This window comes from Tamlana crocina, from assembly GCF_012037625.1.
This window is the reverse complement of record NZ_JAAVJS010000006.1, coordinates 115,343-173,013: the sequence shown is the minus strand read 5'-3', so window position 1 is coordinate 173,013 and position 57,671 is coordinate 115,343. Positions and strand designations below refer to the sequence as shown.

Annotated in this window: 51 protein-coding genes and 1 pseudogene (2 of these 52 running past the window's edge); 10 read left to right on the top strand and 42 right to left on the bottom strand. The window is 36.7% G+C overall.

The genetic code is table 11. The annotated features are described in order from the left end of the window. The 3 genes from HC176_RS06130 to lptB form a co-directional block, all read left to right on the top strand. A protein-coding gene (locus HC176_RS06130) for a KpsF/GutQ family sugar-phosphate isomerase (RefSeq protein ID WP_167917301.1) crosses the window boundary here: on the top strand, positions 1-435 show its 3' end. 531 nt of this gene lie to the left of the window's left edge; the window shows 435 of its 966 coding nt (coding positions 532-966); its start codon lies off the left edge, out of view; the stop codon is at positions 433-435. Continuing rightward, positions 435-1,277 (top strand): twin-arginine translocase subunit TatC, encoded by an 843-nt coding sequence (gene tatC, locus HC176_RS06125; protein ID WP_167917300.1) that lies wholly within the window; start codon positions 435-437, stop codon positions 1,275-1,277. The genes HC176_RS06130 and tatC overlap by 1 nt, the downstream gene beginning before the upstream one ends. A 79-nt stretch (positions 1,278-1,356) precedes the next feature. Further along, positions 1,357-2,097: an LPS export ABC transporter ATP-binding protein gene (lptB, locus tag HC176_RS06120; RefSeq protein ID WP_167917299.1), complete on the top strand. Its 741-nt coding sequence runs from the start codon at positions 1,357-1,359 to the stop codon at positions 2,095-2,097. Between the two features lie 73 nt (positions 2,098-2,170). On the opposite strand, the gene HC176_RS06115 is transcribed toward lptB, so the two are convergent. Both HC176_RS06115 and HC176_RS06110 read right to left on the bottom strand, forming a co-directional pair. Next, positions 2,171-3,046, bottom strand: a complete 876-nt coding sequence (locus HC176_RS06115) for a DUF808 domain-containing protein (RefSeq protein WP_167917298.1) — start codon at positions 3,044-3,046, stop codon at positions 2,171-2,173. Further along, a complete protein-coding gene (locus HC176_RS06110; RefSeq protein WP_167917297.1) occupies positions 3,046-3,807 on the bottom strand; it encodes a CDP-alcohol phosphatidyltransferase family protein in 762 nt (253 codons plus the stop codon). The genes HC176_RS06115 and HC176_RS06110 overlap by 1 nt, the downstream gene beginning before the upstream one ends. A gap of 126 nt (positions 3,808-3,933) precedes the next feature. Between HC176_RS06110 and HC176_RS06105 the strand changes: the two genes are divergently transcribed. Beyond that, on the top strand, positions 3,934-5,004 hold the full coding sequence (locus HC176_RS06105) for a putative type IX sorting system protein PorV2 (protein WP_167917296.1): 1,071 nt from the start codon (positions 3,934-3,936) through the stop codon (positions 5,002-5,004). Further along, complete coding sequence (locus HC176_RS06100) at positions 5,001-6,167, top strand: lipoprotein N-acyltransferase Lnb domain-containing protein (protein WP_342448666.1); 1,167 nt, start codon at positions 5,001-5,003, stop codon at positions 6,165-6,167. The genes HC176_RS06105 and HC176_RS06100 overlap by 4 nt, the downstream gene beginning before the upstream one ends. A gap of 221 nt (positions 6,168-6,388) precedes the next feature. Here HC176_RS06100 and HC176_RS06095 read toward each other — a convergent pair whose 3' ends face one another. The 37 genes and pseudogenes from HC176_RS06095 to HC176_RS05915 all read right to left on the bottom strand — a co-directional run bounded on the left by HC176_RS06095 (position 6,389) and on the right by HC176_RS05915 (position 47,099). After that, positions 6,389-7,780, bottom strand: a complete 1,392-nt coding sequence (locus tag HC176_RS06095; RefSeq protein ID WP_167917295.1) for an exopolysaccharide biosynthesis polyprenyl glycosylphosphotransferase — start codon at positions 7,778-7,780, stop codon at positions 6,389-6,391. A gap of 98 nt (positions 7,781-7,878) precedes the next feature. Continuing rightward, on the bottom strand, positions 7,879-9,165 hold the full coding sequence (locus HC176_RS06090; RefSeq protein ID WP_245234846.1) for an O-antigen ligase family protein: 1,287 nt from the start codon (positions 9,163-9,165) through the stop codon (positions 7,879-7,881). 86 nt (positions 9,166-9,251) lie between these two features. Next, positions 9,252-10,334, bottom strand: coding sequence for a glycosyltransferase (locus tag HC176_RS06085; protein ID WP_167917294.1), 1,083 nt, complete (start codon positions 10,332-10,334; stop codon positions 9,252-9,254). Beyond that, positions 10,334-11,452, bottom strand: a complete 1,119-nt coding sequence (locus HC176_RS06080) for a glycosyltransferase family 4 protein (protein ID WP_167917293.1) — start codon at positions 11,450-11,452, stop codon at positions 10,334-10,336. The genes HC176_RS06085 and HC176_RS06080 overlap by 1 nt, the downstream gene beginning before the upstream one ends. Before the next feature lie 2 nt (positions 11,453-11,454). Next, complete coding sequence (locus HC176_RS06075) at positions 11,455-12,453, bottom strand: glycosyltransferase (protein WP_167917292.1); 999 nt, start codon at positions 12,451-12,453, stop codon at positions 11,455-11,457. Next, positions 12,446-13,489 carry an exostosin domain-containing protein gene (locus HC176_RS06070; RefSeq protein WP_167917291.1) on the bottom strand — a complete coding sequence of 348 codons (1,044 nt, stop codon included), beginning with the start codon at positions 13,487-13,489 and terminating at the stop codon, positions 12,446-12,448. The genes HC176_RS06075 and HC176_RS06070 overlap by 8 nt, the downstream gene beginning before the upstream one ends. Before the next feature lie 37 nt (positions 13,490-13,526). After that, positions 13,527-14,549, bottom strand: coding sequence for a glycosyltransferase (locus HC176_RS06065; protein ID WP_167917290.1), 1,023 nt, complete (start codon positions 14,547-14,549; stop codon positions 13,527-13,529). Positions 14,550-14,608: 59 nt separating this feature from the next. After that, positions 14,609-16,147, bottom strand: a complete 1,539-nt coding sequence (locus HC176_RS06060; RefSeq protein WP_167917289.1) for a glycosyltransferase family 2 protein — start codon at positions 16,145-16,147, stop codon at positions 14,609-14,611. Next, a complete protein-coding gene (locus HC176_RS06055) occupies positions 16,144-17,292 on the bottom strand; it encodes a glycosyltransferase family 4 protein (protein WP_167917288.1) in 1,149 nt (382 codons plus the stop codon). The genes HC176_RS06060 and HC176_RS06055 overlap by 4 nt, the downstream gene beginning before the upstream one ends. A gap of 104 nt (positions 17,293-17,396) precedes the next feature. Then, positions 17,397-18,794: a glycosyltransferase family 28 protein gene (locus HC176_RS06050; protein WP_167917287.1), complete on the bottom strand. Its 1,398-nt coding sequence runs from the start codon at positions 18,792-18,794 to the stop codon at positions 17,397-17,399. Between the two features lie 7 nt (positions 18,795-18,801). Beyond that, positions 18,802-19,680: an N-acetylneuraminate synthase family protein gene (locus HC176_RS06045; RefSeq protein ID WP_167917286.1), complete on the bottom strand. Its 879-nt coding sequence runs from the start codon at positions 19,678-19,680 to the stop codon at positions 18,802-18,804. Between the two features lie 206 nt (positions 19,681-19,886). Further along, a pseudogene (locus HC176_RS06040) lies at positions 19,887-20,195 on the bottom strand (GIY-YIG nuclease family protein); the annotation flags it as partial. Positions 20,196-20,354: 159 nt separating this feature from the next. Beyond that, positions 20,355-21,509, bottom strand: a complete 1,155-nt coding sequence (locus HC176_RS06035) for an acylneuraminate cytidylyltransferase (RefSeq protein ID WP_167917285.1) — start codon at positions 21,507-21,509, stop codon at positions 20,355-20,357. 66 nt (positions 21,510-21,575) lie between these two features. After that, positions 21,576-22,487: a hypothetical protein gene (locus HC176_RS06030; RefSeq protein ID WP_167917284.1), complete on the bottom strand. Its 912-nt coding sequence runs from the start codon at positions 22,485-22,487 to the stop codon at positions 21,576-21,578. Next, on the bottom strand, positions 22,488-23,927 hold the full coding sequence (locus HC176_RS06025) for an MBOAT family O-acyltransferase (RefSeq protein WP_167917283.1): 1,440 nt from the start codon (positions 23,925-23,927) through the stop codon (positions 22,488-22,490). It lies immediately after the preceding gene. Beyond that, positions 23,928-24,812, bottom strand: a complete 885-nt coding sequence (locus HC176_RS06020; protein ID WP_167917282.1) for a glycosyltransferase family 2 protein — start codon at positions 24,810-24,812, stop codon at positions 23,928-23,930. Next, on the bottom strand, positions 24,813-25,964 hold the full coding sequence (locus tag HC176_RS06015; protein WP_167917281.1) for a glycosyltransferase family 4 protein: 1,152 nt from the start codon (positions 25,962-25,964) through the stop codon (positions 24,813-24,815). Continuing rightward, complete coding sequence (locus tag HC176_RS06010; RefSeq protein WP_167917280.1) at positions 25,965-26,909, bottom strand: glycosyltransferase family 2 protein; 945 nt, start codon at positions 26,907-26,909, stop codon at positions 25,965-25,967. After that, complete coding sequence (locus tag HC176_RS06005) at positions 26,906-28,048, bottom strand: glycosyltransferase (RefSeq protein WP_167917279.1); 1,143 nt, start codon at positions 28,046-28,048, stop codon at positions 26,906-26,908. The genes HC176_RS06010 and HC176_RS06005 overlap by 4 nt, the downstream gene beginning before the upstream one ends. A gap of 105 nt (positions 28,049-28,153) precedes the next feature. Next, positions 28,154-28,963 (bottom strand): polysaccharide pyruvyl transferase family protein, encoded by an 810-nt coding sequence (locus HC176_RS06000; protein WP_167917278.1) that lies wholly within the window; start codon positions 28,961-28,963, stop codon positions 28,154-28,156. Positions 28,964-29,020: 57 nt separating this feature from the next. Further along, positions 29,021-29,800, bottom strand: a complete 780-nt coding sequence (locus HC176_RS05995) for a glycosyltransferase family 2 protein (protein WP_167917277.1) — start codon at positions 29,798-29,800, stop codon at positions 29,021-29,023. Then, a complete protein-coding gene (locus HC176_RS05990; protein ID WP_167917276.1) occupies positions 29,797-30,636 on the bottom strand; it encodes a glycosyltransferase in 840 nt (279 codons plus the stop codon). Before HC176_RS05990 ends, HC176_RS05995 begins: the two co-directional genes overlap by 4 nt. A gap of 36 nt (positions 30,637-30,672) precedes the next feature. After that, complete coding sequence (locus HC176_RS05985) at positions 30,673-31,515, bottom strand: glycosyltransferase family A protein (protein ID WP_167917275.1); 843 nt, start codon at positions 31,513-31,515, stop codon at positions 30,673-30,675. Positions 31,516-31,529: 14 nt separating this feature from the next. After that, the gene (locus HC176_RS05980) at positions 31,530-32,483 is read right to left on the bottom strand and encodes a glycosyltransferase family 2 protein (protein WP_167917274.1); all 954 of its coding nucleotides are present in this window, start codon (positions 32,481-32,483) and stop codon (positions 31,530-31,532) included. Further along, complete coding sequence (locus HC176_RS05975) at positions 32,473-33,384, bottom strand: glycosyltransferase (RefSeq protein ID WP_167917273.1); 912 nt, start codon at positions 33,382-33,384, stop codon at positions 32,473-32,475. The genes HC176_RS05980 and HC176_RS05975 overlap by 11 nt, the downstream gene beginning before the upstream one ends. Next, positions 33,385-34,302, bottom strand: a complete 918-nt coding sequence (locus HC176_RS05970; protein WP_167917272.1) for a glycosyltransferase family 2 protein — start codon at positions 34,300-34,302, stop codon at positions 33,385-33,387. Then, a complete protein-coding gene (locus HC176_RS05965; RefSeq protein ID WP_167917271.1) occupies positions 34,295-35,443 on the bottom strand; it encodes a glycosyltransferase family 4 protein in 1,149 nt (382 codons plus the stop codon). The genes HC176_RS05970 and HC176_RS05965 overlap by 8 nt, the downstream gene beginning before the upstream one ends. Continuing rightward, the gene (locus HC176_RS05960) at positions 35,440-36,585 is read right to left on the bottom strand and encodes a glycosyltransferase (protein WP_167917270.1); all 1,146 of its coding nucleotides are present in this window, start codon (positions 36,583-36,585) and stop codon (positions 35,440-35,442) included. The genes HC176_RS05965 and HC176_RS05960 overlap by 4 nt, the downstream gene beginning before the upstream one ends. Before the next feature lie 10 nt (positions 36,586-36,595). After that, positions 36,596-37,987 (bottom strand): hypothetical protein, encoded by a 1,392-nt coding sequence (locus tag HC176_RS05955; protein WP_167917269.1) that lies wholly within the window; start codon positions 37,985-37,987, stop codon positions 36,596-36,598. Continuing rightward, entirely contained in the window at positions 37,971-38,912 is a 942-nt protein-coding gene (locus HC176_RS05950) for a sulfotransferase domain-containing protein (protein WP_167917268.1), read from the bottom strand. Before HC176_RS05950 ends, HC176_RS05955 begins: the two co-directional genes overlap by 17 nt. 4 nt (positions 38,913-38,916) lie before the next feature. Further along, a complete protein-coding gene (locus tag HC176_RS05945; protein ID WP_167917267.1) occupies positions 38,917-40,029 on the bottom strand; it encodes a polysaccharide pyruvyl transferase family protein in 1,113 nt (370 codons plus the stop codon). Further along, a complete protein-coding gene (locus HC176_RS05940) occupies positions 40,014-41,261 on the bottom strand; it encodes an ABC transporter ATP-binding protein (protein ID WP_167917266.1) in 1,248 nt (415 codons plus the stop codon). The genes HC176_RS05945 and HC176_RS05940 overlap by 16 nt, the downstream gene beginning before the upstream one ends. A gap of 307 nt (positions 41,262-41,568) precedes the next feature. Next, positions 41,569-42,408, bottom strand: coding sequence for an ABC transporter permease (locus HC176_RS05935; RefSeq protein WP_209309675.1), 840 nt, complete (start codon positions 42,406-42,408; stop codon positions 41,569-41,571). Between the two features lie 20 nt (positions 42,409-42,428). Next, a complete protein-coding gene (cysC, locus tag HC176_RS05930) occupies positions 42,429-43,013 on the bottom strand; it encodes an adenylyl-sulfate kinase (RefSeq protein WP_167917264.1) in 585 nt (194 codons plus the stop codon). After that, positions 43,010-43,807 carry a 3'(2'),5'-bisphosphate nucleotidase CysQ gene (gene cysQ, locus HC176_RS05925; protein WP_167917263.1) on the bottom strand — a complete coding sequence of 266 codons (798 nt, stop codon included), beginning with the start codon at positions 43,805-43,807 and terminating at the stop codon, positions 43,010-43,012. The genes cysC and cysQ overlap by 4 nt, the downstream gene beginning before the upstream one ends. A gap of 16 nt (positions 43,808-43,823) precedes the next feature. Next, entirely contained in the window at positions 43,824-46,301 is a 2,478-nt protein-coding gene (locus HC176_RS05920) for an exopolysaccharide transport family protein (RefSeq protein WP_167917262.1), read from the bottom strand. Positions 46,302-46,310: 9 nt separating this feature from the next. Continuing rightward, complete coding sequence (locus HC176_RS05915; RefSeq protein ID WP_167917261.1) at positions 46,311-47,099, bottom strand: polysaccharide biosynthesis/export family protein; 789 nt, start codon at positions 47,097-47,099, stop codon at positions 46,311-46,313. Positions 47,100-47,204: 105 nt separating this feature from the next. Between HC176_RS05915 and HC176_RS05910 the strand changes: the two genes are divergently transcribed. Next, positions 47,205-49,070, top strand: a complete 1,866-nt coding sequence (locus HC176_RS05910; RefSeq protein ID WP_167917260.1) for an ABC-F family ATP-binding cassette domain-containing protein — start codon at positions 47,205-47,207, stop codon at positions 49,068-49,070. A 138-nt stretch (positions 49,071-49,208) separates the two neighbouring features. Beyond that, a complete protein-coding gene (locus HC176_RS05905; protein WP_209309674.1) occupies positions 49,209-49,979 on the top strand; it encodes an O-methyltransferase in 771 nt (256 codons plus the stop codon). Between the two features lie 85 nt (positions 49,980-50,064). Here the strand turns inward: HC176_RS05905 and HC176_RS05900 are convergent, their stop codons facing one another. Further along, positions 50,065-52,164 (bottom strand): DUF5723 family protein, encoded by a 2,100-nt coding sequence (locus HC176_RS05900; protein ID WP_167917259.1) that lies wholly within the window; start codon positions 52,162-52,164, stop codon positions 50,065-50,067. Between the two features lie 206 nt (positions 52,165-52,370). Between HC176_RS05900 and HC176_RS05895 the strand changes: the two genes are divergently transcribed. From HC176_RS05895 to secA, 3 genes are all read left to right on the top strand, one after another. Beyond that, a complete protein-coding gene (locus HC176_RS05895) occupies positions 52,371-52,943 on the top strand; it encodes a cob(I)yrinic acid a,c-diamide adenosyltransferase (protein ID WP_167917258.1) in 573 nt (190 codons plus the stop codon). Positions 52,944-53,119: 176 nt separating this feature from the next. Further along, a complete protein-coding gene (locus tag HC176_RS05890; RefSeq protein ID WP_019387375.1) occupies positions 53,120-53,341 on the top strand; it encodes a DUF2795 domain-containing protein in 222 nt (73 codons plus the stop codon). A 200-nt stretch (positions 53,342-53,541) separates the two neighbouring features. Continuing rightward, on the top strand, positions 53,542-56,895 hold the full coding sequence (secA, locus tag HC176_RS05885) for a preprotein translocase subunit SecA (protein WP_167917257.1): 3,354 nt from the start codon (positions 53,542-53,544) through the stop codon (positions 56,893-56,895). A 139-nt stretch (positions 56,896-57,034) separates the two neighbouring features. Here secA and HC176_RS05880 read toward each other — a convergent pair whose 3' ends face one another. Together HC176_RS05880 and HC176_RS05875 are read right to left on the bottom strand one after the other, a co-directional pair. Then, complete coding sequence (locus HC176_RS05880) at positions 57,035-57,298, bottom strand: hypothetical protein (protein ID WP_167917256.1); 264 nt, start codon at positions 57,296-57,298, stop codon at positions 57,035-57,037. Positions 57,299-57,350: 52 nt separating this feature from the next. Continuing rightward, a protein-coding gene (locus HC176_RS05875; protein WP_209309673.1) for an AAA family ATPase crosses the window boundary here: on the bottom strand, positions 57,351-57,671 show its final stretch. It continues 411 nt past the right edge of the window; only the last 321 of its 732 coding nucleotides appear in the window; its start codon lies off the right edge, out of view; it ends in the stop codon at positions 57,351-57,353.

Below are 57,671 nucleotides of genomic sequence, written 5' to 3'. Positions count from 1 at the left end.
GGATTTTCAAGCAACGATTTTGCCAAATACCACCCCGGTGGCGCTTTGGGCAAAAAATTGTACTTAAGGGTTAAAGATATTTCTTCTGCAAACCAAAAGCCGAAAGTGGAATTGGGCACAAGCATAAAAGATGTTATTGTAGAAATAACCGAAAAAATGCTAGGTGTTACCGCTGTAGTTGAAAACGATAAAATAATAGGCATTATTACCGATGGCGACTTACGCCGAATGCTTACCAAGGCCGACGATTTTTCGAAACTTACCGCCAAAGACATTATGAGCGAAAATCCTAAACGCATCGAATCTAAATTGATGGCCATAGATGCCATTGAACTGATGGAAACCCATGAAATTTCGCAATTATTGGTTGAAGAGGATGGTAAATATGCAGGTGTGGTTCATTTGCATGATTTAATAAAAGAAGGAATTATATAATGGCAAAAAAGAATATTAATGAGATGTCTTTTTTAGACCATCTCGAAGATTTACGCTGGCATTTAATCCGGATTTGTTTGGCGGTTATTATTGTGGCTACATTAGCCTTTATCTTTAGCCGATTTATTTTCGACCAAATCATTTTCGCACCGTTAAGGATGAGCTTTCCAACTTACAATTTTTTATGTCAGGCTGCGAATTTCATTGGAGTGGACACAACGTTTTGTGCTGAAGAAATGCCAATGATTATTCAAAACCGTACCATGGCCGGGCAGTTTTCGGCCGATATTTGGACGGCCATTTTAGGCGGCTTCATCATTTCGTTTCCCTACGTCATTTATCAACTCTGGAAATTCATAAGCCCCGGTTTGCACGATAACGAGCGTAAACATTCGCGTGGCTTCATCGTCATTTCGTCGTTATTGTTTTTTATCGGTGTACTTTTTGGCTATTATATAGTTACACCGCTGTCACTTAATTTTTTGGCTAATTATAGCATATCTGATGTGGTAGACAACCAAATTGACATCAGTTCGTATATTGCTTTGGTACGCTCGTCGGCATTGGCCTCTGGCTTGATTTTCGAATTACCTATTATCATTTATTTTTTAACCAAAATAGGTTTGGTAACCCCGCAAATATTGAAGAAATACCGAAAGTACGCATTGGTAGTGGTATTAATTCTTTCGGCCGTTATTACACCTCCAGATATCGCCAGCCAGGTTATTGTAGCCATTCCGATTTTGATTCTGTACCAAGTGAGTATTTATATTTCAAAAATTGTGGTAAAAAATCAGTTGAAAAAAGAAAAAGAAGAACAAGCTGTTAAACACGGTCACTAATTTAACGGTTGTATATGATTTTGCTATTTTTAGCGTTTATAAAAACACATTCAATCTCAACAATTGAGAATATAATATTATGATTTTAAAGGCCGAAAATTTAATGAAGTCCTACAGCGGACGAAAAGTGGTGAAAGATGTTTCGCTTAAGGTGGAACAAGGTGAAATTGTTGGACTTTTAGGGCCTAATGGTGCTGGAAAAACAACGTCGTTTTATATGATTGTGGGCTTAATAAAGCCCAACGGTGGCCATATATTTTTAGACAATACCGAAATTACCAAATACCCCATGTACAAACGGGCCCAAAATGGTATTGGTTATTTGGCACAAGAGGCTTCTGTGTTTAGAAAACTGAGTATTGAAGATAATATTTTAAGCGTGCTGCAACTTACCAAATTGAGCAAAAAAGAACAGCTCCATAAAATGGAATCGCTTATTGAAGAATTTAGTTTGGGCCATATCCGAAAAAACCGTGGCGATTTACTTTCTGGTGGGGAGCGCCGACGTACCGAAATTGCCCGTGCCTTGGCTACCGACCCAAGTTTCATCCTTTTAGATGAACCCTTTGCGGGCGTGGACCCCGTGGCCGTTGAGGACATACAACGTATTGTGGCGCAGCTTACCAAAAAGAACATTGGTATTTTAATTACCGATCACAACGTACAGGAAACTTTGGCCATTACAGACCGCACCTATTTGATGTTTGAAGGCAGCATTTTAAAAGCTGGAGAACCCGAAGAATTGGCCAACGACGAAATGGTTCGAAAAGTGTACTTAGGGCAGAATTTTGAGCTACGAAAGAAGAAGATTAGGGACTAGTTTTCTGTATGCAGTCGCAGTATCCAATTTTCAAAACATTATTTATCAAGGCTTAACAGACTCACTTTTTTAGTTAATTTGTTTTCTTATGAAGTATTCTTTTAAATCCAGTTATAACTAAAAACGCAACAAAACCTAAGGCCAACCCTAAAATAAAATCTTTTATAAAAGATGGCCAGCTTTCCAATAAATGATGGAAATATTCAATATTATGCGAAAAGATACCTCCGGCCACTAAAATAAGGGCGATGGTACCTATAACCGACAAACTTTTTATAACAACAGGTAGTGCCTTTACCAACATGCTACCCAAGCCAAAAAGAATCCCTTTTTTATTATCACTTTTTTTGATGAGCGCCAGACCTAAATCGTCCATTCTAACAATAAGCGCCACAATGCCGTAAACCCCAACCGTTGCAATAATAGCTACAATCGATACGACCAATACTTGGAACGAAATAGGCTTATCGAGAACCGTACCCAAAGCGATAATAACAATTTCAACCGATAGAATGAAATCGGTAAAAATAGCCGACTTTATTTTCGCTTTTTCAACATCTAAAATTTCACCAGCTTCTTTGTTTTTTATTTTTTCATGGTTATCATCATGCCCGTGGGGCAAAAGATATTCCATTATCTTTTCAACGCCTTCAAAAGCCAAATAAATACCTCCCAAGATTAATATTACTGTAATGGCCCATGGCAAAAACGAACTGAGTAAAAATGCCACTGGAAGAATTATCAATTTATTTAAAAACGAGCCTTTGGTAATGGCCCACAACACAGGCAATTCTCGCGACGCCACAAAGCCCGTGGCCTTCTCGGCGTTTACCGCCAAATCATCACCTAAAATCCCGGCGGTTTTTTTTGTTGATACTTTGGTCATTACCACAACATCGTCCATTAATGCTGCGATATCATCTAATAGGGCAAAAATTCCAGAAGCCATTAAGGGGTTTTATTTGAAGTTAAATTGTCGATAACCGACAAAAGCACATAAAGTATAATGATTGCTGGGATAGCGGCAAATTGCAAAACCACTAACAACACCACACAAAGTATGATGAAAATATAACGCAGGGCATTATTTTTAAAGCTGAAATCCTTGAATTTTAAGGCAAACAATTTGATGTTGGCATTGAGCATATAGCAGCTTAAAACCGTAACTACTATTAAAAACCATTTGTTGAGGATGATGGCGTTGATGGCATCGCTATTTTGAATTTCGATAATTAAGGGCAGCGATACAATGAATAAGGCATTGGCCGGTGTTGGCAATCCTTTAAAATAGGTTTGCTGTTCGTCGTCTATGTTAAATTTTGCCAATCGGTACGCCGACGCCAAAGTAATAGCAAAGCCTAAAAATGCAATAAAAGGCACATTCAACGTCCCTAAATAATAATTGGCACCCCAAGTGCCAGAAGCCCCCATAGGTGCGTTACCCCCTGATGCCAGTGCCAATAATTTGTACATTACCATTCCGGGCACTACCCCGCTGGTTACTACATCGGCCAGCGAATCCAATTGAAGGCCCAGCTCACTTTGCACCTTTAATTTTCGTGCTGCTAAACCATCAAAAAAATCGAAAAATATCCCTAAAAACACAAAAAAGGCCGCCGCCACAAAATGGTCGTTTACCGCAAAAATCACCGCAATACAGCCACACAATAAGTTGAGCAATGTTATGGCGTTGGGTATGTGTTTCTTCATAGAGTTCAATTTATAACTGTAAAAATAGCAAACAAATTACGTCTAAACCAAGTAATAAACAATATCTCTTGCATATTGAAGTTTATAGGTTTATAAATAATGTGCATCTTTGTAAAAAAATTGGGATTGAAACCGTACTTAACCACATTAATTGGCTTGTTGTCTATCGCCTTGTTTGGTCAAACCACAAGGAAATACTCCAACGAGTTTATGAACATTGGGGTGGATGCAGCCGCATTGGGTATGAGCAGTGCCGTAACCGCGCACACTTCCGATGTGAATTCGGGTTATTGGAATCCTGCCGGACTTCTAAAACTTGAAGACAACCAATTGGCATTGATGCATTCCAGTTATTTTGCCAATATTGCCAATTACGATTATGCGGCCTTTGCTATGCCTTTAGACAATCAAAGTGCTGTGGGCATCTCGTTAATTCGGTTTGCTGTTGATGATATTTTGAACACCACGCAACTTATCGACGAGCAAGGCAATATTAATTACGATAGAATCAGTCTGTTTTCAACTGCCGATTACGGCTTAACCTTTTCGTACGCGCGTTCCTTACCTGTTCAAGGCTTGAATTATGGCGTAAATGCGAAAGTTATTCGAAGAATTATTGGCGATTTTGCGTCTTCGTGGGGTTTTGGGCTGGATGCCGGAATTCAATTTGAAACGAACAGCAATTGGAAATTCGGTGTAATGGCACGAGACATTACCACGACTTTCAATGCTTGGGCTATTGATGAGGAAGAATTTGAAACCATTAGGGATGCCGTTGAAGGCCAAAACCAGGAATTGCCCGAAACTACCGAAATTACCATTCCGAAATTGCAAATTGGCGTTTCCAAATTAGTTGATTTTAATTACGACTATACCTTGCTCACATCAGTAAATTTAAATGTCCGTTTCGAGGAAAATAACGACATCATTTCTACTTCGGTGGCCAGCATCAACCCTGCTTTGGGGTTTGAATTTGGTTATATCGATATGGTTTATCTTCGTGCCGGAATGGGAAATTTTCAAAACGAGCGGCAGTTTGACAATTCGGAGCAACTCAGTTTTCAGCCCAGCTTCGGTCTAGGTTTTAAATATAACGGTATTCAAATAGATTACGCTTTTACCGATATTGGCGACCAAAGTGTGGCACTCTATTCTAACGTATTTTCATTGAAACTCGACTTTAGCATATTCAGATGATGCAAAAAATACTTCTTTTTCTATCGTTCGTTTTTGTTTTATTCACTTCCAAAGCACAGCAAAATCAACTGTCCACTAAGGCAGAAATCAGCGTACTTACCGTTGGGCCAGGAACCTCGTTGAATGATGCTTTTGGTCATAGTGCCTTTAGGATAAAGGACCGTGTAAAAGGCATCGATGTGGTTTATGGCTACGGCGAATATGATTTTGACGCCCCTAATTTCTATTTAAAATTTGCCCAAGGAAAATTGCATTACTTAATCAACAAAACCAGTTTTAGCAGATTCTATCAAGAATACAGTTATTTCAACCGATCGGTAAAAGAACAGGTTTTGAATTTGAACCAAACCGAAAAACAACGTTTGTACGATTATTTGATTAACAACTACAAACCCGAAAACAGAAAATACCTGTACGATTTCTTTTTTGATAATTGCGCCACCAAAATTAAAGATGTTACTCAAATTGCTTTGCTTGATTCGGTGACCTTTTACCCGCCAAAAGACTATAAAGAAGCAACTTTTAGAACCTTAATACAAAATAACCTCAATCGAAATTCATGGGGAAGTTTGGGCATAGACGTAGCCTTGGGCTCGGTTATAGACCGAACGGCTACTCCCGAACAGCACATGTTCCTTCCTGATAACATTCATTCTTTTTTTGCAAACGCCACTATAAAAAACAGCAATACACCTTTGGTAAAAGAAAGCCACACAATATATACAAAAAAAGAAATTCCCCAGCCCAGTTCGTTTTTAAGTAGCCCACTGTTTATTTTAGGAGTTGTTGGCCTGTTTATCATATTTATCACTTACAAAGATTACAAAAATCAAACACGCAGCAAATGGTTGGATGTCTCTCTATTTAGCACCACTGGACTTATTGGTGTTTTAATTTTATTACTTTGGTTTGCCACCGACCATTTGGGAACCCATCAAAATTACAATTTACTTTGGGCTTTTGCGCTTAATATTTTTATGATTGGGCAACTGCTCAAAAACCAAGTGAGCACCTGGTTTGTTAAATACGTGAAGCTATTGATTATTCTACTTTGCCTTTTAACACTGCATTGGATAATTGGAGTTCAAATTTTCGCCATTGGACTAATTCCGTTGCTATTGGCGCTTTTTGTCCGATATTTGTTTTTAGTGAAAAGGCTTTAATGAAAAACTATCCTATTCGGATTCCCAGCATGATTTACTTGACAACCTTTTAATAGCATTAAAAATCGAGATGTTCTCGACTCCGCTCGAACTGACAAACACTATCTATAATAACGAAAAATACGCAGCTACTCTGCAAAGAGAACAGAAAACCATCAATATTCTCCAAAGGCGGTACTGAATACTGTGACTGCGACTAAAAACTGCCTACTTAAACTGAATCACTGTCCGCGAAAGAAAATAACCGTACTTAAAGTTTTTACCAAAACATTCATATCAAGAAAAAAACCGCGGTGTTTTATATAATATAAATCATACTGAAGTTTAAGCAAACTATCATCAAACGAAGAGCCGTAACGTGTTTTTACCTGTGCCCAGCCCGTTAATCCGGGTTTTACCATGTGGCGTGTTTCATAAAACGGCAACATATGCGATAATTCCTTCACAAAAACAGGTCGCTCTGGCCTTGGGCCAATTAAGCTCATTTCACCTTTCAAGATATTGATAAACTGGGGAATTTCGTCTATTCTGGTATTCCTCATAAACTTGCCAAAAGGCGTAATGCGTACATCACCTTTGGTTGACCATACTGCGCCATTTTGTTCGGCATCTTTCACCATGGTTCGGAACTTAATAATCTTAAAGACTTTTCCGTTTTTGCCAACGCGTTCCTGGGTGTAAAATAGCGCTCCTCGATTACCTAGCAAATTACCTAAAAGCACCAATGGTAACAACACCGCACCAATTACAAGACCCAAAACCGAAATTACAACATCAAAAAAACGATGGAAAAACAAGTATAATTTGTTTTGGTTATTTCTGCTGAACGGAAAGTATTTGTAGAAATCTTTTCCAACAAACTGCACAGGAATCCGTTGTGTAAGGTCTTCATATACTTGGGTGTACTCTTTAATGGGGAAACCTTCTTCAAGTAATTTTATAAGCGTATAATAAATTTCGGAAGTAATATTTTCTGAACTATAGCTGGCTACTACAATTTCAGAGAGACTCCCTTCTTCTACAATTTCCCTAATCTGCTTGGGGCTGTACTGTGGAACAGCATTAAACTTTACCGCTGCAGCCTTGGTTGTTTCGCAATTAACAAAGCCAACAATTTTATAATTAGGGTCGGCTAATTTAAACGTATCAAAAATGGTTTCAATATTGGAAGTTTCTCCAATAATAAGTACCCTTTTGTAAAACCTAGGGGACACGATAAACGATATATAAGCCCAACGCCATAAAAATAGTGCCACTAAAATAGAGAAATAAAAGAATAATATCTGCAAACGGTTATCGGGTAACACCGGTGTAAAAAATGGCGTTAAAAAATAGAATAACACGGTGGTAGAAACCGTAAAAACAATACTGGATGAAATCTTTTCTATTTTACTCGACTTTTGAAGGTCGTATAACTCGAAAATAGTACCGAAAACCGAAATGTACAAAATTAGCACAAACACCCACCTCCAGTTTTTTGCGGTAATTGTAAAATAATCAAAATGAAAAGTATTGCTAACACAGTACAGCACTAACAATATAGAAACCACATCGAATACCCGCAGTAGTATTTTGCGTTCCGAAATATTGAAATGAATACTGCTTTGAGGCATCTGCAATCACTGAATTGGGTGGTTTAAAGATATAAAGTATATTTAAACTGGAGCAAAAACACCTTAACACTTTGTTAACAATTGTTAAATACTCAAATCTAACTAGGCAGACTACGAATTCTGCCATAGCGATTGCTTAGCTGCTTCTTCTTTTTTTGATTGTATTGGATATCTAATAAACAAAGCCCATAAACAAAAGCGGGAGCCGCAATACGCATAGATGAGTGGTTTATGGTTAAAAACCAGAAAAAATAGAAGGAATAAAAGAATATATTCGATTTATTTTTCAAACGGAAAAATAACGGGGTAAGCAATAGAATTAATAATGCCGTTAAACCAAAGAGTCCGTGTTCAGACAAAATACGACTCATCTCGTTGTGTGAGGCGGCTAAAATTCCCACTTCCCTTTCTCTCAACTCCTTAATTTTTCCCACACCAACCCCTAGAACAGGGTTCTTAAAAAACTCTTCCAATTCAAATGAAATCAAGTCCGTACGCCCAGTGGTGATATCAGCCTTTTCACGACCTAAAGCATCTTCGTTGGCATATCGGTTTTCTATCAACCCTCCCGTTTGCAAAGACGAATAACCCCAGACCATTACTCCTAGGCCTATTACCAAAAATACTACCCGAGTAATCCTAAACTTAGCTTTGGCATTTACCTTCAAAAAATAAAAATAAACGAAGGCGGCAATCATGATTAAAGCCGTAATAACACCTCCCCTACTAAAGGTTACAATAGCCCTGAAGCTCATAACAGCCAATAGAAATCCGTTAATCATCTTTAGAAAAAGCGAAGGAGAAAGCATAAAAAAACGTGCTGCAAACACAAACATCCCTAAACCCAAAACTGTGGCCACTTGATTGGGTCCGAAACCACCTGATGCGGCATAATTCGAACCGGTTCCTGTTATGGTTTCTCGAATATCAGGAGTAAAAACAAACAAATAGACCACGGTTGACACCAATGGTAAAGCCATATAAAGCAAAACCTTATGTATGTTCTGGTAACTTATCTTTCGCTTATAACAAAAAATGGAAACGATGCCCAGACAAACCGGTCCGCTTAAATTAAAGGCTATAGCGGTCCTAATATTAGTTTGTACACTCATATTAAATCCCGCTACCAAAATTCCCGGTATCAATAAAAGAATATAGAGTATATAGGGTATGGGTTGCTTGCGCATTATAATAGTGAAAACACCGATTAATGCGAACCAAATCACCATATATTTTGAGGCTTCATATAATAGGCTTCCGCCCGTCATCCTTAAAAACACCTCTGCTCCCACCACATAACTACCCGCCAAAAGCACGGTAGTAGCCCTTTGCGAAACTTTTGTTCGGAATATTATATAGGTGAAATAGACAAATATGCCAAGCAAATAAATTTTAGACAGCGGCTTGAATGCGTAAACACCTACCCCTATGAGCAAATGCAAAAAAATAGACTTTATGTAGTTTATGTTTTTCAAATATTGGATATATGCTGCTTGTATATTTTTAAAACGGACTCCATTTGAGCTTTTTCTGAATAGTGATTTTCAATGTGTTTCTTGAAATGATTTCCTAAAGTCAACCTCAACTCTTTGTTTTTAGCATACAAAAGTAATACGTTTGCCAAGGCTTTCGAATCATTTGGACGCACTAAAAAACCATTTTTTTCGTTTAGCACAATGTTTTCACATTCGCCTACAGCAGTGGCCACAACAGCCAAATTGGCCAAACCATACTCTAATAAGGCTAAGGGCAGCCCTTCTGATTTTGAGGACAACACCCCAATGTCACACTGACTTAAAATATGGAACACGTCGGGTCTACTTCCGTATAAAAACACAGAGTTTTCTAAGTTACATTTCGTTATTTTTTGTTTTACGCGGTCCGAATAATCGTCATTGAAATCCTTTCCAACGCAATGCAATGTCCAATCAGGTTGATTTTTTACCATTTCGGCAAAGGCCTCAATTAAAGTAAAATGGTCTTTTTGTGGCCTTAAATTAGCCAAACAAACCATACGCTTACCATCTTTACCTTTTAATTGAGTTTGTTTTAGTTTGAAATCTGGTACTGCAAAATTAGGTAGATATGATACATTTTTCAGTTTCAGCTTCTGTTTGGCCCAACCTTCCAACGAACGATTTACGCTAAACGTATGAGCAAAATACTTCGAGCACCACTTTAATACTTTATCATCGCGACTCTGAAGATATTCACTGTTGCCATAATGGTCGTGCCAAACCACCACAATTTTCGGATTCAAAAATTTAACAATAGTCGCAAGGAAAAACGAGGTTGAATGCGCGTGAACTATTTGAATATGATGTTTCTTTATGAACCGTTGTAGCTTTTGTGTAGCAGCAAAATCGATGGTCTTCCTTTTTTTTAGAAACACATATCCCACTTCTGGTAATATATTCTCCTTTAAAAGTCCTTCTTGCCGTGTAGCACATAAAAAAGATTTCTCCACCTTTGTGACAAGCGCATTAGCCAAGTTAACGGCCACACGTTCTGCGCCCCCGGCATTTAAAGAATCTATGAGTTGTAATACGCGCATTAAGCTTTTAAAAGTTTAACAATTTCGGTTTCAAAACGCTCTAAGGTATAGTTTTGCGACCAATTGGCAGCATTTTGAGACATTTGAGTTAAATTTTCAGTGTCCTTTAAATGTCTTTCTATTTCCGCTAATGCTTTATCCAAATCGGGGTCTATTAAAATACCTCGCTTGCCATAACCAAGCATATCGGGCACACATGAAATTGAAGTCGCTATGGGTATGGCTCCAAAAAACATCGCCTCGGCAAGGGCTTTAGGCCAACCTTCAGACTTCGATGGCAGTATTGAAAAATGAGCTGTTTTTAAAGCTTCTTTTACATTTTGCTTATTCTGATTTCCGTGGAATTTAACTATATCGTTTAAACCTTTGTTTTTCACAAAATCCTCTAATTCTCCCCTTAAAACACCATCACCGAAAATATCTAAACGGACTTTGCTTCCTTTTTTCTGCAGCCTTTCAACAATTTGAATAGTCAACAACGGCCGTTTACCCTCTACCAAAGTGCCCACAAAAACAAATTGTAATCCGCTTGAATAATTGCGTAATTCTATTGGTTCTATTTCATTTCTTTTAAAGGTTGCCGTAAAAAACGGCTTGATGTTTTGGGTTTTGTCAGGCCAATCTCCATAAACCAGTACCGACATATTTTTTGTTAAAAACGTATTCGATAACAACCATTTTTGAATGTTATAACTAAGTGGTTGTTTTGCCTTTGGGTCCCAGTTTCCTGCATATTTGGCCGTTTTGTTTTTTTTCGGAAAAAAGATTTGCACCAAACAGCCCAACAAACCAATGCTTCCAGGGCAACGTAGGTGGATGTGGTCGGCTTTTTTACAGGCTTTATAAATGCCGATTAAAATAATAGGGATTTTAAAAAAGGAAACTAGCGTATTTTTTAAATCGGTGAATTGTATAGAGGGAATCGCGCTAAACTTGATATTTTCATGTTTGTAATCTAAATCAATTTCCGATTTAATTTTTGAAGTTTGTGGTGCAACAATTATAAGATCTTCCACATGTTTTAACCAAAGGTTCATTTCGCGAACATACGGCGCATAGGCAGAAAAGCTTGTACCATTTGATTTGTGCTCGACATGGGTGATGATTAAGAATTTCATGCCTACATTTTTGGTTTATCAATAAGTATTGAACACCAGCCTACAATTCGCCCTAAACCTTCAGTAAGCGCCGCTTTTCTTTTTCTTGTCGTAAAAGTATTTATCAGTCTAACAAAAGTTAATAAGCCTACAGTCGCATTCCATTTCAATCTTGCTTTCAAGTTTGGCAATGGGTATTTTACCCGCCAAACGTACCAACCATTCCGAACAACCATTTTGCCATATTTAAATTTATTAGGACGGCCAGACTCATTATGATAATGTCCTAATTGTGCCGCAGTATTTAGATACAGCTTTCCGATTTTTGCCACCCTTAAGGAAAAATCTGCATCTTCATAAAGTCCGTAACCTTCAAAATAAGTTGAAAAATGAAATTTTTGAAACACCTCCTTTTTATAACTCGATACGCCCCCCATAATCTGCTCAACTTCATAGATTTTACCAGATGGAGGAAAAAAACCAATAGACCTTCCATGGCCAAAAGAAGGTAAAAAGCCCGGCAAAGTATCAGGCTGCAAACCAAACTTACGCCTCAGTTTAAATCGAGAAGGCTCCTCCCGCATCCAACCATCAAAATAAAATTTATTTGGGTTGGATTGATTGCCATCTGCCTTTTCCCAGTTCACTTCATTAGAAATATAACCTCCAACGGCCAAAGCCTCCTGCTTTTGCTCGTAAGTTCCAATCAAGTTTTCGAAATAACTTTTTTCTAAAACCGTATCATCATCCAAAAAACATATAATTTCTGAGTCGGGTGAAACTTTCTTAATTCCAAAATTCCGTTGTTTTGTGAGCCCCCTACCCTGTTCTTCAACCTTAAAATAATTTAAATTTTTAAAGGCATTCTTCTTTATAATTGTTTCGGTTTCGTTATTAGTAGATCCGTCAACAATTAAAATTTCGTTGGGATATAAAGTTTGCTGATTTACCGACTCCAATAAATTCAAGAGCGGTTTGGGTCTCATATAAGTACAAACTATAAGTGTAAATGGTTTAGGCATGCTCAAGTTTTAATTGCTCTACAAATATATCATGTACTTTTATAAAGTAACTATGCCTTCTTAAGTGGGTTTCCCAAAGCAGTCGGTTGTTTTTTTGAATTTCAGCCAGCTCTTCATTGCTTTTCGCCTCGTGAAATTGCAATATTTGTTGCTCTAAACTCACTTTACTTGACGCATCTAAAATTACGGTATGTTTATTCCAATCGATAAGGTTCGACAAGGGTAGCCTACAATCGGTATTCAACAAAATAGGAATACGCCCCACGGCCAAAGTTTCGTAAAATCGTACCGAAAAATTGCCGACACCTCTAATACAAAACGTGTACAAATTATCGAAAATATTGTTGTAGAATTCTGTGGTGGTTCGCGCTTTGGCCTTTTGGTCTTTAGCTCCTGCACGATAGTTATTCCTTAAAATAAAATTGGTTTGGAGATTTTCGCTGCGTTTTAATGTATTAAGGTATTGTGCCCGTTTTATGCCCGAAGGGTAAAAAGACTGCTTATCGAAATATGTCGATTTAACGATGTACTTAAACCGTAATTTAAAATGACTCAAATACGATTTCATATACTTTATAATTCCCGTTTTGGCGTGCCCAACAAAACCTATTCTTGGTTGTTCTGTTTTTCTTAATACGGAAAAAGACGTTTTTAAAGCTGTTTCAAAAGGGTCATTTATAAACGACGGCATTACAAATGTGTTATCACTTAACTTAGAATGAAAGCCGCCCAACCTAAAATTATAACTATTGGGAATGTGTACGGTAAAACCAAAATCGCCCGCCGTGTACAACCAAATTGGCTTTTTGTATTTTTGGGCTTCGGTTAATAACCTTTGAAATGCTTTTTGATTTTTAAAAAACGAACCATAATCAATGGGAAGCACAACAATATCACAATCTGAAATCGTATCAGTCAGCTCATAAAAATCACACAACTGTTCACTTTTTACATAATGCAAATCGAACAGCAACGGAAACACTTTGCTTCGGTTGGCGTCAGTTAAAAACGATATGTTTGTATAAAGTTTAAGCACTATTTTTTAAAATTCCACCTTAATTCACTCTCTAAATTCACATGTAATCTTCAAAAAATATAAAGTCTTGTTTTACACGTTCGCTTACCTCATAAAACTTTAAAAAGCTTCTATAACCATTTAAAGCCAATTTATCCCTAAAATTTTGATTGGAATAAATATGCCTCAATTTTTCGGCAAGCATTTCATGGTCTCCCGTTTCAAACAGCAGACCAGTTTTATTATCTTGTATAGTTTCTTTTATCCCTGTATTATTTGTTCCGATAACACATGTACCAACACTCATTGCCTCTATCACTGTAAAACCAAAAGCTTCAGAATAACTAGGAACAACAGAACAATACGCCCCCCTTAGGCACGTTAAAACTTCATTTTTACTTTTTGCCCCAAGAAAGGAAACTCTGTTTTTTAGTTTCAAATCATCAACCAATAATTCTAATTCGCTTCTCATGCTTCCCGCCCCTATAATATCCAAATTAACATGGGGGCTAGTTTTAATTAGTATTGCTAGTGCCCTCAATAACACATCAACTCCTTTTGATGGATGAAGCCTGCCTATGTAAACTATCTTATTTCTGTCCGTTTTAATTTCTGGTAATACCGAATTATAATCCCTTACTGCATTAGGTATTACATTGATTTTATTTTTATTTACAAAATACTTATCTGAAACATCAAACTTAGTTGCCTTAGAATTAGCAATAATTTTAGTGGCAAATTTATATACCAATGCTTTTCTACAGAGCAATATCTTACGCTGTGGAAATTGAGTGCTTAATGTCCTTACCCATGCTATTCTTGCCTTTACTCTTGTTATAAAACTAATAATTAAAAAAACATTAACCGCTCCAAAAACCGAAATACACATACTTGGCTTGAACTTTCTTATTTCTTTGTAAAAGAAAATAAAATCTTTTACTTGAGTGGGGCGACCAGATGGCCAATATTTAACAATTACATCACGGCTCAATGCATTTTGAGCCGTTTTTACATCAGTAAAAACCAATACCTTATATTTTTTTGAAAAAGTGTTTGCCAAATCTGTAAAATAATCAGACACCGAACTGTTATTTAGTGAAAAAGCGATAAAAACACATTTAACCATTTAAGAATAGAATATTAATGTTGCTCTAATTTATCTGCCCAAAATATACTTAGCTTCCAATCTCGTATAAATTTAGAAAAATAAGAAAACGGATTTTTATTTTTTTGTTGCGAATAATATCTAAAAAAAGAAATGCATTTAAACCCTAAGAATTGTTCGTCGGTATAAAACTTTTTCCTAACGTACATTACTGTTGGCGAGGGTTTAGGTTGCTCCTTTTCCTTCTCCCATGGATGGAAAAATTTTGTTCTAAACCCTCCCATCGGAGCCTTGAGGTGAACAATCTTTAAATCAGGAAAAAAAATAACATCGTTGCCACTATTTCTTAACTGTCTTCCAAAATCGGTATCTTCTCCATAGCCAAATTCCAAAGCCATATTAAAACGAATATCTTTTAAACTCTCGGTTTTCACAACACTGCAGCCCGAACCAAAAATACCTGTCTGGTGTGTATAATTATACTGACGTGGCAATGTTTCACCCTTTTGAAGGTATTCTGTGGTTAAAACATCAACCCCATACTGTTCGATTTTTTCAAAAACACTTTTCAACAAATGAACTTCAAACCTATTATCGTCGTCATTTAAAAACACCCACTCGCTTTCCACGAGATCTAAAGCAATATTTCTGGCATTACAAGCTCCGGTTTGGTGTGTAAACACATGTTTTATTTTAAACGGCCAATCGTCTTCTGTTAAAAAGTTTAATTCTGAAACGCTTTTTTCGGAAGGATTTTGCTCGACTACAATCACATTTTTGGGCAATAGCGTTTGAACGGCTAAATCCTTTAAAACGTCATACAAATACTGTTTTCTTCCTATGGTGGGTATAACCACATCAATCTCTTTTTTGTTGACCACAACTTTTGAAGACTGTATTTCTAAACTTTGAAAAGTAACACTCCGTTTTTTGTAAAAGAGAGAACGGACAAATGAAAAGAAAGTAATCCTTTTGTGATAAATAATCTGGCACAGCAAAAGCATATACGTCCAAACCCATTTATAATGCTGTTTGGCAAATTGAAACAACTCACCTGTTGAAGCCTTTTTTGTTTGAATACCGTGCCCTGGCAACTCTTTTAAAAACTTTGGTTCGGAGTAACAAAACAGTCCCTTGGGCATGGCCAACTTTGCCAATGAATTTAAAAAATAATCAAAGTTTTGACAGCTTTTTATGCCATTGGTTGCATTTAAAAACTCCGCCGAAACCCCACCAATATCACTGCTCATTAGCCAAGTGGGGTATCTTACATCGTACTTTACATTAACAAATACCGACTGGTCAATAAAACCAATAGCTTTTGGTATATAACTTGTTTTACATACCGAAAACGAGGCCATAATTTGCTTGTGGTAAAAAATATTAGAAATTTCAGATGTATTGATATATTTTACATAGGTTTTATAACACCACATAATAATATCGTCTGGAAATGTTTTGGCCAATGCAAACATGGTCTCCATAATTGAAGGCTCAACCGAAAACTTTAGTTCGTTCAAAGAAGCATCCAAAACCTGTAATGGCCTATTATTTTCGTGCACCAATACGATCATCCGTTCAAAACACTGTTATAATATTCCATATTAATCTCCGCAATCTTATTGATATCGAATCGTTCCTCAACTTTAAGTCTCGCCGCTTTCCCAAAATTTCGGCACAGGTTTTCATCGTTTAACAATTGAAGGATTCTAGCTGAAAAGGTTTCAATTTCCGAAGGATGTACCAAAAAACCATTAATGCCATCGTCAATTAATTCTTGTGCCCAGCCTATACTGGTATTCACTACGGGTTTTTGTAGTGCCATGCTTTCTATCGTTACCATACCCAAAGTCTCTGCAAAACTAGGGAATGTACAAACATGCGCCTTTTTAATATGTGATTTGACTTCAGAATAAGGGATTTTCCCTAAATAACCTACCTGATTTTTCGCTTCAGCCGACAGCAAACTTTCCATCAACTTATACGTTGAAGGCGCTCCAGTTTTAATATCCGGGGCATCACTCCCAATGAGAACCAATTTGGCTACTGGGTTTTGGGCAACCACTTTATTGAATATTTCGGCCAACTCCAAAACGCCTTTTTTCCGGATGATAGTGCCGATGTATAAAATGGTATTTCTGTTATACGTTTCGGGCGATTCATTTTCAAAATTTTCGAGCTGCAAACCGTAATGGATCGTTTTTATTTTTTTAGCGTCCAATCCGAAAATTTTTCGGGTTTCTTCACCTGCATATGTTGTTGGGGCAATATAGGCCGAAGCGCCTTTTAGTGCCAACTTTTCGAACATGAAGTTTTTAAACTTTTGTTGTCGTCCATCCAACTTGCAGAAGTATGCATCGCTTCCGTGAAAACGGATAACGAGAGGCACTCTAAAATGCATAAATGCGGTGATTCCCGTCCAATCGGCCGCTTCAAGAATATCGATATTTTCTTTTGAAACCACTTTATTCACATAATTTTGAATGTGCTTGCGGTAAAAATACCAAGTACAAAACTTAAATCTTTTTTTCTTAATCAGGTGAATTTTCATTCCCTTTTCTTCAATAATAGCGTCACTGTCCTGCTGATACACAAAAACCGTCACTTTTGAACCTTTTTCCACCAAGGCTTCGACTAAGTTTTTTATGCTTGTGGCTATACCTGCAGCATGGCTAACTTTTGGGTGTGGATATTCGGGTGTTATGAAGCCTATTTTCATTGGTTAAAATCGTTAATTGAAACTATGCGCTTTCCGTTTCTATTTTTTTAAGCAACGCAAAAACATTCGTGTATTTTTGGGAAAATCACACGAATATTAAGGTTTTAGTTTAATATTGAATCTATAGTTTTCCAGATATTCTTTGATGCTTCCGTTGGCGTTTTTCCCACTACTATTTCATACCACGTTTTGCACTCTTCCACATTGCTCAAGGTTCCGTCCAAAATCTGTTGTACCAAACCTTCCAAATCATTTTTATCAGTACAGAACACCACAGCATTTTTACTTGGCATACTTCTAAAATGCACATATTTATAATTCTGGCCAATATCGCGGATGCCCTTTTTGAGTTGTGGCTGTTCGTAATTAAAATAAATACAAGGCTTATTGTGTGCTACAAAATCAAATACCGTAGATGAGCATACATTGGTTACAAACTCACTATGCTCACAAACATTGTACAACATTTTAAAATCTTCGGACGTTGGCAACACCTGGTTCCATTGGCTGCCCACTTGTTTCCAAATGGGGTCTAAAACAGCTATAATATCTTTGTTTTTTTCAATAACGGCATTGTATCGGTCGGTAAAATCTACCGGGCATTTTCTGTAAATAACCCCCAGATTATATCCTTTTGAATTCAAATTTCGAACAGCATTGGCCAAATCTTCCAAATAAAACTGGTCAAGCGGTGAGGTAGTTATGTCATCTCCCGAAAAGCAAATGTATTTTTTATTGATATCCAGATTGTACTCTTTAAAAAAGCCTTCCCTGCTTTGTTTTAAATTTTCATTGTAATGCGGCTCAAACTGCGGGGTGCCTGTTACAAAAACCTGTTCCGGCTTTACAAACGGATAATATTGCAGCACTTGCTGTTTCATCAAATCGCTCCAAACGCAATAATAATCGGTCTCAACCACTTGCATGGCTTTGGGCACGTTATCCCATGAATACACAAAGGCTACGGTTGGAATGCCCAAATCTTTTGCCGCTAAAAGCGCACTTATGGATTGGGTAGCCCGCTGTGTGGTACAAAAAATTAAATCAGGTTTATGTTCCTCCAGCTGGGCTTTACAATACTTGTATTTTGATGTAGAACGCTCTAGCTGGTTTATTTTACTCCTAAGTTTTTCACCCCCTTTTTCAGAGGAATGTAAACCTACCAACCATTTCACATATAAACTTTTAAAGATATTTTTTAAGCCTTTATAATTGAATGGGAATTTATAAGTGGGGTAAACTGAATCATTGAACTTATCTCTCGATACATTGAGCTCTGCCCGCTTTCTGGCCCTAGAATAAACAGGCAGCAACGGGTGAGCCGAATGGTCTTCTATTTTTACTTCCTGAAACCCAAGATTGTCTTGTAACGAAAAAATGGTATTGTTCCAATAAGTAATATCGAATCCCATTTGTTCTCCAATTATTTTAAAATCGGTAAAGGCAAAATTTCGTAAGCCAACACCATCTGGAAAAAATATGAATACTTTTTTATTGTTCAAAATACAACTATGCTTTTTGGTTTTTCAGTTTTTCACGTTGTACTTGCTCAATAGGCAAAATATCCTGTTTTTTAAATTGAAGCGCTTTATACACTGCATTAACATCGCGTGATAACTTCCTTAAGCCCATAGGCTCCAAAGACGCTGCGTGGTCGGTGCCTTTCCAGGTTCTATCGAGCGTGTAGTGTCTTTCAATAATATTGGCACCCAAAGTGTAAGCAGCCACATCAACCGCAATACCCAAATGATGCCCAGAAAAACCAATGTGCTTTACGTCTCTTCCATATTTCTCAATAAGTAAATTGATATCCAGCAGGCACACATCCTCAAAAGGGACTGGGTAACCCGATGTGCAATTGTATAGCACTAAGTCTTGGTTTCGTTTTTTTCTTTTGAAAAGGCCCACCAGTTCTTCAATTTCTTCCTTGGTGGTCATTCCTGTAGAAATATGTAATTCTCCCGAATAATTTTCACACAACCATTCTAACATCTCAACATTGTTATTACATGCCGAAGGAATTTTTATAAATTCTGGATTTAAAGAAGCGATTTCCTTAGCGGAAGTTAAATCCCAAACAGAAGTGGAATAGGTAATGCTTATTTCCTCGCAATAGTGTTTTAATTCGGCATGATGATCGACATCAAACTCTAAATACTCACGGTGTTCACCATAGGTTTTTCCATAAGAATTTACCGGGTTCGGGTGTGGTTTGTTATATTGCTCTTCGGTTAAAAGCTCTTTGTTATTTCGTTTTTGAAACTTTACGGCATCGACATTACAGAAAATTTTGGCCACTTTAATCAATTCTTTGGCTATTTCCATATCGCCTTTATGGTTGCAACCAATTTCGGCGATGACATATGGTTTTTTGTATGTACTCCTCATCGTTTTCATTTTGTAAATAAAGAAAAAACAATTATTTAAAACAATCTAAATTTTAGGTGGCTTTTTATGGTATGATTAGTTTTAACAACATTTCGACAAGCTCAATGTGACATTATAATCAAATAGTACTGCGGAAAGCTCACTTCGACAGGCTCAGTGTGACTAACGTATTATATTTAACTAACAACTCAAATCGAAGCTATCAGTCAGGCTGAGCCTGTCGAAGCCCCATCATCTTTTCCAAATTGCGTGTAATTTTTTGAATACCTCACCAAACGCTCCCAGTCTTCATCTATTAAAGCCTGTTTCTTTCTTCTACTCCATCCTTTAATTTTCTTTTCAAAATCAATAGCTACTGATGGGTTATTGAACATTTGAAACCAAACCAATTCTACGGGATGCCTTTGGCTGGTATAGCAGTTTTTATCCGTCCCTGAACGATGTTCTTGCATTCTACGCTCTAAATTATTTGTAAATCCAGTGTAAAACGAATCGTCATTACATTTTAGGATATATACAAAATAGTATTTTAAAGTTTTATTTTTTTATGATTTTTGACGAATTGGACAACCCTTCGACAAGCTCAGGGTGACAAGCGTATTTTATTTTAACCAACAACTCAAATTGAACCTATTGGTCAAACTGAGCCTGCCTAAGTCCTTTCGAAGCCCTGATTAAAAACGCTTATTGTAATTCATGATAAACTGGCAGGCCTCCCTTATGGCTCCAGCTCCAGAGTTTTTAGACAACACAATATCGGCATGCTGTTTTACGATATCAGTTGCGTTATTGGGGGTTAAGGACCAGCCTACACTACAAATATTGGTTAAATCGTTAACATCATCGCCAACATAAGCGATGTTGCTCAAAGTAATGTCCTTTTGGGAAATAATATGATTAAGCAAGGTAAACTTATCTTTTACCCCTAAGAACACATTTTCTATTTTCAGTTTGTCCATGCGTTTGGCTACCAATTCTGAATTTTCAGAAGTCATTACCATCGCCTCAACGTTATATTGCCTTAAAATTTCGAGCCCCATACCATCGCGCATATCAAAACTTTTGGTATGCTCGCCATCTTTAGTATAAGTAATCGTGCCATCGGTAAAAACACCATCAACATCCAACACGACATGGGTAATTTTTTCCGATTTTTTTTGGCGTTTTTGACGTTCCATCAATAAATTTTCAACCACGAGCCAATCCGCTTCCGAATCGATTTCGTGCAACGATTCCTCTGGCATTTCCACAACAGCTACTTTGTCACCAATTCTATTTTTATGTTTTTGAATGATTTCTTTTTTTGCAGCATAAACGGCACCGTTTTCAATGAGTAAACCTTCAAAATCTTGTCGGCGTGGACGGTTAAATGGGTCGTAGTTTAAAGGTTCCCCTTCTTTATTCCACAGAAACCGGTGGGTATTAACCACGGTTAATACAGAATCATAACCAATATCCAATTTATTTAAACAGGTATTAATGTCATCTTTTTTGGTGAAAGGCGAGGTGACCTGTAACAAACAAAACACATCGAAATCATAATTTATAGACTCGCAGAATTCTAGCATGGCAAACTCGGTAGAAGCCGTATCGCTGGCACTTTCCTTACTTCTTAAAAGCGATTTTACTTTGTTGGTCCAATGGTATTCTTTTTTGATAAACTCTATGATGCTTTCATCATCGGTATAAACCACGACTTCGTCCAAATCTGAAAAAATAGCTTCTCCCAAAACCCAAGTAAACAATGACCGACCGACCATTTTGCGTTTATTTTTATTCGGGATGCCTTTTGAGCCTTTTCGTAGTGGGATGAATCCTATTTTTTTCATGCACTTTTATTTAAAGTCTCTAAAATACATTTTACTGATGAAACAACTGAAAATAAATATTGAAAATTACTCAGTAGTTAACCTTATGCCATTTAAAAACCTAACAAGTTCTGAAGTAAAAATAGTGGCTCCTTGTTTTGTTAAGTGGGATTCATCATAAAAGTATTTTTTATTTGAATAAGCTTCGTTTAGGGAATCATAAACAAAAACATGGTTTTCTGGTTGTACCATCTCAGTAAAACGCTGGTAAAAACTCTTGTTGAATACGCCAAAATTTGGACAAAACACAAATACTAAATTGATGTTTTTGGAAGCACAAATATTTTGAATGCCTTTAAAGGCCTCAATTTTTTCATTTTTTTCGAATGTCCTATCGTATGGTTTTCCGATTTCAGAATACTCTAAATCCTTAGATTTATTCTTTGTAATTGCCATGGTACCATAAGCATCCAAAGGGTTTAAAGACGGCACAAACACCTCTTTTTTAAAATGGGTACTGTTTAACCTGCCAAGGAAAAAAACATGCGACAAAATATTGTTCACCCCTTGTTCAACCAATTGGCTATTGATATAATTATACTTGGTTAACGGTTGCAGAGCATCTTTTCTATATTTTAGGCTTCCTACGTTAGCAAACTGGCTGGAATTATCAATGGTGATAAAAACGCACTTTGGTTTTTTGTTGAAATTCAACAAAGTTTTAAAAATAAAATGCTGAAAATTGATATTTGCCCCTTGGTACGAAAGATTGTAAGCAGACATACCAGTTTCTTTTTCCAGTTGCCCTGCCAAAATGTTTCCTGCGCCCCTTGAAGACCCCAAAACTATAATGTCTTTATTTATTTGTCCTTTTAGCAGCATTTCCAAGCGCTTATCGTACTGCCTGTGAGGTGTTTGTTCCAACAAAAACCAAACGCCCTTTTCAATTACAAAGAAGGCTATAAAAAAGATTAAAATACGGGTTAAAAACTTTTTCATTTAAAACTGAAAATAAATAAACTCCTGTGGTTTTTCATTACTAAATACAAAAATTAAGGCTATAAGCAGCATGTAGAACCCCCACCTCAAAGCACGTTTTTGGCTAGACAGAAGCTTTTCTATGGCATAATGGCGCTTTCTTCCCATCCATTCAACCAAAACAAACAATAGCGTTACAACAATAACATCTGTAGGCCTAACTTTTGGGAGCGATAGTAACTCTTTACTAAAAATACCTTGAATATATGATAAACCATGCCCAAAATTCTCAGCCCTAAAAAACACCCATGCCAAAACCGTTATGCCAAAAGTAAAGGCCATTGAAAAAAACTCCCTAAAATTGGGCAATATAGAATGTTGGGCAACTACATTTAAGTGCTTTCTATTTTGTTTTGCCAAGAGCAACGGTAAAAAATAAAGAGCATTTAAAAAGCCCCAAAATACAAACGTCCAATTGGCACCGTGCCAAAAACCACTAACTAGAAAAATAACAAATGTGTTTCTAATTTTTAGCCAAATAGAGCCTTTGCTACCCCCTAGTGGAATATACAGGTAATCCCTAAACCAAGTAGAAAGAGATATGTGCCAACGTCTCCAAAATTCAGCTACATCTCTGGAAAAATAAGGAAACGCGAAATTTTGTTTTAAATTAAATCCAAACAATCTTGCTGTACCAATAGCAATATCCGAATAGCCTGAAAAATCGCCATAAATCTGAAACGTAAAAAACAGAGCCCCCATTAGCAATGTGCTGCCAGAATAACTATCGGAATGGTTAAAAATGGCATTGGCATATTGTGCGCAATTATCGGCTATAACAATTTTTTTGAAGAGCCCCCATAAAATTTGTCGGCAGCCATCAACAGCTTTTGAGTAATGGAATTTTCGATGCTTGTAAAACTGGGGTAATAAATTGGTAGCCCGCTCAATAGGGCCAGCCACCAATTGCGGAAAGAAACTTACAAACGCCAAAAAAGCAACCAAATGCTTAGTGGGCTCCAGTTTTCCCTTATAAATATCAATAGTATAACTTAGTGTTTGAAAGGTGTAAAAACTGATTCCTACCGGAAGTATGATGTGTAAAGAATTTGGGGTTATTTTATGCCCAAAGAAGGAAAACACTTCAACAAAATTTTCAACAAAAAAATTATAATATTTAAAAAAGCCCAAAAAGCCTAAATTGACAAAAATACTCAACCAGAGCAAGGCTTTTCGAACAGATGGCTCTTGGCTTTTTTTAATCTGTAAGCCTACAATAAAATCGATCAACGAACTGAAAAATATCAGCCCCAAAAACCGATAATCCCACCAGCCATAAAACACATAACTGGCTGCTACCAATAGTAGGTTTTGGTGCTTTAAATTTTTATGAACAACAAACCAATAGAGCAAAAACACTATGGGCAAAAACACGGCAAAATCTAAAGAATTAAAAAGCATTTATGCAGAATAGTTTAGCGTTTTTAAATTAGACTTGTGCTTTATTGTAGATTGTTTTACGGGCGCCCTATGCTTTAATAGTTTTGGAAGAAAACAAACGGTTTCAAAAAGCACAGATATAAAAGATTTGAAATACACCCCATCTGTTATAGCATATTTTTTAAAGTTATGCCAAAGCAATTTCAGTATTTGAAATACAGGATTGGGATAATACACCACATAAAACCGAATGGAATTTTGCAGTTGGTGCTTAAACCTAAAATAGTTTTTACCCTGCTTTTTTCGCTGCTCTGCATTTACCCGGTGGTTTACTTTTATTTTGGGCTGATACAAAATTTGATACCCTAAATTTAAAACCTCTAAAGCCAAAGCGGGTTCTTCTCCATAAATATCGATCCAAACTGGAAACCCGTTTGATGATTTGTAAACGTCCTTTTTTATTGCAAAACCACACCCCACAAAATCGTTGGTAAAATGAGGAGTTCTATTTTTAGCCTGGGCTAAAGCCTCGGCATCAGAACCAAACTGCCCCCTAACTTCCTGAAAAGCTATAATGCCCAATTTTTTATTTGAATTAAACTCTGCTTCAACCGAGCTTATAAAATCCAAACTTAACGGGTGAGCATCGTCATCCAACCCGATGAAAATACAGCCTTTGGCCTTTTTATACAATTTATTTCGGGCAGGAGATGCGCTGATACTTTTTTCTGAAATACTCCAATTTACCCAATCAAACCGCTCTATAAGTTTTTCGGTCTGCTTACAACCATCAATAAAAACAAGCACCTCATGAACGGACAAATCGAGCATTGGTTTCAGCTTATTTAAAGTGAACGCCAGCTCGTTTGGCCTGTTTTTAGTTACTATTAAAAATGAAATTTTCATTTAATGAAATGTACGCTTTATGTTCTGGTAAAGTTCAACAATTTTAGGTTTTAAATGGTTCCTTCCATATTGTTTTTGAATGAAATCAATATTTTGGCTTTGGGTTGATTTGCGCAATTCTTCGTTATTTATAGCCCGTTTTATATGCTCAGCAATTTCATTCGCATTGAGGGCATCTCGAATTAAAAGGCCGTTTTTACCATCTGCGATAACTTCTTCGGTTACATGTCCTGGGTTGGATTGTATAGGAAAAGCTCCCATACCCATCGCTTCCAAAAGGGCATTAGGCATACCGTCTGAGAGGCTGTTACCAATATGTACCATGGCTTTCCCCATCATACCTAGCAGCTTTTTATTTTCTACAAAAGCATATCTGGAGAAAACTGTAATATTGAGATCTGAGAGAAACTTGGAATCCGTTATTTGCTTTTCGATGGTTTTATCCGCGCTGTAAACCACTATCTGCTTATTTTCTAAAACAGATTTTGGCAATAGCCCTAAAGCATTTAGCACCACAGAAGCCTTACCCACACCATCATCGTAGCCCTTGATCAAAATAATTTCTCTTTTATGGGCCGCTTCATTTTGAGCAATATCCAGCTTTAGGCCGCCATTTCCTGGAAAAACGCCCAAATAATTGTTCGAAAAACCATTTTTTACTGCTATACCATGGTCGCGTTTACAGTCGGTTATCAAGTAATCAATGCGCTTTAAAAACGTCTGCACTTTGTGGTTTGTCAATCCCAATTCCCTGAAATAAAACAAATCACTGCCCCAAGACGAATACACAAATGGGGTTTTGTTTTGCTCCATTATAGATAAAATGGGAAGGCCGGACAACTGCATTTCGAAACAGTGCACAATATCTGGCTCAATAGCTTCATAAGTAGCTTTAAAGGCTTTTTCGACGCTATTCTCATTATATTTTTGAATGGCTCTGTACATTTTGGGCAGATGCTTTTTTAAGGCATGCCTTAATGGAAAATCGCATTTTAACTTCCAGCCTTTTATCTGTTTTACCCATTCTATTTTTTCTGATTTTGGGCCACCATCGGTAACATCAAACCAGTACACGTCAAAGCCTGCCCCTTTCAATTGGTTTACCCATTGAAAAAAATGATGGTTGGGAATGGCTACCATGAGGATTTTCATTTACAACTTAAATAATGGTTTGAATTTTGTATCGCCCTTTTTTATAACTCTAAAAATGATGTAAAAAAAGTAGATACGCAACATCTTTAATCTTAACTCTAAATTATAAATCAACTTTTCTGCTTCAATAAACCTTAAACATGCATCAGCTGACTTGAAGTCACGTTCGGCCAAAGCCATCCTAAAAAAACCTAACGTCATTTTTAGTATTGACAGTCTAACAGTCTTTGTTTTACTTAATGATAAAACAGTTCGTTTGGCTTCAAAATAAGAATCTAACCCATATGCTACATTTCCGTAAAATTTGTTTGTGGATGAATTTTCACCAATTCTGTAATAGATTAAATCTTTATTTACAACAGCTATCTTTTTTATACTAAATAATGCTCTCGCATATAACTCATGATCTTCTAAAATATGTAAATCTTCCCTCATGGGCAAAAAGGGTGACAAAACATCCTTTTTCCACATTGGCGCCACCATCATCATCGGGAATTCACCAGTTACAAAAGCCTCAAAAACATTCTCCGGAATCCGTATATCGAATGAATTTTTATAGTGGTCTATACCTCTAAAGTCTCCTGAAAACTCAACTAATTTACAAACTACCGAATCATTGTCTTTTATTGCCTTTACTTTTAGCTTTAGATGATCAGGATGCATAATATCATCACTGTCAAAAAACTGAAGATATTTACCTTTTGCTCTTTTAACCCCCAAGTTTCTGCAAGTACTGGGGCCTTTAGGCATTGACATAGGACGTACAAGTATTTGGAAGCGCTTGTCGTTTTCAGTAATAGCCTTTAACACCTCTACTGTATTGTCCGTACTACCATCATCAACAATAATACATTCCCAATCTGTATAATTTTGTGATTTAATAGACTTTAATGTTTCCTCAATTAAATTCGATCTGTTGTATATGGGGGTGATTATAGAAATCATGATTCTATAAATTGAAAATATTTATTCATAACTATTTCATTCGATGCATAATTTAGATAATACTTTCTCATTTGCCTTTTTAAATCATAAATATCTGATTCCGTTTTTTGTAAAAGTATGTCTATAGCATTACACAATTCAACTTCTGAACTGTCATCGATAAGTAATTCTTTATTGACAAAATTTAACCGTTGTGGCATTGCTCCAACTTTTGTAGAAAGCACAAGTTTACCTGCAGCCATGGCTTCAATACCAACCAAAGGTCCCCCTTCGTTTCTCGATGCAATTAACAATACATCTATTGAATTTAAAAACTTTGGTAAATTTATATGCGGTATAAAACCTATTTTTTTTATGTTAGAATTTTTACTAGCAAAATCAGCAATTTTATTTCCAAGAGGCCCCGAACCTGCAATTACTAATTCTAGTTTAGTTCTTTTAAAACTTTCAAGAATAACTTCTAACCCTTTTTCATGACTCATCCTTCCTAAATAACCAAACTTTAAAGGAAAATTTACTGAAATATCTGAGCTAAGTAAATCCTTTTCTAAACGACTAGACTGCTCAATGCATCTCACATTTTTAAAACCTTCGTTAATTAACGCTTTAAGGTTTTCGAAAGAGTGTACAACAATTTTCTCTTCTTTTAAAATTTTAGAGTATTCCATTTCACTGCTAAATGAACCTGTAATACGCACTATCAATTTCTTGTGCTTTTGTTTGCATATTTTTGAAACAACTGGCAACCACTTATCACTCAACAAACCACTGTAAAAAACAATATCTTGTTTACTTATCTGCTCGTAAAGTGTCTTCTCATATAACTTATCAAAATTGAAAAAGAAACTGCTGATTTTATTTTTTACCAAAAACACATTTTCACACTGCAATCTATTTTTCCTTTTGATAGCCTTAGCAAAAAACTTGATTGCAGGGTTTTCTAACGCAATTCTCTCAAAAGAAATCATTTTGTTTGGGCATAAAAACTCATCTACAATAGAGAGAGACGAAACAGGTATAGTTGAGAAAACTGTAACTTCATATTTTTTTTGAAATTGTTCTATAAAAAAAATACTATTTATTTCTCTTCCTCCAGATTCTGAGATTGGGCCTATTATGAGAATTCTTTGTCTATCCATTAAAAGGTATCTTTCTTGAAAACAGATGATTTTCAGTATTGTCTATCAAAACAATTACGATTTTTTTTTTGCCTTTTCAACCGATTTAGTTAACACTTTTCTAATTTAATTAAACGGACAAACCTTTATCAGTTTTTTTTGAATACTTGCTACTACCTTTTTTTCTGGTAAAAGCAGATTTGAGTATTTTTTATGTAAACCTAGCAGATAAATTAAAGACAATTGGTTTTCTGTTACTTTTATCTCCTCTTTAAAACTTATTTGCACCGACTTGTAGTAGTCAATGAACTTAATATTATCACCTGCTAAATTATTTGAGAATTTTACCCATAAAGCGGGAATGCCATATGCATGTGGCACAATGACACCATGCAATGAAGAAGATAATATGGTTTTGCATTCCAAAATTTCTTTAGTAGTACCCTCCACATCTTTAGTTAAAAGCTTTATTATTTTAACCCTCTTATCATGGCCTAAATGCTTCTTTACCATTTCATAATCAACAATATGCGGAATAACACCCAACTCATATTTTTTTTTGGTGCTTTCATTATAATAAAGCGGCATGAGCAATGCCGGGTCTCCATAAACCTCAGGAACTTCGTACCCCAAACTCATTAATCTTTTTCTTGTTTCTGGTCCTCTAACAGCATAAAATTTAGCTCCTTTCACATTCTCTTCTTTGCTTAAAATCCCACTACCCCAAACTTTTGAATTATCCGAAGCCGCAAACAATATACTACCAACACACAAATAATAACTTTTATAAAATTTGATTATAATTCGGTTGTACTTGCTATTGGACGAAACCACTATTCGTTTGGATATTTTCTTTACGAGATATTTAGATATTAAATCGCCATAATTGTAATATCCATTATTATTATCGTTCCACCAAAAAAGCCTAAGTAACATAAAAATAAATTAAACAAAATATTCTACTCTTCCTTATATATTACACAAATAGTTGAATTAAAATTTATCAGGTTTATTAAACATGAATTTAAGACTGTGTAAGTATCGTAAAATGATATACCAAAAATCAATAAAAAGGCTTTTAACTAAACGTAAAATCGACATCACAACTCCTTTTGAGGCACTAAAAAAACTAATGTCCTCGTGCCATAGTTGGTAATTGCCTACCAAATCGTTTTTAAACCGAAAGAACAACTGTTTTTTACTTCGTTTTATTTGGTAACAAAAAATGGACGGCACAAAATCGATATCATATCCCGCTTTGAGAACTCTTACGGTCCATTCTTTATCTTCAAAAGTAGCCACATCTTCACGAAACGGGTGCTTTTCCCAAACTGATTTTCGAAACGCCGACCCAGAAAATATCAACCCCGACTTATTGGGATCTTCCATCGCCGAAATATTGTTGATGAAATTTCTATAATCATTAGGGTTGTGCAAACACCTCAGCCCTGCCAAATTAGGGTTTTCATGAAATTTGTTTTTTATCAGCTTAAAAAAATCATGGCTTACGGGATAGGAGTGCGCACTAAACATTACCACTATAGGAAAACTGGCCTGCTGCGTGGCAAAATTGGCACTGCCGCCGTAACTGAACTCTTTTATGGAAACGAACTTCGCTCCAAATGTATTGGAAACCTGTTTGCTTTTATCGGTAGATAAATTGTCAATGACTATAATTTCAGCTATATCTTCAGCATATCTCTCGGTAAGATTCTTTAACAGAAAACCCAAAGCCTCATCTTGATTTTTATTTCGGATGATTACTGAAATCATGGCTTTTTAAGAAAATTGAAAGGTTTGGTTATTAATTTCGATAGCTTGTAAGCTAAAGAGTTTTTTATCTTCATTTCACTAGTGCGATGCGTTTTAATGTGATAGAAAAGCACTTTCATACAGTTATCAAAGTCTTCAATATAAAGTTCTTTGTGTTTTCTAAAAATATACTCCTTGTTATCTTCAAAATAATTATTGATGGTATCGACCAACATCGATTTTTTAGCTTTTCTGTAAAAGAACAAAAACTCTTCAATTATTTTATAAGTCCATCCCTTTTTCGTTATTGCCAACCAAAACTCCCAATCTTCAAAGCCGGTTTTCATGTTTTCGTCGTAGCCGCCAACTTCCTCCCAACAGGATTTTCTGAATAAAGAGGTTGCCACCAATTGATTTACATAAAGCAAAAAGTGGTAAGTGCTCCCTTTAGGTTTAAGCTCTTTTACTATATTTTCTGTGTTTTTTATAAAAAACTTACTGTAGCAAGAGACTATGGCCAAGGAAGTATCCCGGTTTAATTCTGGCACTAATTTCTCTAAATAGCTTTTATCAATAATATCATCAGCGTCCAATGGCAAAATATACTCGCCCTCACTTATTTTTATTCCCGCATTTCGAGCACTTGAGAGTCCGCCGTTTTCTTTTTCCAGATATTTAAACCGATTATCTTTTTCGCACCATTTTTCAGCTACGTTTTTGGTATCGTCTGGACTGCCATCGTTTACAATAATACATTCCCAGTTGGTGTAGGTTTGATTTAAAACCGATTGCAGTGCCTCATCTAAAAAATGAGCTTGGTTGTAACAGGGTACTATTATTGAAACTAATTTATTCACTTCAGTTTTAAAATGATGCGACTAATATTTGGGCATTTATTTTATCCATTTTTTTAAAAACCTAAATGGTACTAAAATAATGTTTCCTATTTTGTAATCTAAAGAATTTAAGCTTTTTAATTTTTCTTTTTTTAACCTATTGTTTACATAAAACATTTGATTTGCAAAGGATTGAAAGTTGTCCAGATACAATTTTTGGTGCTTTTTAAACAAATAGGTCTTTAACTCTATGTCGTGGTTTTGCATAGCATTACTATCTCTCGAAACTTGTTTGATTCGGTATGTAAAAAGAGGCTCTTGAATGATGTGCATATTCCAACCCTTAGCTAAAATGGAAATCCAGAAGTCCCAATCTTCATAGCCCTTTGCCATTTTTTCATCGTAACCTAAAACCTGTTCCCAACACTTTAAACGAAACAAGGCATTCCCCAAACCGTTATTCTTTACCAAAAAATTTTCGACAGACCCACCTAGTGGTTTAATTATATTTTGCTCTATTTTATTGTTTTTTAAAGTTCTATAAAAGCAACCCACAACGCCCACCTCTTCATGTTCATTTAGCACTTTTACGGCCTTTTCAATGAACGATGGCTCAAAATAATCATCGGCATCCAAGTTTAAAATATACTTTGTTTGGGCAAGTTTAATCCCATTGTTTCTGGCAACACAAACTCCTTGGTTGTCTTGGTGGATGACTTCAATATTTTCAAAGTTAATTTGTTTTAAAACAGTTTTTGTTTCCGGCCCAGAACCATCATCAACAATGATTACCTTTTCGGGTTTTAAGGTCTGGTTTAAAACAGAATGCACCGCTTGCATAACATACTTTCCGTCGTTATAACATGGCATGATTACGGTTACATTACTTTTCGGCCTCATAATATTTTTTTAGATTATTTAAACAAAAATGGGAAAAGCTTTTGTCTAAACCTAACTACGGGAAAATATTTGATGCTCAACAAAGAAAACAATAATTTAGGATGCGGTAAAAATAATCTAGTCCAATATTGAATGTCTTGTGCTAAAGCGTTCTTTTCTTTTTCCTTAATTATCCATATCCATTTAAAAAGTTCGTCTATAATTTCAAAATGTATTTTATTTTTTGAACACCAAGTTATTAAGGCCTCATACATTTTTATGGTGTATATTTTATAAACATCGGTTTGGTCGAAAATATTATCGTCGTGCACGCCACGAATGGCCAGCGGTTCTTTTATAATTCCTGTGTAGAGCTGGCTGGTAATCGCCATTTTCCAAAACATTTCGGAGTCTTCAGCAACAACCAGCTTTTTGTTAAAGCCCCCTGTTTTATTGAAAATAGAACTTTTCACCGTTAATCCATCAATATGAAAATGACCAGCCTTACCGTACAAAAGTGTTTTAAAAAGCTTTTGAGGTTCAATTTCCCTTGTTACTGTGTAAAGTGTATGCTTTTTTAATTCTTGGACACTGGCCTCTCTATAAAAATGAAACCCCACAGCGTTATAAACCCCTTCTGCATCTGCAAATTTTTCAAAAATCTGTTTGTCGTTTGCAAATCGATTTGGCAAAAAATAATCATCGGCGTCTAAAAATGCAATGTAATTAGCACTTGCTTTTTCTATACCTAAATTCCTACTTGCAGAACGCCCTCTGTTTACATTGTTTTTATGGTGGTAAATTTTAACCCTTGAATCTTTTTGCTTCAGCCCTTCTGTTATTTCCAACGAACCATCTGTAATACCGTCGTTTACCACTATTACTTCCAAAACTTCGGGTTGCTGCAGAGCCGATTTTATGGCCTTCTCAAGAAAAGCTTCAGCATTATAAACCGGTATGATTACGGAAACTGTGAATTTAATTGGCATGAGACTTCTTTTTTGCTCGATAAAATCGACGGCCAAACTTCAATGCGGAAACCAATGCTCCTTGTGCTACAAGCTTTTTAAAAACAAATAAACTGTTCTTAAAGTCAAGTTTGTTTTGCTTTTTGCAGACTTCACCAAAATTCAACAATAAGTCATTTTTTTGCTTTTTACTGAACAAGTGTAGCTTTTCGTTAACCAATTTATTATAGAATAAATATTCTGCTTTTTCCTTTAGTTTTAAATTATCTGTTTTTCCAGATATATTATTGTTTGAATATCTAAAATATACTACCGCATCGTTAATGGAATAAATGGGTTGCTCTCCTGTAAATTCTAACCAAGCCATATCGTCGGCGTACCAAGCCAAAGGAAAATCACAAAATCCATAACGCTTATAACTGGATTTACTAAAAACATATTCAGACAACGAACTCATGGTCTCATGTTTGTACTTTCTGTAAAATCCAGTTGATGCCTTTTCCCATTTTGGGTGGGTATATGTTATTGAGAATATACCCATATCGTACCTATCAATACGAGAAGCAAACCGCACAACTTGGGTTTTATTTTTAATACAGTCAAAATGCTTATAAAAACTAGATACGACGTTATCTGCTAAGTAATCATCATCTCCCAAAATCATTAACCAAGATTCATCTTCAACCATTCCGATACAGCGTTTCCATTGCTTCGTTAGCGAAATACTTCCTAAGTTCTTCCTAAACTTCTGGTATTCAAAGTTAAGTTTGCCATCAAACGTTTTTAAAATCTGTTCAGGATCCTCAGGGCTCGCATCATTGCCAATATACACCTTAAATCGCTTATCGGTTTGATTGACCAATGAATCTAGTGTGCTTTTAAAAAACCTTGATTTATAATATGGTATTACTATGGCGAGCATTTAAGTATTTGATTGGTTACTGCCTTTATTGAACCTTTTTTTAAGCCTTTTAAACAAATTTATCAATCGTTTTATAAAAATACTGACCGTGTTATGCTTATAAAAAAGTGCTTCTTGGGTTTTAGGGTCTAGTTGCCAAAATAAATGTTTATATATACTACGTGAAAGTAAAAAATTTTCATCCAATTGGTTATTCTCCATATTAACGTTAGTAGCCTGCCCATCGTGCAACCTAAATGTTACTAGTTTTTCATCAATAAAAACGGCATCGTAAAATTTCATAAGTCTGCACCAGAACTCAACGTCCAAAGATTGTTTGAGCGATTCAGAAAAAAAACCAACTTTTTTAAAAATGGATTTTCTCAATAAAACTGCCGTGGGTTCTCCAATTTTGTTTTTGGGAAAAGACAATAAATTTTCATTTCGCAAAAGCTCTCGACCTTTATATATTTTGTTTCCTAAAATTTCCAAATCATTCCAGTTTCGGTGCAAAATACTATAATTTTCAACCCAACTTTTATGCTTGTCGTTTTTAGAATTGTACCGAATGTATCGTTTACTGTAAACCATTCCTATTTTACTACTTTTTTCTGCCTGTATAACCATTTTTTCAATGCAGGATGGCGCCAACAAGTCGTCTTGAAATAAAAACTTAATATAATCGCCGTTCGATTTTTCTATACAATTATTCCAATTGGCTCCAATACCGCTTGGATTGTGTTTATAGACTTGAATTGGAATATTGGTTTCGCTTTTATAATTTTCAATTATTTTTAATGTACCATCCTTCGAATTGTCATCAGAAACGATTATTTCTAAATTGTCGTACGTCTGGTTAATGGCAGAATTTAAAGCTTCTTCTAGAAACTCAGCCCCATTGTAAGTTGGAATACATATGGATACGAGTGGACTAGTCATTCAACATTGATTTATTGACCATGATTTGATACAGTTGCGGACAAATTTTTTCTGGTGAAAATGCACTGAATTCCTTTTTATTAAACTCACCGTGTAATTCTATCAACTCTTTTCGGTTGTAATATCCAACCACTTTTTCTGCCATATCTTCAACACTCAAGTACGGCACAATAAAGCCTCCTCCTTTTTTCATAATCTCTTCTGTTCCTGTGGCGCCTTCAAAACAAATTATGGGTTTACCCAACATACCAACTTCTATACATACCAACGGGAAAGGGTCCTCTCGCGAGGTCATTACAAAAACATCAAAATTATTGTAGTAATCAGTGGGGTTTTCTACCTCTCCAACAAACCGGACGTCATCAATTAAATGGAGTTTCTTTAAATCTTCCTCAATTATAATTTTTTCTTGGGAAGGCATGCTTCCCACCCAAACGAAATTAATTTTGACATCTGGGTAATTTGATTTTACATATCTAGCCAATTGCAAAAATACATCCTGGCCTTTTCTCCAATGCACGGTGCCGGAAGCCCCAACGGTAAAAATGCCGTTGTCTTTTATTTCTGAAATAGCGTTTTTAGCACTTACAGTTTCGGTACATCCATAAACAACATAGATTAGCTCTTCCTTGATAGACCACCTTTTTGTTAAGTTGGTTTTTACCAATTGGGAAGGCACAATAAATTGTTGAACATCATCTATATAGTCAGCAAAATTGGGCAAACTGAGTTTTATTATGGCATTAAGTTCGTGTAAATGGGAAATTAGCCTCGTGTTTTTATTTCTTTTTGAAATGTTGCTTGCCAAAGGGAGTGTTGCTATGGTGTTGGCATAAATAACATCGTAGCGGTTGCACGATAATTTGTCAATCCATTTTTCCTTTAAGTTTATCTTTTTTTTAAGTCTGAATTTCATCAAAATTCGCTCAAAAATGCTCGGTTTTTTATATTGTGTTAACGCACTAAAATCATAAAATTGGTTACTTGAATGTTTAAACTCTTCTGATAAATTCCCTCCCCGAAGTGTCAATACGTCTATAATAACGTCCTTTCGGTTGGCCTCTATCCATTTTAAAAAAAGTAAAAGGACTTTGGGTGCTCCCGTTCTGGAAGTTTCGTGCGACATAAAGAGGATTTTCATCGTATAAGTTCTTTTAGTTTATTTGAAAACGATAAAACTGGGTCATGGGGAATGACTTCATAAAGCTTTTTTCGGGATAATTTGCCCATTTCCAACCATTTGTCGCGAACCTGCCATGCGCTTTCCAAAGCCTCGTCAATAAATTCTACCGTAGGTGCTTTGGCTAAAAACCCCGTTATTCCATCATCAATTAATTCTTGGGCCGCTCCAACATTTGTGCTAATAACCATGCGTCCGTACGACATAGCCTCCAACATCGCCAAAGACTGTCCTTCCATTCGAGATGGCATAACCAAAATATGATTTAAACGCCATATATCTTCTTTGTTTTCAACATATCCTTTGAAAACGACTTTCTCATTTAATTTATAAAAATCAACTAAATCCATTAATTGCTTTTCATTATCTCCAGAACCATATAAATTTAAAATCCAGTTTCTCTGTTTCCATTTATCTTGGGACAACACATTAAGTAACATATCCTGACCTTTATGGAAAGTACAAAATGACGCTACACAAGCAAATTGGTAATAACTGTTTGTAACAATAGGCAAATAAACCTGATTAAACTCAAAAGGGTTGTTAATCTTAAAAGCGTTATTTAAAGTTAATCCCAATTGCATTTTTAACACATTGTAGTTTTCTTTGGATAAGTATCCTATTCCTCTAGAAGCATCATAAGCCGTTTTTATATTAAAAACTTGATTGTCAGAAAGGTGTCTTAAATTAGTTGCTAACTGAACAAGGATAACATATGGGAGTCCCAATTTTCTTAAGTAACTTGTATAGCTTACTATTTTTTGGTCAACGTGATCTCCGACCGAAACAACCGCTAAGTTGTAAGAGCATAAATCTTCAACAATTTCAAGGTCATTCGATCGAGGTCTTTTAATCCCCAACTTAAGTTTTACTGCATTTATAACTTTTTCTATGATGCTTTTTCGGTTTGTCTTTAATTTATAATAAACACTACCTCCAGAGACCAAAATACTTTTAACAATATCATGCTCTTCAGTCCATTTTGCTTTAACGACCCCAACTTCATATGAATTGATTAATGTTAAAGCCGTTTTGCTCCATAACTCTTCACTGCCTCCCCAAGAAACATGGTCGTTTGTTGTTATGAATAAAATTTTTGACATTGATGGTTTTTTAAATATTCGTTATAATGAAGTCAACTAAAGTGTCTACTCGACCTACCGGCATTAACTTATTAGCCAATAGTTTTTGATGTTCAAAAAGTTCTCCCTTTTCATCTTCTTTCAATTTAAAAGCATGATCTATACTTCTTAGCAATTCATCCCTACTAAACCCTGGCAAAGCTGCTCTATTTTCTACAAATGGTAAAACTGGGGTTACATTTGATAAGTTGGCATGAATTAAAGGTTTTCCAAACCTCATAGCTTCAACACCTCCTGTTGAATCTTCAGTCACTATTATTGTACTCTGTTGAATTAATTCGTCTAGAGTACCGTTGCTTATACCAGCCCTAGCCGATAAACCATTACTTACTATCGAGTCTTCATAAAGTGACACCGAATCCATAGGATGTGGTTTTACTTTTAGAAACACATCTTGGTTTTGTTTTAAATATTTTAATATCACATCAAGAATTTCAACACCTTCTTTAAAATTTCTAGAAGGCGAATAGCATTTAATAGGTTTATGGGGACGCGTAATAAAAAGTATTTGTCTCTTTTTTGATGAAGTCAAGTTCTTTTTAGTAATTCTTTCTAGAAAAAAATTACCTGTAACTTTATAGGATTTTGGCTGAATGCTAGAATTCATTTGGTACTTTTCCATTCTGGCCTTACTCCAGATGCCAACATAATCTGCAAAGCAATCATCTAAGAAATAGTGTTCGCAATCCAATCCATGTTGACTAGTAAATGTAGGAATCGCTAGTTTTTGTGCTGCCAGCACATAGTTTATGTAAGGTGGATGGTTATCCGAATGGACATATAGAGCATGTGGCTTGTTTGATTTTAGTTCAGCAATAGCTAAATTGGTTACACTAACAGTTCCAATTATTTGATTTTCTAAAAGCCATTTATCTTCTACAATCAACTCAATTCCATTTGATTGCAATGCTAAAATCAGATTCTTACAAAGTGCTTTACTCCAAATTTCATCTGTGTTATAGTTAATGGAACCTATGATGTTTCTTTTTGAAAGTATTCCATTTGAAGTTTTTGAAATAGGCTTTACTTTGTTAATTGTTTTTAATTTACGAATTAGTTCATTAGTGTGGGTGGATTGAAACGGAATAAAAATCAACTTTTTATTAGAAAAGAACCATTTTTTAAAATTTCCATTTGGAATTAAAGGAGTGAAATATTGAGGAAAAGACCTATATTCCATTTTGTAGAACTCTATTTCACCAAAATCGATATTATTTTTTAATCGCAAGGCTCTTCCTACTTTATCCCACAAATAAAAACGAATAATCAAACTATAATCTATACCATTATAAACGGGATTAAAACCAATGGTTTTATGCCAATTACAAATAATATCGTATGCTTTTTTATCTAAGTTCTTCATACCACTTACTAGAAGCCACATACCCATATTTCATTAACATTTTACCCGCAATTTCATGGAACATTTTTCCGTCTTGATATGTAAAATAATTTTTCCAGTCACCAGAAACCCCTTTACGAACATGGGCATTAGCTTTTGACTCACCCCGCTCCCGTCCCTGGCTCATAGCTTTAAATTTTCCTGCTTGCAAACAGGCAATTAGTGTTCTTTCGGAACGGTTCACCTTAAAAAACTGAAAGCACGACCGCAATACGGTTTGTGGGTCTTCCAACATGTTTTCGTAAGTAATTATCTCTACTTTGTGTTTTTCTTGAACGGACTCAATAGTTTGCAAAGGTTGTTGCCACTCGTTGGCCCACTGCTCTATTTCATGGTCTTGAAAAAATCGGTTCGGACGTTGGCCTTCCCCATTTATAAAATAAGCCCGACGCTTCTTTTCAAAATCGGACAAATTTGCATTGGCTGGCTGCTTATTGAACCAATGAAAAACACCACTGGTTAAAACATCGCGGCCGTCTCGAACCAAAAAGATAATCTTTGACTTTGGAAAATAATTTTGAATTTGTTCAACAACCCGTTGTGAGGTATTTACGTATGGCGTTATTTTATCTATCACAATACTTTTTCCGAGCTCATTGTGTTCTTCCTTTAATAAAGCACGTATAAAAGCTTGAACCATGTTTTTTTGCTTTTCTCGGGGGTAACCATGGTGCAACAACAAACTTTGCACATATTTATCTAAAGTCACCCTTAAGCGCGGCGTTTTTACCCCATCGTCTAAAACTAAATCGGCATAATCGCCAAACAACCGTCGTTCAACACAAGCCAGTTCTGGATGGGCATTAAACATGGTTTGCAACCAAGTACTACCAGAACGTGGCGCTGAAATTAGAAAATGACTGGATGCTCTCTTTTTTAGTATCATATTTCTAATATTCCAAAGATTTTAACGCTATTTTTATGAAGGAATCTGCTTTTTTTTCTAGAGATAATTCTAACTTATGATAATTCTCCTGAAGCTTACTAATTCTCGACGCTAAATCACTATCAAAATTATAATCCAAATCCAACATATCCAAAACCCCTTCAATTTTCCACGTGTTCGATCTGTGAGCGACAAAAGGCTTTGCAGCTAAAATACTGAACACATTTAAATGGTGTCTTCCTGAAATAACAAACTCAGATCGTTTTATTAAATTAAGAATATCCTGAAAATTAACTTCGCCAAAATTAATGTGAGGAATATTATGTTCTTTCAAAAGTTTCAAATCGTTAAAATCATTTAATCCAAGAGGCAAGTATAATGCTTGTAACCTGAAAGCCTCAATCACTTTTACGTGTTCCAGAAGGTCTATGTTTTTCACATTACTTCCTGTAAACAAGCAAAAGGGTTCAGCAGGCAAAATGCTCTCCAGATCTGATTTGTTTTTAGAAAAACGAGCCAATACAGCAGTATCAAAAGTTAATTTTGACGATACTCCCAATTGCTTCAAATATTGAAAACTTCGTTTTTCCCTCACCGCGATGCAGCTGGCTCCTTTTAAAGCGTGTTTCAGTATATCTTGGTTATCTTTCTCAACTGAAACATTTATCCAATAAACCGGTTTCCCTAATTTCACTGCTACAGCTCCTACTGCAAGCATTTGATGCCCCAAGAGGCTTTCATGATGTAACGTACCTTCAACATTTATTACAACTACATCTGAATTTAGAATGGTAAGTTTTAAAAAAACATCATTCGCATATAATTCTTCAACTGATTTTTTCCATGTTTTATAAGATCTATCCTTGACAATTTGACAGGTAATTTGCTTACGAAAAACACTTGTTTTTCTATTCGCTTTCGCGACAAACATAGAATCATTAAAATGGGTTGACAAAAACCTGTGCGATATATGCTGAATAGCCACATTGTTACCATAGGTCTTTCGAATTAAGTACTCCAAGCCATCAGAAAGTGCTTGGCACCCTAAATGGATTTCTTCTTTTGTACTTCCAAAAACAGTAATTCTCTTCATTAAACCATTTACTTCTTTATCCACTCGTGCTTAAACCTAAAAAAACCATCGGTACCGTAGGCCAACATTTTTACTTCTGGAGAAACAACATTTAGGTGCGTTCCGAAATTTTTGATGTCAATTACCGGATTATCATCATCTCCGTACCATCCTACAATAATATTATAGCTTCCAATTTGCAATGGCAAATCCTTTATTGACACTACAACCTCTTTTTGCTCCTTTTCTTTTAAATCGAAATATACTTCTGAAAACGGAGAGCTAAAAGCCCCTAGTGGACCAATATTAATTGACTCTATGCAGACTCTTAACCTCGTCTTATAAATGGGTTCTTCAGAATATAGTTGTATTTTAACAAACACATCTTCTCCTGTTGAAAAATCAGTTTCAGGCTTTTCATTTTTATCAAACAACGAGACGTTTTTTATAAAACTTCCACTAGTTTTTTCGACTATTTTTAAATCACCAATTTTTTTATTCAGATAAAGTTTTTCATAAACCGTAACGGCCTTTTCCAAGCCTCCATTATAAACAATCTGCCCTATATCCATTGTCATTGCTTTGCTACAAACACGTAGAATTTGCCCTAAACTGTGTGAAACAAAAATGACAGCGGTTCTATCGATCAGCTCTAAAATTCTATTGTAACATTTCATTCTAAAAGCCACATCCCCCACCGCCAAGACCTCATCAATAATCAGCACATCAGGTTCCATTTGGGCTGCTACGGCAAAGCCTAAGCGTACTTTCATGCCGCTACTGTAGTTTTGTACCGGCATATCGATAAACTCTTCCAGTTCGGCAAACGCAATTATATCATCGAGTTTTTCGGTTATTTCCTTCCGGCTAAAGCCTAAAACGGCTCCATTGTTATAAATATTTTCGCGGCCACTTAAAATAGGATTAAAACCGGCGCCCAATTCAATTAAAGCACCCACACGACCTTTTATAGTGACCTTACCGGCATCAGGGTTAATGAGTCCGTTTAATATTTTCAACAAGGTACTTTTCCCTGCTCCGTTATGCCCAATCAAGCCTAAACATTCGCCACGGCGCAACTCAAAACTCACATCTTTTACAGCCCAAAATTCTTTGGGACGCAACTCGCGGTCGTTTTTATTACCGCCCATGCCGCTAAGCAAATCCTTTACGCCATACCACAGACTGGTTTTAAGGTCTTTGCAAAACTTTTTGCTTAGGCCTTCTACCTTAACGAGAACTTCGCTTTCCGATTTTGATGGTATAGTGTTAGACATATTTTTTAGACTTCTAGTTTATATTGATGAGATTCTTCGCTATCGCTCTGAATGACATGATTCGTTTAACGATATTCATGAAAATCTGATTATCAATTGTTTTGAAACCAAACTCCGATATTTTATATTTTTTTTATTCATAATCTATTTTCATCTTTCTAACTGAGGCTGTCTGAAAAGTTCTTTAAATTTAATTTGTCAAGTTGAGCTTGTCGAAACTGACATTGATTACCAGTTAGTTAAAATATTTCGACAAGCTCAATATGACATAGAACTAGACTTTTTAGATAGCCTCTTGGGGCGGAGCCTATGCGCTCATCCGCTCCACAATAATGGGTATGGAAACCCTGTAAAATACCAGACCCAAACCCAATAAAGGCACGCAACATAGCAGTAAGACCCCATAATATGTTAAATGCTCAGGGGGTAAACCCAAGGCCAAATCGCGTGTGGTCAATATAAACGGTGTAAACGGATTCCAAACCATAATGGTTTTCATGATGCCCTCTTTCGGGATAGCATATACCACAGGGGTAATGTACATAAGAAACCCCAAAGCAAAATTTATAAATTTACCTACATCGGTATAGAGCATCCCCACAGGTGTTAAAAACAGCCCCAAAGTGATGCCAAAAAGCACTGCTGCCAAAATAGTGAGGGGCAACCATAATAAGGACCAATGAAACCCAATCCCAAAAGCAAAGATAAAAATGATAAGCAACAACACTTTTACTGAGCTGTTAAACAACAACTTAAAAACGCCTGAAACAATCAGGGCTTCCTTCGGGAAATTAATTTTTGTTAAAATAGAACGTGCCGAGTTGGTACTCGCCATGGGCATGTTAATCGCTTCCTTAATAATGGCCCAAATTAGTGTTCCCGAAAACGCATAAACAGGATAAGGCACGCCAGTATCGGTTAGTTTTACCGTTCCGGTACTATTGAGAAACACCCAGACAAAAGCCGTGGCCAAAGGTGTTATAAACATCCAGAGAATACCCAAATACGATTGGCGGTATTGCGCTTTTATATCGCGAATCGCCAATTGGGTAGCCAAAAACCTAGAAGAAAACATATCGGACACAACAGCCTTTAAAAGCGTTCCTATCTTCAAATTATTCTCTTTTTGGTATATTTTGGTTTCCAATGGCATTGAATAGTTTTCGATTAAATTTTGCTATCTAACAGTTTTAATATTCTTTTTACAGCCTCTTCTGGGTTTTCCTTAAGAGTTTGTATTTCTATCGTGGGTTTTAATGGCGCTTCAAAAGGCGAACTGATTCCCGTAAAATTTTTAATCTCTCCTGCCCGTGCCCTTTTATACAACCCTTTTACATCGCGCTGTTCACAAACTTCCAAAGGTGTATTTACGAACACTTCAATATAATTTTCACTGCCAACAATAGTTCTTATGCTTTTCCTAACTTCATTATAAGGCGTAATAAATGCTGCCAAAACCACGAATCCAGCATCGACAAACAGCTTTCCTACTTCGGCGGTTCGTCTTAAATTTTCAACGCGGTCTTCTTTGGTAAATTTTAAATCCTTATTCAACCCACGTCGCAAATTATCACCATCTAAGGTGTAGGTGTGGATGCCTTGTTTATATAATTCCTTTTCCAATAAATTGGCTATAGTCGACTTCCCAGACCCCGACAAGCCTGTAAACCAGACCAAACAAGGTTTGTGCTTATTTAAAGCCTCCCTATCGCTTTGCCCAATAGCGTAATCCTGTTTTACGTTGTTTTTCATAGTATGGTACTGGCCAAAAAATAGGGGTTCAACAAGTTTTCTTTGTTGTATTTTAAATCACTTTCTGCGTCCACACGGTGAACTTTTACCCCAACGGCATTACAAATGGCATGTCCCGCGGCGATATCCCATTCCATAGTAGGTGCAAACCTAGGATAAACATGTGCTTCACCCTCTGCCAACAGACAAAATTTTAACGAGCTTCCTTTTGACACTATCATAACATCTTCACCCTTCAACTTTAAATCGTTTATAAAGGATTCGGTTTCATCATTGAGATGAGAGCGGCTAGCCACCACTTTTAGCTCCTGGTTCGGTTTGCTGTCCGGTTGGATGATTTCACTATTTTCAAAAATGCTTTCTGAAACCTGATGATTACCCAAAACTGCTCTATAAGCTCTGTTTTCTGAAACTATTGCATAGTATAGCGTTTTGGCAACTGGAACATAAATTACCCCTAAAATAGGCAGACCGTTTTCAATCAAGGCTATGTTAACTGTAAATTCTCCGTTTCTATTCACAAATTCTTTGGTGCCATCCAATGGATCGACCACCCAACATCTTTTCCATGTTTTTCTTTCTGAAAATGGCACCTCTGCATTTTCTTCACTTATAATCGGGATGTTGGTGGCTTTTAATGCTGTATTAATAACGGTATTGGCTTTTTCATCGGCTAGTGTTAGTGGTGAGTTATCAGACTTTAAAACCACTTTAAACTCCCCCGAATATACTTTCATTATTTCATTACCCGCCAATACAGCAGCTTCAATAGCTTTTAAAAGTAAATCCCTCATACTATTCAAACTCAAATCAACTTTTGGGTATCAAATTAAAAAAACGCTTTAGCCTTTCCATAAAACTCTTTTTAGTGTTTCCGTCGTCATTATAACCATTTCCGTAGCTACCGTAACCATAGCCATAACCGTAACCGTAACCATAGCCGTAACCGTACTTTCCTTTTTGGTTATAACCGTTATACACAAAACTGATATTTTTTATCTCTCCTTTTTCGTACTTGGAGTTAACCAAGTTTATCATCCCTTTTTTGGTGTAATCTTGCCTAACCACATAAATGGTTGCATCGGCGTATTCGGTTAATTCAAAAGCATCGGCTACCAAACCAATCGGGGGAGTATCCAAAACAATATAATCGTATGATTCTTTTAAAATTGCCATCATTCGATCAATGGGTTCTCCAATAAGCAATTCTGAAGGGTTTGGTGGAATTGGTCCAGAAGTAATCACATCCAAATTCGGTACTTTGCTTTTCACCAATATATCATCCAACTCATTTTGGCCTATTAAATAGTTAACCACGCCAATATCGTTGGTAATACCGAAATCCCCGAAAATTTTAGGTTTCCTCAAATCTAATCCTACCAATACCGTTTTTTTACCACTCATGGCCAATACCGTCGCTAAATTAATAGAAGAGAACGTTTTTCCTTCACCACTAACTGAAGAGGTTACCATAATGGTTTTTGTGCCGTCAATCCCTCTATTTTTATAAAAGTATTGTAAACTGGAACGTATGGAACGAAACGCCTCGGCTATGGTCGATTTGGGTTTTAAATGAACAGCCAAATTATTCTCGGCATTATTCTTACCTACAACCCCTAAAATTGGAATTTTAGACAAACCCTCCAAGACCTGCGGATTATGGAGTTTATTATCGAAAAACGTAATTAAAAACGCTAACAACAGCGGAGGTAAAATACCACCAATAATCGCAAATAAATAACGTGAACTCAATTTTAAATCTATTGGTGTAGCTCCAGTATCTTTAGCTTTGTCAATAACCACAATATCTGAAACTGTGGCCGACTTTATGATATCGGCTTCACCGCGCTTAGACAAAAACATATTATAGGTTTGCTCACTCAAAGTATATTGCCTTTGAATATCGAATAGTTTTTGCTGTGCCACGGGCAACTTTTTAATCTTCGTTTCCTCTTTGGCAATTTTAGAGTTAATAGTTTGCTGCTCTCTTTTAATCTCATTCGTAACCGAATTAATATTTTCCAAAAGCACCAATTTTAAACCATCAATCTGACGGTTAAGGTCTGCAAAAATTGTAGCGTCCTTTCTAACCGTTGCTGCATACTGCGACTTTTGAACTGAAAGCGCATTAATTTTAGATATGTTAGAAACAATATTACCATCGTCTATTCCCGCAACAGCTGGCGCAGGAAGTTCGGTAAACGAATCGCTCGTTTCCAAATAGTTTTTTAAGCTTGAATAATAAGCCAACTTTTGAATATTTACATCCCTTTGAGCCTCCAACTCTGTTAATTTAGAGTTGATAGCCTCCCCTTCGCTGGTTAGGTTAAATATTTTATTTTCTTGCTTATAATTGTTTAATGAATCGGCATTTAAAACCAATTGCGATTTCACCCGTTCCAATTGCCGGTCGATAAAAGTAATGGTATTGGTTACAAACTGGTTTTTGCGCTCCAGCTGTTCCTTGCTTAAAACCTCGACCGTTTCATTTAAATAATCTACAATTTTTGCTTTGTTGACGTCTACCATACTTAAATTTAAGATGGCTGAATTTCTTGGGTTGTCTATAGACAGTTTATTTCTGTATTTTGAAACCACGGCATCAAAATTATTGAACATAAAAAAATATTCACCGTTAGGGGCAACGTTTTTGTCACCTGCTAAAGTTATCACGCCACTAAAATATGGCGTTTCCACCCACTCGTCCAGTTTAAATTGTTGCTGAAATGTTCCCGCAGGTATAACAATATTTCCCTTTTTCTTATTACTAAAATTCTGTGTTCCCCGAGACATTTCTTCTTCAAAACTAAAAGACAGTTCGTATCTATCACCGTCTAGAAAAGTAATTTTAAGAGGTGTATTTAACAACTGAAACGTGTTGGGCATTAAATCAACACGAAACGGTGCGTAAGTGTAAATATCATCCTTTCTGAAGCGTGACTGCTTTAAATAAGTAATATAGAATTTAAGATTATCGACCACTTCTTCATGAATAGAACGCGATCTAAGTGAAGTCATCATGGTTTGAACCTTACCAGAAACCCCTCCCCAATTAAAAGTCAAACTGGTATTTGAAGTAAACAATGGGTTTGAGGCCTCTTCAATAGAAATTTGTGTTCCCAAACGGTAAGATTGTTGGGTTCTAATATTTTGCTGATACACAATAAATACGCCTACCCCAATAAAGAGTAAAAATAGCTTCCAATAGCTTAATACCCTAAAAATAAATGCTTTTACATCAAACGAGAATTGCGACTGGCTTTCCGATACTTCAAACTCTTCTTCCATAGCTCGGTATTAAAGGTTTTTCGTTAAAAAATAGGTGGACACCAACACCGATAAAATGGAAGAAATGGTAGTGATATTCTGAATAGCCGTTTGCCCAGCCCCCAAGGCCTTGCGCTTTAAGGGTTTTACCAAAATAATATCGTTGGGCTGAATATAATAATAGGGCGATTGCATAGCCTTGATATCGGTCAAATCGATGTGATGGATTTTTTGTCCATCGGGGTACTGCCTAATCACCAAAACATCTGTTCTATCTCCTGTATCTGCAATATCTCCAGCATTTGCCAAAGCCTCAATAATATTCACCCGATCTTGAAATAAGGTGTGTACGCCGGTACCTACTTCGCCAACCGTGGTATAACGCAATCCCGCTAATTTTACGGTCACAAAAATTTCAGCAGTTTCCTTAAAATATTGCGACAGCAATTCGCGCTCAACTTTATCTTCTATCTCTTTTACGGTAAATCCTAAAACGTTTATTTTTCCTAAAATCGGGAATTCAATATTACCATGCAGATCGACAGTAAAACCGTTAAAATAGAGTCCACCACCAGATGTATTTCCTCCATTTACGCCCTCAACCGGATTAAAAATCCCAACCAATTCAGGATCCAGTGCCTTAACATTAATACTCAAAATATCGTTAACCTGAACGCGATAGGGTTTAGAGAGTGCTTTTATTGCCAAAGAGTCAACAACAGTACCTTTGTCCTGCAGGTAAACAATATCTTTATTGGTAATGCACGATACGGAGAGCATGGCTATAACCAACAAAGACAGGATAAAATGGTTCTTCATATTGAGGCACATTGATTTAAAGCAAATATAAGTTTTACGCCTTAACAATAAAACTTTTATCGGATTTTTTGGTTATTTGTCCGTTCTTTGTAAAAAATTAAAATTTTGAATTACTTAACAGTAGAAAACATATCGAAGTCGTACGGTGAACACACCCTTTTTGAAGGCCTTTCATTCAGTGTTCACAAAGACCAAAAAATAGCTTTTGTGGCTAAAAATGGCACGGGAAAAACTTCTATTTTGAATATTCTTTCGGGCGATGACCAAGCCGATTCGGGCAACGTGATTTACCGAAAAGACATAAAAGTCGCCTTTTTATCGCAAGACCCTAAATTCGATAAAGCTTTGACGGTGGAAGAAACCATTTTTGCGAGCGACAACCCCATTTTAAAAATTATTTCAAACTACGAAAAAGCCCTTTTAAACCCAGAAGACACCGATGCTTACCAATCGGCTTTTGATGCCATGGAACGCCATCAAGCCTGGGATTTCGAGACATTGTATAAGCAAATTCTTTTCAAACTTAAACTCGATAATTTAGAGCAAAAAATAAGCACGCTTTCGGGCGGACAAAAAAAACGATTGGCTTTGGCCAATGCCCTGATCAACAAGCCCGATCTATTGATTCTGGACGAACCCACCAACCATTTAGATTTAGAAATGATTGAGTGGCTTGAAGAATTTTTCGCCAAGGAAAACATTACCCTTTTTATGGTAACTCACGACCGCTATTTTTTGGAGCGGGTGTGCAATGAAATCATCGAGCTTGACGAAGGTGAATTGTACAGCTACAAAGGCAATTACTCGTATTACTTAGAAAAGCGCGAAGAACGTATTGAGCGCGAAGCCGTTGAAACCGGAAAAGCTAAGCAACTTTTCAAAAAAGAATTGGCTTGGATGCGCCGACAGCCCAAGGCCAGAACCACTAAGTCGAAATCTAGAATTGACGATTTTAAGGATATAAAACACCGTGCCCACCAACGCCGCAACGACCATCAAGTACAGTTAGAACTCAATATGGAACGTTTGGGTAGCAAGATTTTGGAGTTCCATAAAGTATCGAAAGCGTTTAAGGACAAAACCATTTTAAAAGGTTTCGATTACACCTTTAAAAAAGGCGAACGTGTGGGCATTATTGGTAAAAACGGCACTGGTAAAACGACCTTTTTAAATATTTTAACCCAAACCGCTAAACCTGATTCGGGCAAGGTAGTCAAGGGCGATACAGTAAAATTTGGCTATTATGCCCAAAGCGGTATTGCTATAAAACCCGAACAAAAAGTAATTGATGTGATCCGTGAGTTTGGCGATTACATTCCGTTGAAAAAGGGTCGACAAATCAGTGCGCAACAGCTTTTGGAACGCTTCCTTTTCAGCAGAAAAAAGCAATACGATTTTGTTGAAAAACTGAGCGGTGGCGAACGCAAACGCTTGTATTTATGTACGGTTTTAATCCAAAACCCAAATTTTTTAATTCTGGATGAGCCCACTAACGACCTCGATATTGTAACGCTGAACGTTTTAGAAGAGTTTCTTTTAGATTTCCCCGGGTGCATTATCGTGGTGTCGCACGACCGCTATTTTATGGATAAAATCGTTGACCACCTTTTTGTATTTAAAGGAGAGGCTGAGATTGAAGATTTCCCAGGAAATTATACCGATTACCGGGTTTATGAAGATAGTCTACCTGTGGTATCCAATACCACTTCCGAAGACAAAAAAGACAAAGAATCGCTAAAACAGAACGAAGCCACCAAGCTATCGTATAACGAAGAAAAGGAGCTTAAAAACATTGAAAGCAAACTCAATTCTTTGGCATACGACAAAAAGGAATTGGAAAGTAAATTCAACAACCCTGATCTAACGCAAGATGAAATCAATGCTCTTTCTGAAGAACTCCAAAAACTTTTAGACACCATTGAAGCTAAAGAAGAACGCTGGTTTGAACTGTCGGCCAAATTGGAGGGTTAATCGCTTAATCTTTCGCTAAGACGTGAGTTTTAAAAATCTCAATCACATTGAAAAATCATTTGTATCACTATAGTTACAGATGCTTCGACTGCGCTCAGCATGACATTCAACTTGAAATTTGAAACCTGAAACTAAATTTTGTATCAGCAAAAACAATACATAAAATTCCTTTTAAAATCGACCAACCAACACGGGGTGCATTCGCCTTTCATTTACAGTTTGGTGACCAAATGTTTTTACGACCGAAAAAAACACGAGGCTTACCAAGCTATTTCAAGCTACAAAAAAGCACTTCGAAACAGCCCCGAAAAGCTATCGGTGACCGATTTAGGAGCGGGCTCTCGGGTTACGAAAGCTAACAGGCGCAGCGTTTCTGAAATGGCTAAAAATGCTGGAAGCACCAAAAAACAGGCGAAACTATTATTCAAATTAGTTCAGTATTTTAAGCCGAATTCCATTTTAGAATTGGGCACCTCTTTGGGCATTGCCACCCACGCCACGGCCATGGGAAATCCAGAAAGCAAAATTATTTCGATTGAAGGCTGCCCGAATATTTCAAAGTTCACAAAAAATCAACTGAAAAAAAATGGGGTTAAAAATGTTTCGCTTGTTACAGGCGATATTTTGAAAGAAATAAAAAAACTAAATACCAATTCCTTCGACTTGGTATTTTTTGATGCCAACCACCAAAAAGAGGCCACACTAAATTATTTTGAAAGTTTACTGCAAACAGCACATAACGATTCGGTGTTTATTTTTGATGATATTTATTGGAGCAGAGGCATGACCGAGGCTTGGGAAACCATAAAACAGCACCCAAAAGTAACCGTAACCATTGATACCTTTTTTTGGGGCTTTGTATTTTTTAGAACCGAGCAGGCCAAGGAACATTTTACGATTCGGGCATAAAAATGAGTAACCACTTTGGCTAAAAACAAAAAATCCCGAAGCGCCAACTCCGGGATTATTTTTATTTAAACAACTACGTTTTAGTTTACTTTACCAAGTTGATTTCAACACGTCTGTTCAATGCGCGTCCAGCTTGTGTGGAGTTGGGAGCTATTGGTTTACTCTCTCCAAAACCTTGTGAAGTCAATCGGTTTGAAGCCACACCATTTTCAATTAAATAATGCATTACTGAACTTGCTCTGGCTTCCGATAAATTTTGATTTAAACTATTGCTTCCCACACTATCCGTATGCCCTTCAATAGCAAATTTTGCCGAAGGGTACTCCTGTAAAATACCTACGATTTCCTTCAACACATCGTTCGATTCTTCCTTAATGGTAGATTTACCGGAATTGAACAAAATGGTTTTTGCATATTCATTTAAGGTTTTTTGAATTTCTTCAGTCACCTCTGGCTCTAATTCTGGGCAACCATTGTTTGCAACAGTTCCTGCTTCATTAACGCATTGGTCGTCTTTATCTAAAACACCGTCACCATCGGTATCTGGCCATGGGCATCCGTTGTTTTCCACTTCTCCTGCCACATCTGGACATTCATCTTTGTTATCTAAAACCGTATCGCCATCAGTGTCGCCCCATGGGCAACCGTTGTTTTCTTCTGGACCTTTTTCATCTGGGCAATTATCAACGTTGTCCATAATGCCATCTACATCCCTGTCAGTCCATGGGCAGCCATTATTTTCAACTGGGCCAGGTATTTTTGGGCAGCCATCCAATTTATCCAATACGCCGTCGCCATCTTTATCTTTCGCTTTTCCTTGATAAACTGGTATTTTTAATCCGGCATACACATCGGCCCCTTTGGTATTATCACTCGTTAAAGCCGTAAGCACCGAACCTGAACCTAAATAAAGTGGCCCCATTCTCAAACCAGCACCCGCTTGGAAACCATTGTACTCTACCATGCTTAAAGGCAAATAGAAACTGAACCATCGGCTTTCAAAACGCGGTGTTAAAGAGGCTATATTCAAAATACTGCTGGTGTTTTCCTTGCCTTTTTTAGTTAAGGACAAATCGGTGTTTAAATTCAAATAGAATTTACCGCTAAAATTCCAATCGGCATTAAAATGAAGTGCAGTTGGCAAATGGGTTTTATAACCAAATCTTGATTGGTCTGCAGTAGATATATCCTCAAGAAAAGCTTCAAAATCTTCTGCATTATCAAAATCTTGTTCGGTAACTTCTCCTTGTGTATCTATTGCATAAAAATCTTCCAATCCCTCTTTGTAGTTAATAGCACCTATATCGGTAAGCGAAAGTCCTAATTTTAATTTATACTTGTTTTTGTGTTTTAAAGTATAGCTCTCCCCATCAGAATTCGTTTTAGTATAATCGGCATGGTTAGGGCGCCATTCGTACACAAACCCTAAATCGACACCAAACCCTTTGGCATCTTGAAGTTCATATTCGTAATCATCGTTGTCAAAATTATCAAAACGACCGTAGGTAACCTCTCCTGTTGAGTTAAAACTCCAACCGTCTGGCCCTACTCCACCGTCGGCATCATAATCAACCGCAACATTATTGGTATAGGCATAACCACTACCAGCACCTTGTAAATATTTTACTGACATACCTCCCTTTATAAAGTGCTGTTCTTTATTCACCAATACCCGAGCATAAGTCAATCCAACTTCAGCCCAAGCTTGGCCAAAGACACTTATATCGGCCTCTCCAGGGTTTATCAAAAAATCGTCAGAATCATCATTATCAATCTTATCAATCGTAGAACCACTAATGTTATTTACATTTGCCACGGATCTAGCTCTGGTAAAAATGGCGATGGAACTCTTTTTGCTCAAATTGAACATAAAAGAAGGCCCCATAACATCTACGTAGGCTCCAAAATTATTACTGTTTGATGGCGATTTGGTGGCGTCCAGATCAAAATCATAGTCTTCTTTTAAGGCATCCATTACGTTAACACCATAATAATCGTTCCCAATTATTACACTGGCGCCAACTAGATTAATATCGGTTTTAAAACGGGAATCTGCAATATTCGCCGGGTTGGCTATTACGCTGTTCACTCCGCTGTAATTATCGGTAAGATAGCCAATAAACGATTGCGCTTGCGTGCCCATGGCACCTAACAAGAACAATACTGATAAAGCAGTTTTTTTCATAAATTTTCAGATTTGGTTTGTTTTATTTTAATTGTATTTGATGCGAAAATAATCTTTTTATGTTAAGAAACGTTAAAATACACTCCTAATTCTTACAAGTCAATACCCTAAAGTGGTGATTTATTTTTTACATTTATATTTAACCATTAAAATGCACTTTGGTCAAGATAGCAAAATATCAGAGCAAAAAGTAATAAAACAAACCCATGAAAATATACACCAAAACAGGAGACCAAGGCACCACAGCCTTATTTGGCGGTACCCGAGTGCCCAAACACCACATTCGGATTGATAGCTACGGAACTGTAGATGAACTCAACTCGCATTTGGGTTTGATACGCGACCAAGATATGAATCCACATTACAAAAAAACGATTCAAACCATTCAAAACAAATTGTTTACCATTGGTGCGGTTTTGGCCACCGACCCCCAAAAGGCCATTTTAAAAAGCGGAAAAGAACGCTTGGATATTGAAAAAATATCTACTGAAGATATCGAACTGCTCGAAAAAGAAATGGACCAAATGAACGATGCCCTACCACCTATGACCCATTTTGTGTTACCGGGCGGGCACCAGACCGTGTCATTCTGTCATATTGCGCGCTGCGTATGCCGTCGCGCCGAACGTTTGGCTTCAGCCTTAAATGAATTAGAACCTTTTGAAGCACATGTTTTAATCTACCTAAACCGCCTTTCTGACTACCTTTTTGTATTGGCACGAAAGTTGTCATTTGATTTGAACGCGGAAGAAATTAAGTGGATACCCGAAAAAGACTGACATATCTTTTTTACAAAACCGCAAAAAAACAACTAAATAACAACCCGCAAAAATAGATTTGCTAAGGTTTAAACCCCAATAGCACACGTTCTTATAATTAATGATTAAATAATTCATTTTTTACTTGCCTGTTTGAACTAAAAATTTATTTTTGCACAAAATTAAAAGTATAGAAAATGTATTGGACTTTAGAATTAGCATCTTATTTAAGTGATGCGCCATGGCCAGCAACTAAGGACGAATTAATAGATTACGCTATTAGAACCGGTGCCCCTCTTGAAGTTGTTGAAAATTTACAGTCAATTGAAGATGAGGGCGATTCGTATGATTCTATCGAAGAAATATGGTCTGACTATCCTACGGACGAAGATTATCTTTGGAATGAAGATGAATATTAAAACAAAAGCATAAAGAATAATGAAAAAGTCTCGATTTCGAGGCTTTTTTTTGTTATAATCTTTTAATAAAACTAATAACATAATGTATCTTTGAGTGCTTTAAAAAAGCATACAAAAGACACTTCTGAAAAATAACGCGAAATAGATTCCGATTCTACCTAATTCGGTTTTTATTTCAGATAATATAAAATTAAACACTTATGAATTTTTTAAATTCTGTACTAAAGATGTTTGTTGGCGACAAATCAAAACAAGATGTCAAGGCCATAACACCTATAGTCGATAAAATTAAAAGTTTCGAGGCTGCCCTCGAAGCACTTTCTCACGACGAACTTAGAGCCAAAACGGCCGAGTTTAAAGCTAAAATTGCCGAAGCCAACAAAAACATTGACGAGCAAATCGCCCAGCTTTTGCAACAGGCCGAAAACACCGAAGATATTGACCAACGTGAAGACATCTACGAGCAAATAGATGGCTTAAAGGACGATGCTTATAAAATTACCGAAGAGGTTCTAAACGATATCTTGCCCGAAGCTTTTGCTGTGGTGAAAGAAACCGCAAAACGTTTTGTAAATAATACTTCCATTACAGTAACGGCCAACGAATTCGACCGCACACTATCAGGCGAAAAAGACTATGTAACCTTAGATGGTGATAAAGCCTCATGGGCCAACTCTTGGGATGCCGCTGGAAAAGCCATCACTTGGGATATGGTACATTACGATGTACAGCTTATTGGTGGTATTGCCATGCACCAAGGTAAAATTGCCGAGATGCAAACCGGTGAAGGTAAAACCCTTGTGGCAACACTTCCAGTTTATTTGAATGCATTAGCTGGAAAAGGCGTGCATTTAGTAACGGTTAACGATTACTTGGCTAAACGCGATAGCGCGTGGATGGCACCTATTTTTGAGTTTCACGGGTTAAGTGTTGATTGTATCGATTACCATAAACCGAACTCAGCAGCAAGAAGAAAGGCATACAATGCCGATATTACCTACGGAACCAACAACGAATTTGGTTTCGATTACCTGCGCGATAATATGTCGCACGCCCCAGAAGATTTGGTTCAACGTCCGCACAATTACGCTATTGTTGATGAGGTCGATTCCGTTTTGGTTGACGATGCCCGTACACCATTGATTATTTCTGGACCTATCCCCAAAGGCGACCACCACGAGTTTAACGAACTGAAACCCAAAGTAGACGATATTGTTGCTGTTCAGCGCAAATACTTAACTGGCGTTTTGGCCGAAGCTAAAAAGCTTATCACCTCTGGAGATACCAAAGAAGGTGGTTTCCAATTGTTGCGTGTGTACCGCGGTATGCCCAAAAACAAAGCGCTTATTAAGTTTTTAAGTGAGGAAGGCGTAAAGCAATTGCTTCAAAAAACCGAAAATTTCTACATGCAGGACAACAACCGCGAAATGCCAAAGGTTGATGCCGAATTGTATTATGTTATCGAAGAAAAAAACAATCAAGTTGAACTCACCGATAAAGGTGTAGAATACATTTCTGGAAAAGACGATCCAGATTTTTTCATCCTTCCTGAAATTGGTGTTGAAATTGCCAAAATTGAAGAGCAAAACCTTCCGAAGGAAAAAGAGGCTGAACTTAAAGAAGAATTATTTAAGGATTTCGGTGTAAAATCGGAACGCATCCATACTTTAAACCAACTTTTAAAAGCTTACGCTTTGTTTGAAAAAGACACCCAATATGTGGTGATGGACAACAAAGTAATGATTGTTGACGAGCAAACGGGTCGTATTATGGACGGCCGTCGTTACTCCGACGGATTGCACCAAGCCATCGAAGCCAAAGAAAACGTAAAAATTGAAGATGCTACCCAAACCTTCGCTACCGTAACACTTCAAAATTACTTCAGAATGTACCGCAAATTATCAGGTATGACGGGTACTGCGGTAACAGAGGCTGGAGAATTCTGGGAAATTTACAAATTGGATGTGGTTGAAATTCCAACCAACCGCCCTATTGCCCGTGACGACCGTGAGGATTTGGTTTACAAAACCAAACGCGAAAAATACAACGCGGTTATTGAGGAGGTTACCCAATTATCAAAAGCAGGTCGCCCAGTGTTGATTGGTACCACTTCGGTTGAAATTTCAGAATTACTCGGAAAAATGCTGAGCATCCGAAAAATTCCACACAACGTATTGAACGCGAAACAGCATAAAAAAGAGGCCGATATCGTGGCTCAAGCGGGGCAACCCGGCCAGGTAACCATAGCCACCAATATGGCGGGTCGTGGTACCGATATCAAGCTGAGCGAAGAGGTAAAAAAAGCTGGAGGTTTAGCCATTGTAGGTACCGAACGCCACGATTCTAGACGTGTAGACAGACAGTTGCGTGGTCGTGCCGGCCGTCAAGGTGATGTGGGTAGTTCGCAATTCTACGTGTCGCTTGAAGATAATTTAATGCGCCTGTTCGGTAGTGAGCGTATCGCCAAAATGATGGACCGTATGGGCTTGAAGGAAGGTGAAGTGATTCAACATTCCATGATTTCAAAATCTATTGAGCGTGCCCAGAAAAAAGTAGAGGAAAACAACTTTGGGGTTCGTAAGCGATTATTGGAATACGACGATGTGATGAACGCCCAACGTGAGGTGGTTTACAAACGAAGAAAACACGCACTGCATGGTGAACGTCTTCGTGTGGATTTGGCGAACATGATTTTCGATACTTCGGAAGGTATTGCCGACACCAATAAAAATGCTAACGATTTCAAAAATTTCGAATTTGAATTGATTCGTTATTTCTCAATGAGTTCACCAGTTTCCGAAGCTGAATTCGGAAAACTTTCTGCACAGGAAATCACTTCAAGAATCTATAAAGCCGCGTTTGAGCATTACCGTGAAAAAATGGAACGTAATGCCGAACTCGCCTTCCCGGTAATTAAAAATGTTTACGAAAACCAAGGCGACAAATTTAAGCGCATTGTAGTACCGTTTACCGATGGTACCAAAAGCCTGAACGTTGTTACCGATCTTGAAAAAGCATACGAAAGTGAAGGTAAACAATTGATTACCGATTTTGAAAAGAACATCACGCTGGCCATTATTGATGATGCTTGGAAAACCCATTTACGTAAAATGGACGAGCTGAAACAATCGGTACAATTGGCGGTTCACGAACAAAAAGACCCCTTATTGATTTATAAATTTGAGGCGTTCGAATTGTTTAAAGCCATGATTGACCAAGTGAATAAAGATGTGATTTCGTTCTTATTTAAAGGGGAATTGCCACAGGAAACGCAAGATACCATCCAAGAGGCTAGAGCACGCAAACAAGAAAAGGTACAGACCACGAAAGAGGAAATTCCTAATCTTGACGAGCGTTCTGCTCAAAGTCGTGCGGCTGGGAACACCCAACGTCAACCAGAAGTTTTGGAAACCATTGTGCGCGATAAGCCCAAAATTGGACGAAACGACCGTGTAACGATTAAGCACGTCTTAAACGGTGAAAACAAAACCTTAAAGTACAAACAAGCCGAACCCTTAATTGCTAAAGGTGATTGGGTTTTGGTTGAAGACTAAAGGCCACTGCGAGTAACGCAAGGACAGACAATAAAAAAACCGATAGACAATTCTATCGGTTTTTTTTATAAAATTAAGATGTTCTGGATACATAAGTTAATCCAGACCAGGAATACTTCATCATTTACAAAATCCGTGCCTATTTTTCCTTTTTAAAAACATAGCTATAAATCCACATTAAAGTAAACGTGGGAATAACATCCAATCCAGGTAAGGCTTCTTCAACAAAAGCAATGACTCCGGCTATTTTTCCGGGCTTTCCTTTATAAAGTTTAGTCATTAACCAACCAGAAACGGGCGCCCAAACGATATCGGAGAATTCGCCCACCCCTGGGATGAAAAACGACACATAACCCAAGGCATCCAAAACAATGCCGATAATTAGTTTTTTGTATTTATTCATTTAATAATTTTTCGTTGTTAAGAACAAGAAATGTACCAAAATATTAGCATACCTAGCCTTCAGTTTTAAAGTTATCTATTTTTTCAATTTGTAAATTTTTCATCATATAATCTTTATTGTTCAAAAAGAATTTATAAAGTTTGTAATGTTCTGTTTCCTCATAATCAACGTGTTCCAATCCGTTTTCAGATATCTGGATTATTTTAGAGTTGGGATATGATAAAATGATAGGTGAATGGGTTGCAATAATAAATTGACATTCTTCTTTTACCAATTGGTTTAGCCTAATTAAAAACGACATTTGCCGTTGTGGAGATAGCGCGGCTTCGGGTTCATCTAAAATGTAGAATCCCTTTTCCTGAAATCGATTGTT

Bases quoted from the DNA above. Each gene is read 5' to 3' on its own strand.
- tatC (WP_167917300.1), top strand. From the start codon at position 435: ATGGCAAAAAAGAATATTAATGAGATGTCTTTTTTAGACCATCTCGAA.
- lptB (WP_167917299.1), top strand. From the start codon at position 1,357: ATGATTTTAAAGGCCGAAAATTTAATGAAGTCCTACAGCGGACGAAAA.
- HC176_RS06115 (WP_167917298.1), bottom strand. From the start codon at position 3,046: ATGGCTTCTGGAATTTTTGCCCTATTAGATGATATCGCAGCATTAATG.
- HC176_RS06110 (WP_167917297.1), bottom strand. From the start codon at position 3,807: ATGAAGAAACACATACCCAACGCCATAACATTGCTCAACTTATTGTGT.
- HC176_RS06100 (WP_342448666.1), top strand. From the start codon at position 5,001: ATGATGCAAAAAATACTTCTTTTTCTATCGTTCGTTTTTGTTTTATTC.
- HC176_RS06095 (WP_167917295.1), bottom strand. From the start codon at position 7,780: ATGCCTCAAAGCAGTATTCATTTCAATATTTCGGAACGCAAAATACTA.
- HC176_RS06085 (WP_167917294.1), bottom strand. From the start codon at position 10,334: ATGCGCGTATTACAACTCATAGATTCTTTAAATGCCGGGGGCGCAGAA.
- HC176_RS06080 (WP_167917293.1), bottom strand. From the start codon at position 11,452: ATGAAATTCTTAATCATCACCCATGTCGAGCACAAATCAAATGGTACA.
- HC176_RS06075 (WP_167917292.1), bottom strand. From the start codon at position 12,453: ATGCCTAAACCATTTACACTTATAGTTTGTACTTATATGAGACCCAAA.
- HC176_RS06060 (WP_167917289.1), bottom strand. From the start codon at position 16,147: ATGATCGTATTGGTGCACGAAAATAATAGGCCATTACAGGTTTTGGAT.
- HC176_RS06055 (WP_167917288.1), bottom strand. From the start codon at position 17,292: ATGAAAATAGGCTTCATAACACCCGAATATCCACACCCAAAAGTTAGC.
- HC176_RS06045 (WP_167917286.1), bottom strand. From the start codon at position 19,680: ATGAGGAGTACATACAAAAAACCATATGTCATCGCCGAAATTGGTTGC.
- HC176_RS06035 (WP_167917285.1), bottom strand. From the start codon at position 21,509: ATGAAAAAAATAGGATTCATCCCACTACGAAAAGGCTCAAAAGGCATC.
- HC176_RS06030 (WP_167917284.1), bottom strand. From the start codon at position 22,487: ATGAAAAAGTTTTTAACCCGTATTTTAATCTTTTTTATAGCCTTCTTT.
- HC176_RS06025 (WP_167917283.1), bottom strand. From the start codon at position 23,927: ATGCTTTTTAATTCTTTAGATTTTGCCGTGTTTTTGCCCATAGTGTTT.
- HC176_RS06020 (WP_167917282.1), bottom strand. From the start codon at position 24,812: ATGAAAATTTCATTTTTAATAGTAACTAAAAACAGGCCAAACGAGCTG.
- HC176_RS06015 (WP_167917281.1), bottom strand. From the start codon at position 25,964: ATGAAAATCCTCATGGTAGCCATTCCCAACCATCATTTTTTTCAATGG.
- HC176_RS06010 (WP_167917280.1), bottom strand. From the start codon at position 26,909: ATGATTTCTATAATCACCCCCATATACAACAGATCGAATTTAATTGAG.
- HC176_RS06005 (WP_167917279.1), bottom strand. From the start codon at position 28,048: ATGGATAGACAAAGAATTCTCATAATAGGCCCAATCTCAGAATCTGGA.
- HC176_RS06000 (WP_167917278.1), bottom strand. From the start codon at position 28,963: ATGTTACTTAGGCTTTTTTGGTGGAACGATAATAATAATGGATATTAC.
- HC176_RS05995 (WP_167917277.1), bottom strand. From the start codon at position 29,800: ATGATTTCAGTAATCATCCGAAATAAAAATCAAGATGAGGCTTTGGGT.
- HC176_RS05985 (WP_167917275.1), bottom strand. From the start codon at position 31,515: ATGAGGCCGAAAAGTAATGTAACCGTAATCATGCCATGTTATAACGAC.
- HC176_RS05980 (WP_167917274.1), bottom strand. From the start codon at position 32,483: ATGCCAATTAAATTCACAGTTTCCGTAATCATACCGGTTTATAATGCT.
- HC176_RS05975 (WP_167917273.1), bottom strand. From the start codon at position 33,384: ATGCTCGCCATAGTAATACCATATTATAAATCAAGGTTTTTTAAAAGC.
- HC176_RS05970 (WP_167917272.1), bottom strand. From the start codon at position 34,302: ATGACTAGTCCACTCGTATCCATATGTATTCCAACTTACAATGGGGCT.
- HC176_RS05965 (WP_167917271.1), bottom strand. From the start codon at position 35,443: ATGAAAATCCTCTTTATGTCGCACGAAACTTCCAGAACGGGAGCACCC.
- HC176_RS05960 (WP_167917270.1), bottom strand. From the start codon at position 36,585: ATGTCAAAAATTTTATTCATAACAACAAACGACCATGTTTCTTGGGGA.
- HC176_RS05955 (WP_167917269.1), bottom strand. From the start codon at position 37,987: ATGAAGAACTTAGATAAAAAAGCATACGATATTATTTGTAATTGGCAT.
- HC176_RS05950 (WP_167917268.1), bottom strand. From the start codon at position 38,912: ATGATACTAAAAAAGAGAGCATCCAGTCATTTTCTAATTTCAGCGCCA.
- HC176_RS05940 (WP_167917266.1), bottom strand. From the start codon at position 41,261: ATGTCTAACACTATACCATCAAAATCGGAAAGCGAAGTTCTCGTTAAG.
- cysC (WP_167917264.1), bottom strand. From the start codon at position 43,013: ATGAAAAACAACGTAAAACAGGATTACGCTATTGGGCAAAGCGATAGG.
- cysQ (WP_167917263.1), bottom strand. From the start codon at position 43,807: ATGAGGGATTTACTTTTAAAAGCTATTGAAGCTGCTGTATTGGCGGGT.
- HC176_RS05920 (WP_167917262.1), bottom strand. From the start codon at position 46,301: ATGGAAGAAGAGTTTGAAGTATCGGAAAGCCAGTCGCAATTCTCGTTT.
- HC176_RS05915 (WP_167917261.1), bottom strand. From the start codon at position 47,099: ATGAAGAACCATTTTATCCTGTCTTTGTTGGTTATAGCCATGCTCTCC.
- HC176_RS05900 (WP_167917259.1), bottom strand. From the start codon at position 52,164: ATGAAAAAAACTGCTTTATCAGTATTGTTCTTGTTAGGTGCCATGGGC.
- HC176_RS05895 (WP_167917258.1), top strand. From the start codon at position 52,371: ATGAAAATATACACCAAAACAGGAGACCAAGGCACCACAGCCTTATTT.
- HC176_RS05890 (WP_019387375.1), top strand. From the start codon at position 53,120: ATGTATTGGACTTTAGAATTAGCATCTTATTTAAGTGATGCGCCATGG.
- secA (WP_167917257.1), top strand. From the start codon at position 53,542: ATGAATTTTTTAAATTCTGTACTAAAGATGTTTGTTGGCGACAAATCA.
- HC176_RS05880 (WP_167917256.1), bottom strand. From the start codon at position 57,298: ATGAATAAATACAAAAAACTAATTATCGGCATTGTTTTGGATGCCTTG.